The following is a 40,966-nucleotide window of genomic DNA, read 5'->3' as shown; positions in this document are numbered from 1 at the left end:
AAATTGTTAAAGAGCAGTGCCGCTTCGTTTTCACTGCGGCGCGGGGTGTGCATATTACGCTTTCCCGCTTCAGAGTCAACCCGTTATTTCAGGATTTTTTCTCTTCAACCGACCGGGTTAACTGTGAAGTGATTCACATCCGCCGTGTCGATGGAGGCGCATTATAGGGAGCTGCCGAGGAATGACAAGCGGAAATATGCATTTTTATTTCGACCGCTCACCTTTTCGCCAAAAAGGCTATTTCTGATGCTTTTTTATCTCTTTTGGCAGCTCTGCCAGACTATTAATCACCCAATCCGCTGCACTTTCTGCTTCTGGCGTTACGGGCTTACCGGTACGCACTAATATTTTGGTACCCACTCCCGCCGCTGCGGCCGCCTGCATATCTTCCAGCTTATCGCCCACCATATAAGAAGCAGCCATATCAATATGCAAGAACTCCTGCGCAGAGTTAAACATGCCCGGATGCGGTTTACGGCAGTCACAGGTCTGACGATATTCTTCTACCGTTCCCTGCGGGTGGTGCGGGCAGTAGTAAATGCCATCAAGATCGACCCCGCGATCGGCCAGCGACCAGTCCATCCATTCCGTCAGTGTCTCAAACTGCGCTTCGGTGAACTTACCACGCGCGATGCCGGACTGGTTCGTTACGACCACCAGCGCATAGCCCATCTCTTTTAGCTGGCGCATTGCCTCTATAACGCCGTCGATAAATTCGAATTCATCGATCTCATGCACATAACCGTGATCCACATTAATAGTGCCATCACGGTCGAGAAAAATTGCGGGTACTGATTTAGCCACCGATTTGCTCCTGAAAAAGGCCTGTTGAGCTAGTATCTCATGAATCGCAGCGCAATAAAGTGCTCATCGTACAGAGTTGGATTGATTTAGACGTCTGGATGCCTTAACATCCGTTTTGTTTACGGTCATCACCCGTATCTGGCAGAAGAAAATGCCACGGCTAACTTACATACGATAAAAATAATCTAATGATTAAACTTTCCAATATCACCAAAGTGTTCCAGCAGGGGAACCGAACCATTCAGGCGCTGAACAACGTCAGCCTGCATGTTCCTGCTGGTCAAATTTATGGCGTCATTGGCGCATCGGGTGCGGGTAAAAGCACGCTGATCCGTTGTGTTAACCTGCTTGAGCGCCCAACCCAGGGCAGCGTAGAAGTTGGCGGTCAGGAACTTACCGCCCTTTCGGAAAAAGAACTCACCAAAGCGCGCCGTCAAATTGGCATGATCTTCCAGCACTTTAACCTGCTGGCTTCCCGCACGGTGTTCGGCAACGTCGCCTTACCGCTGGAGCTGGATAACACGCCGAAAGAAGAAATGAAGCGTCGCGTTACCGAACTGCTCGACCTCGTGGGTCTGGGTGATAAGCATGATAGCTACCCGGCAAATCTGTCCGGTGGGCAGAAGCAGCGTGTTGCTATTGCCCGCGCGCTGGCCAGCAATCCAAAAGTACTGCTGTGCGACGAAGCTACCAGCGCACTGGATCCAGCCACCACACGTTCTATTCTGGAACTGCTGAAGGACATTAACCGTCGCCTGGGCCTGACGATCCTCCTTATTACGCACGAGATGGACGTGGTGAAACGCATCTGCGACTGCGTGGCGGTCATTAGCAACGGTGAACTGATCGAGCAGGACACCGTAAGCGAAGTGTTTTCCCATCCGAAAACGCCGCTGGCGCAGCAGTTTATTCAGTCCACGCTGCATCTGGATATTCCAGAAGATTATCTGGAGCGTTTGAAAACCGAGGCAACGGCGGACAGCGTCCCGATGTTGCGTATGGAATTCACCGGTCAGTCCGTTGATGCCCCTCTGCTTTCCGAAACCGCGCGTCGCTTTAACGTGAACAACAACATTATTAGCGCGCAGATGGATTACGCCGGTGGCGTGAAATTCGGCATCATGCTGACGGAAATGCACGGCACTCAAGAAGAAACCCAGGCCGCAATCGCCTGGCTGCAAGAACATCATGTAAAAGTAGAGGTACTGGGTTATGTCTGAGCCGATGATGTGGCTACTGGTTCGGGGCGTTTGGGAAACGCTGGCAATGACCTTTGTATCGGGTTTCTTTGGTTTTGTGATTGGCCTGCCGGTAGGCGTACTGCTGTACGTGACGCGTCCGGGTCAAATCATTGAGAATGCGAAGCTCTACCGTACGCTCTCCGCGCTGGTGAATATCTTCCGTTCCATCCCGTTTATTATTCTGCTGGTGTGGATGATTCCGTTTACCCGCGTGATCGTCGGCACATCGATTGGTCTGCAGGCGGCTATCGTTCCGCTGACCGTAGGCGCTGCGCCGTTTATCGCCCGTATGGTGGAGAACGCCCTGCTGGAGATCCCAACCGGTTTGATTGAAGCTTCTTGTGCAATGGGGGCAACACCTATGCAGATCGTCCGCAAGGTTCTGCTGCCTGAAGCACTGCCGGGCCTGGTGAACGCGGCAACGATTACGCTTATTACTCTGGTAGGGTATTCCGCGATGGGCGGTGCAGTTGGCGCTGGCGGTTTAGGACAGATTGGTTATCAGTACGGCTATATTGGATATAACGCTACCGTGATGAATACCGTTCTGGTATTGCTGGTTGTTCTGGTTTACTTAATCCAGTTCTCTGGCGATCGCATCGTCCGGGCTGTTACTCACAAATAACGTTACACACAACACAAACTCGACGAGTTAAGGATAAAACATGGCGTTTAAATTAAAGACCTTTGCAGCAGTAGGCGCGCTGATTGGATCTCTGGCACTGGTGGGTTGCGGTCAGGACGAAAAAGATCCAAACCATATTAAAGTGGGCGTTATCGTAGGTGCAGAACAGCAGGTTGCTGAAGTTGCTCAGAAAGTGGCGAAAGAAAAATACGGTCTGGACGTTGAGCTCGTAACCTTCAACGATTACGTTCTGCCGAACGAAGCGCTGAGCAAAGGCGATATCGACGCCAACGCCTTCCAGCATAAGCCATACCTGGATCAGCAGATCAAAGATCGCGGCTATAAGCTGGTTGGCGTGGGTAACACCTTCGTCTACCCGATTGCAGGCTACTCCAAGAAAATTAAATCGCTGGACGAACTGCAGCCGGGTTCTCAGGTAGCCGTGCCTAACGATCCAACCAACCTCGGACGCTCCCTGCTGCTGCTGCAGAAAGTGGGCCTGATCAAACTGAAAGACGGCGTTGGCCTGCTGCCAACCGTTCTGGATGTCACCGACAACCCGAAAAATCTGAAAATTGTTGAACTGGAAGCACCGCAGCTGCCGCGTTCTCTGGACGATGCGCAGATTGCCCTGGCCGTTATCAACACCACTTACGCCAGCCAGATTGGCCTGACGCCAGCGAAAGACGGTATCTTCGTTGAAGATAAAGACTCTCCGTACGTTAACCTGATCGTGACTCGCGAAGATAACAAAGACGCGGAAAACGTGAAGAAGTTCGTCCAGGCCTATCAGTCAGACGAAGTTTACCAGGAAGCCAACAAAGTGTTTAACGGCGGCGCTGTTAAAGGCTGGTAATCTCACCTCAGTGTAATATCATCAGGACGGGCTTATGCCCGTCTTGTCATTTGTGCAGTCACCTGATTCAATATCTGACGTTTTGATTATCCATTGAGGAATTATTATGCGTGCTTTACCGATCTGTCTTTTAGCACTCATGCTGAGCGGCTGTTCTATGCTAAGCAGATCTCCTGTTGAACCCGTTCAAAGCACGGCAACCCCGCCAAAAACAGAGCCTGCAAAACCGAAAGTGGTTCGCCCTGCGCCGGTTCGCATTATCACCAAGGCTGACGAACTGGTCGGCAAACCGTTCCGTGAACTGGGTGAAGTGAGCGGTGAATCCTGTCAGGCAACCAATCAGGACTCTCCACCGAATATCCCGACTGCGCGTAAACGCATGCAGATTAACGCCGCAAAAATGAAAGCTAACGCGGTGCTGCTGCACAGCTGCGAAGTCACCAGCGGCACGCCGGGCTGCTACCGTCAGGCGGTTTGCATCGGTTCTGCGCTGAACATTACGGCGAAATGAGTGCATTTAAGTTTGAGCAGATAGGCGCTATCCACTCTCCGTATAAAGAGAAGTTCGCCGTGCCCCGCCAGCCCGGTCTGGTCACCAGCGGCAGCGGCGAGCTTCATCTTCAGGCACCTTATAACCAGGCCGATGCGGTACGCGGGCTCGAGTCTTTCAGTCACTTATGGGTGGTATTTGTTTTTCACCAGACAATGGAAGGCGGCTGGCGTCCCACCGTGCGTCCCCCGCGCCTGGGCGGAAATGCGAGAATGGGCGTGTTTGCGACGCGCTCGACCTTCCGCCCAAACCCGATCGGGATGTCGCTGGTTGAGCTGAAAGGCATACGTTGCCAGAAGGATCAGGTCATCCTTGAGCTGGGCAGCCTGGACCTGGTTGACGGCACGCCGGTTATCGACATCAAACCCTATTTGCCTTTCGCCGAATCCCTCCCGAATGCGCGTGCAAGCTACGCTCAGGACACACCGCAGGCGGATATGCCAGTCTCGTTTACGCCTGAGATAGCCTTACAGCTGAGTCAGCTGGAGAAACGCTATCCTCGCTTACGGCATTTCATTACTGAAGTTCTGGCTCAGGACCCCCGTCCGGCCTATCGTAAAGAAGAGGAAGCAGGAAAGACGTATGCCGTCTGGCTGCTGGATTTTAACGTGCGCTGGCGCGTCACCGGGGCAGGTTTCGAAGTGTTTGCCCTTGAACCCAGGTAATTTTGTTCTCCTCTCTTTTGGCATCTTTGCCACACTGGTAAACTAAACCACTTTTTTTGTGTCAGGCTGGCGTTTCAGCCTGTTCCAATCGTCGAAATGGAACCGTAACAACATGCGTACTAGCCAATATCTGCTCTCCACTCTGAAGGAGACACCTGCCGACGCCGAAGTGATCAGCCATCAACTGATGCTGCGCGCCGGGATGATCCGCAAGCTGGCCTCCGGGTTATACACCTGGCTGCCGACCGGCGTGCGCGTCCTGAAAAAAGTCGAAAACATCGTGCGTGAAGAGATGAACAACGCCGGTGCTATCGAGGTGTCCATGCCCGTGGTTCAGCCCGCTGACCTGTGGCAGGAGAGCGGTCGTTGGGAGCAATATGGCCCAGAACTGCTGCGCTTCGTCGATCGCGGCGAGCGTCCGTTCGTTCTCGGTCCAACGCATGAAGAAGTCATTACCGATCTGATTCGTAACGAGCTGAGCTCTTACAAACAGCTGCCGCTGAACTTCTTCCAGATCCAGACCAAGTTCCGTGACGAAGTGCGCCCACGTTTCGGCGTGATGCGCTCTCGCGAATTCCTGATGAAAGATGCCTACTCTTTCCATACGTCACAGGAATCGCTGCAAGAGACCTACGACAAAATGTACGAGGCTTACAGCAAAATCTTCTCCCGCATGGGTCTGGATTTCCGCGCTGTGCAGGCTGATACCGGCTCCATCGGCGGTAGCGCGTCCCATGAGTTCCAGGTTCTGGCGCAGAGCGGTGAAGACGATGTGATCTTCTCTGACTCTTCAGACTACGCGGCGAACATCGAATTTGCAGAAGCGCTGGCACCAAAAGAACCTCGCGGCGCGGCAACGCAAGAGATGACGCTGGTTGATACGCCAAATGCGAAAACCATCGCCGAGCTGGTTGAGCAGTTCAGTCTGCCAGTCGAGAAAACCGTGAAAACGCTGCTGGTGAAATCCACCGAAGGCAGCGCTTACCCGCTGGTTGCCCTGCTGGTGCGTGGCGATCATGAACTGAACGAAGTGAAAGCCGAAAAGCTGCCGCAGGTCGCCAGCCCGCTGACGTTCGCCACGGAAGCGGAAATCCGCGCCGTCGTGAATGCCGGCCCAGGCTCTCTCGGTCCGGTGAATATGCCGGTTCCTGTCGTTATTGACCGCACGGTTGCTGCAATGAGCGACTTCTCCGCGGGTGCTAACATCGACGGTAAACATTACTTCGGCATTAACTGGGATCGCGACGTGGCGACGCCAGAAGTGGCAGACATCCGTAACGTGGTTGCAGGCGACCCAAGCCCGGACGGCCAGGGTACGCTGATGATCAAGCGCGGTATCGAAGTGGGCCACATCTTCCAGCTGGGTGATAAATACTCTCGTGCGCTGAACGCCGCCGTTCAGGGTGAAGATGGCCGTAACCAGATCCTGACCATGGGCTGCTACGGTATCGGGGTAACGCGCGTGGTGGCTGCGGCCATCGAGCAGAACTACGACGAGCGCGGCATCGTCTGGCCGGACAACATCGCGCCGTTCCAGGTGGCCATTCTGCCAATGAACATGCACAAGTCTTACCGCGTGCAGGAGCTGGCCGAGAAGCTGTACGCCGAGCTGCGCGCTCAGGGTATCGAAGTGCTGATGGATGACCGTAAAGAGCGTCCGGGCGTGATGTTTGCCGATATGGAACTGATCGGTATCCCGCACACCGTCGTCATCGGCGACCGTAACCTCGACAGCGATGAGATTGAATACAAATACCGTCGCAGCGGCGAAAAACAGATGATCAAGACCAGCGATATTCTTGATTACCTGGTGAAAGCCATCAAAGGCTAAACAAAAAACCCCGCTCTGGCGGGGTTTTTTAATGGCTCAACGTCAATTTATTTACTGTTACAGTCTTTACCCGCGACAAACTTCGCGTCTTTATCTGCCACCAGCGTTTTCACCATCTCCCCGCTATCCGGGTTTGGCTCCAGCGTAAAGTGGCCATCAACCGTCAGCAATACCGGCTTGCTGTCATTGCCGCGCGCCACGGCGTAATCACGTTCAAGCTGCGCATTGTTTGCCACGCTGACTTTTTTACCGGTAGCGCAGTCGGTAAAGATCGCCGCATCCGCCATATAGAAATACATCCCCCGCATCGCCATTGGCGTGGCTGGCAGCGCCGCTTTCACCGGCGTCAGCGTGTAGTTGAGCTGGGATTCAATCGGATTGCCTTCCCGGTCGAGCATTTCCATGTTCTCACCTTTTGGGCGGAACCAGGTTTTGTCACCGGAGGTATCCGTCAGGACCAGCTTCTCCGCCGTACGCGCCCATGTCCCGTAGGTGGCAAATGAAGAGGGTTCTTTCGCCCCCTGGTAGCGCTGGTTCATCACCCAGGTACCGTCTTTTTGCAGGAACAGTGACGTTTCAATGCCTTCGCAGTCCGCGCAAGGCAATACGCCGCGCCAGCTCTGCTGCATTGGCTTTAACTCTTCATTCTGCGCTGGCTGCAAAACCTGCGTTTCAGAACGGTTGTTACACCCGAAAAGCGCAAACAGTGTACTCACTGCCAGCGCTGAAAATAATGCTTTTTTCACAATGAATTCCTTATGAAAATTGTGTTCCCTTTCGTCACTCCATCGGGCGACGAACTTTACCGCGTAATGCTTTCACTGTGGATTTTTGGGCTTTCGAGGACAGCCGACGCTCTTTCGATGCGCGGGTTGGCCGCGTTGCCCGGCGGCTTTTTTGTACTGCCGTTAACTCTTTGATGACCGCCACCAGCCTGGCTAGCGCCGCTTCCCGGTTTAATTCCTGGCTGCGGTACTCCTGGGCTTTGATCACAATCACGCCATCGCTGGTAATCAGATGATGGCTGGCGGCAAGCAGACTTTCTTTATAATACTCTGGCAGGCTTGAGGCCCGAATGTCAAAACGCAAATGGATAGCCGTCGACGCCTTGTTGACGTGCTGCCCGCCCGCGCCCTGAGCACGGATGGCGGCGATCTCCAGCTCGCTATCAGGGATGCTGACGCTTCGGGACAAGACGATCATGGCGCAGGCTGCCAGGCTGTCAGATGAATTTCCAGATTATTCTGAGAATCAGAAAGCCAGATGGCTCCGTCCTGAATCGTTGCCTGCAGCGCCATCGTCCGGCTGGCGAACTCGCTCAGCTGCGCCAGCTGTTCATCATCCAGATACCAGACGGCGAGATTTTTAAACTGCGCGCATTTATTCTTATTTTGCTGCCACCAAATCTCCGCCGCGCGCTGGTTATAGGCGAATAACGCCACTTCCGCAGACTGAGTACACGCCTTTTTAATCCTGCGCTCGTCCGGCAGACCGAGTTCAATCCATAAATCGATCCCCAGATGGTCGTTGCGCAGCCAGGCTTCAGGCTCATCTTCCGCACTTAACCCACGGGTAAACTGCAGACGTTCATCAGCATACTTAATCCACGCCAGCAGGCGCAGCATCATACGCTCCTGTGTTTCGGAGGGGTGGCGTGCCAGCGTAAGCGACGCGTCCAGAAACTGGTTGCGATCAAGATCGGCCACGTTGACCACTGCTTTATAAATTGTCGCTTTCAGCGCCATGAGAGAACTCCATTCGAATCAGCCGCACATTGTAGCGAAAACGGAGGCAAAAGGCTGTTACGGAGTAATAAATACACCGCTATCAAGGCGCTGATATTGCTTAAATGAGTATGGTATAGTCACCTTGCTAAACCGAGTTTATCTTCGTAGGCTTAATGATATCTCACAGTAAGTCAGTGCGCTGGCGGGAGGGGATGTGAATAATTATTGTGAGTTAATTCGCAAACGGTATGCGGAAATCGCCAGCGGAGATCTGGGGTATGTCCCGGACGCGTTGGGCTGTGTATTGAAGGTGCTTAATGAAGTGGCCTCTGATGAGAGCCTTTCAGAGTCGGTCAGGGAAAAAGCAGCGTATGCTGCGGCGAATTTACTGGTGAGCGATTATGTCGATGAATGATACTTATCAACCCATCAATTGTGATGACTATGACAACCTCGAACTCGCCTGCCAGCATCATTTAATACTGACGCTGGAGCTAAAAGATGGCGAAGTGTTGAAGGCGAAGGCCAGCGATCTGCTTTCACGCAAGAATGTGGAATACCTGGTCGTGGAAGATGCCGGTGCGACGCGCGAGCTGCGTCTGGACAAAATAGCCAGCTTCAGCCACCCGCAAATCGGCACCGTCGTGGTGAGCGAATCCTGATGACATTAACGGGCAGCCGGGCTGCCCGTTACGCTTTCCGCCACTCGAAGCTGGCACCCTCTTCTGTCCACCCCTCTTCCGTGATGAACACCCCTGCAGCAGCAATCAGCGTTTCACCGTAGAACAGCAGCGGCGTGGTGTCGCGCAGCCACGGCGGCACGTTGTACTCTTGCCATATCTTTTTCAGCTTCCGTCCCCCGTTGCGTCCGACGATATGCAGCAAGCCGCCAGCCTTAAAGCGCACGCTGACGGGTTCTCCGGGCTTTGGCAGACGCACATGCCCAGTCGGCATCAGAGAGACACTCCCCGTGTCCTGAGGCAATATCAGCGGTACCTCTGGTGAGGTCCAGTGAAGCACCACATCGGTCAGCGAGGGGGAGTATTTTACCCACCAGAGTTTGCCTTTATAGCGTCTGACCTCATATCCACTCAGGTGTACGCAGGGGGAAGCATCTTCCCGCGCCTGCGCGACTTCGTCCCAGATACGGCTCAGCATTGCCCGCGACGGCATCGCAGCATGATGAGTGGCGAGCCAGCGACGTAACAGCGCGGCCCGACGCGCCGGGCTTATCGCCTCCAGAGGCGCAATTGCCAGCGCTCCGTCTTCTGAAATGAGGTCAGACAGCTCCTCGCTGAGTAACTCATCCAGCAGGCTTTCCTGTTCGGCACACAGCATGGCGCTTCTTGCCGTCGCGTCGGCGAAATGCGGCCAGCGCTCGCTTAAAAGCGGGAGGACGCGCAGACGCAGGAAGTTACGATCGTAGCTGTCGTCCCGGTTGCTCTCATCTTCGATCCAGCTCAGCTGATGTTCCCGCGCCCAGGCTTCCAGCGACGCGCGGGTCTCGCCAATCAACGGCCGTAATAATTGCGTTCCGGCAAAATCAGAACGCGCCGGCATGGCGGAAAGCCCCGCGGGTCCGCTGCCCCGCTTAAGCGCCAGCAAAAAGGTTTCGCACTGATCGTCCAGATGCTGCGCCGTGACCAGCGCTTCGCCGGGCAGCAATACGCCGGCAAAAGCGGTATAGCGGGCTTTACGCGCCTGCGCCTCAATACCCAATCCTTCATCAGCAAGCGTGACGCGCTCAACGATGAGCGGGATAGCCCACGCCTCACACAAGGCTTCACAGTGCGCCACCCAATCCTCTGCATGACGGCTTAGGCCGTGGTGGATATGTATAGCCCGAAGCTGGACGCCAGGGTCCCGGTCGCGCCAGAGCTTAAGGCGATGCAGCAACACGGTGGAATCCAGGCCACCGCTAAACCCCACCAGCAGCTGGCGGTACGGTGAAACGGCTTGTGCGATAGCAGGTAAGGTCATAGGAAATTACACATAAAAAATGCCCGAACTGAGCGGGCATTATCACACAGGACAAACATTACTGCTGGTAAAGCTCCAGCGGCAGGCCGTCCGGGTCGTTAAAAAAGGTAAACCGCTTGTTGGTAAACGGATCGACGCGAATCGCCTCGCACGTCACGCCGTGCGCCTCCAGGTGTTTTACTGCGCTATCAAGATCATCAACGCTGAAAGCCAGATGACGCAGGCCGCAGGCTTCCGGGCGGGACGGACGTGAAGGCGGGAAAGGAAAAGAGAACAGCTCAATCACATACTGCCCGTTTAGCGCGAGATCGCCCTTCCAGGAGTCACGCTCCTCGCGGTAGGCCTCGCTCATGAGCGTAAAGCCAAGAATGTCGCAGTAGAAGGCCTTACTTTTCGCATAATCGGTGGCGATGATCGCAATATGGTGAACCGCTTTTAAACCCAGCATAGCTTCTCCTTTTTATGATGCCTGAACGTTACAACCGAAAACCCACACCTGGCAAGCGGTCACCTTTATTTTAGGACTCGCACCCAGTACACGCCGTTTTCATCGCGTTTCGCGCCGTGGATATCCGTTTCAAAGCCTGGATAGTGACGTCCTACCGAACAGAGCATCAGCAGAAAATCGAGCACCGCCCGGCTCTCCTCGGTGATCATCTCACCCGGCATCAGCAGCGGCACGCCCGGCGGATACGGCAGGATCATGTTGGCCGATACCCGCCCGACCAGATTTTCCAGCTCAACGGTTTCGACTTCGCCTTTCACCTGCCGCTGCCAGGCCTTGTGCGGCGTCAGCTTCATATCAGGCAGGACATCAAACGCCTGGAGCATCAGGCGCGGCAGATCGTGCTGGCGGATCAGTCGGTGGATACCCTGAGCCAGATCCTGAATGCGCATGTTGCGGTAAAAGTCAGGATCTTCCGCGTAGAGATCCGGCAGCATGTTCTTCACCCGCAGGTTCAGATCGTAGGCGCGCTTGAACTCCATCAGCCCGCGGAGCAAACCCATCGCCCGTGTTTTATCGATCCCGATGCTGAACAGGAACAGCAGATTGTAAGGACCGGTTTTTTCCACCACTACGCCACGCTCGTCAAGGAACTTCGCTACCAGTGCAGCAGGGATCCCATCCTCGCCCATCACGCCCTGTTCGTCCATGCCCGGCGTAAGGATCGTCACCTTCACAGGATCGAGAAACATGTGGTCCGCATCAGCATCCCGGAAGCCGTGCCAGCTCTCTCCCGGCGCGACGGGCCAGCACTCCGCCTCGTCGATCTCTTCCGGCTGCCAGATATCGAAGAACCAACCGTCGGCCTCATCCTTCAGCCGCTGGACCTCTTTACGGAAATGCAGCGCCCGTTCCACCGAGCGGTTAATCAGGCGTTTACCCGGATTGCCGCGCAACATCGCCGCCGCCGTCTCGATAGAGGCCACCAGCGGATAGCTCGGTGAGGTGGTGGTGTGCATCATAAAGGCTTCATTAAACGTATCCTCGTCGTACTCGCCTTTAATATGGATTAACGAAGCCTGCGAAAACGCGGCCAGCATTTTGTGCGTCGACTGCGTTTCGAAAAAGACCTTGCCCGGCACGCGCTCGCCGCTCATCCCGCTTTTGCCCGAGTAAATCGGGTGGAAGTTGGTATAGGGCACCCACGCGGAATCGAAGTGGATCGACGGTACGTCCAGCGTCTGCTTGATCCAGTTCGTGTTATACAGCAGACCGTCATAGGTGGAGTTGGTGATTACCGCATGGACAGGCCAGCTTGCGTCGGGGATCGCCGCAACCTTACTTTCGATGGCCTGGTGCGTGAACTCCCGGCGCGGAATGCCGCCGAGGATACCGAGCGCGTTACGCGTGGGTGACAGCCAGATCGGGACGACGTCGCTCATCATCAGCAGGTGCGCCAGCGATTTATGGCAGTTACGGTCAATCAGCAACGTGCTTCCGGTTGGCGCGGCGTACATTCCGACGATTTTGTTCGAGGTCGAGGTGCCGTTGGTCACCATATAGCTCTGCTCGGCGCCAAAGGTGCGGGCGATATACTCTTCGGCTTCAAGATGTGGCCCGGTGTGATCCAGCAGAGAACCCAGTTCTGTCACTGAAATCGACACGTCTGCTTTCAGGGTGTTGCCGCCGAAGAAATCGTAGAAAAGGCACCCCACCGGGCTTTTTTGATAGGCCGTTCCGGCCATGTGTCCCGGCGTACAGAAGGTGTATTTCCCCTCTTTCACATAGGTGAAAAGCGCACGCGTAAACGGCGGCGTGATGTTATCAAGGTATTCACCGGTGTACTGCTGAATGCGGGTCGCAATGTCCTCGGCCACGCCGAGCGCGTATTCGAAGAACCACAGCGCCATGCGCATATCGTGCGCGCTGACGTCCATGGTCGAATGAGTGTTGATAAAGGCGTAGAGCGGAAGGTATTCATTCAGCCTGTTGATCTCGCTGCACAGCTCCATGTCGTATTCGTCCCAGTCGAATATCACGCCACAGATGCGCGGATTATGTTCGATAAATTTCAGCAGATCGGCGCTGTTTTGCGGCCAGATTAGCTGATATCCGCGTGCTTCAAGGGCTTGCTCCAGCTCCTTGATGGGCTCGTCTTTATAAAAGACGCCGTGTGGCCCCATGATGGCAATGATGTTCATGGTTTACCTCCTTGAAAAACATCAGATAAGCATAGTTAAGGTAAACGGCAGGTATAAAAAAAGCCGCAACAATGTGCGGCTTTTCAGATAATTGTGAAGCTTACGCGTAACCGTAGGTCATCAAACGCTGGTAACGACGGTTGAGCAGGTCTTCTTTGCTCAGGACGTCCAGATCGGCCAGGTCGGCCAGCAGCTGTGCTTTCAGGGAAGCAGCCATCACTTCCGGCTTACGATGCGCGCCGCCCAGAGGCTCCGGGATAACGGTGTCGATCAGCTTCAGCTCTTTCAGACGCGGCGCAATGATGCCCATCGCTTCAGCGGCCAGCGGCGCTTTGTCGGCGCTTTTCCACAGAATGGACGCACAGCCTTCCGGGGAGATAACGGAATAGGTGCTGTACTGCAGCATATTCACTTTATCGCCCACGCCAATCGCCAGCGCACCGCCGGAACCACCCTCACCGATAACGGTACAGATGACCGGAACCTTCAGGCGAGACATCTCGCGCAGGTTGCGTGCGATAGCTTCAGACTGGCCGCGCTCTTCCGCGCCTACGCCTGGGTATGCACCCGGGGTGTCGATGAAGGTGATGATTGGCATGTTGAAACGCTCAGCCATCTCCATCAGACGCAGGGCCTTACGATAGCCTTCTGGTGCTGGCATACCGAAGTTACGACGGATCTTCTCTTTGGTTTCACGGCCTTTCTGGTGACCAATGATCATCACCGGGCGTCCGTCCAGACGCGCGATACCGCCAACGATAGCTTTATCGTCAGCGTATGCGCGGTCGCCTGCCAGTTCGTCAAATTCGTCAAACGCCAGGCGGACATAATCCAGGGTGTACGGACGCTGTGGATGACGCGCCAGCTGCGCGATCTGCCATGCGCCGAGATCGGCAAAGATTTTGCGCGTCAGCTCTACGCTTTTTTCGCGCAGACGATGCACTTCTTCGTCGATGTTAATATCCAGTTTTTCATCCTGACGGCTTACCGCTGTCAGAGAATCGATTTTCGCTTCCAGCTCAGCAATCGGCTGTTCGAAATCAAGGAAATTCAGACTCATAGTATTCCTGTATTAGTCAAACTCCAGTTCCACCTGCTCCGAACCAATGAGGCCACGGAGATCGTTCAGTAAACGATCGCTCGGAGAGACACGCCACGTTGCACCAAAGCGCAACCGCGCACGTGCATCCGCCCTCTGATAGTAGAGATGTACTGGAATGGTCCCCGAGCGGTGGGGTTCCAGAGACTGACGGAGTCGGTTTAAAAGCTGGTCATCAATTTGCCTGTCCGTCAGCGAGATAGCAAGCCCGCGAGCATATTTTTCCCGGGCTTCGTCAATGTCCATCACTTCGCGGGCGGTCATTTTAAGCCCCCCGCTGAAGTCATCAAAGCTGACCTGTCCGCTGACGATAAGTATGCGGTCTTTTTCCAGCAATTGCTGGTATTTATCCAGCGCGTCGGTGAACAGCATCACCTCCAGACGCCCGGAACGGTCATCTAACGTACAGATGCCGATACGATTGCCGCGCTTGGTGACCATTACCCTTGCAGCAATCACGAGCCCCGCAGCCGTGGTGATCTTACCACGCTCTGTCGGATGCATGTCTTTGAGCCTGTGGCCGCCGACATAGCGCTCAATTTCTTTAAGATACTGGTTGATCGGGTGACCCGTCAGGTACAGACCTAACGTTTCCCGCTCTCCATCCAGCACCACCTGTTCTGGCCACGGCTGGCAGTTGGAATAGGACTGCTCGATCTGCTCTGGCTCTTCCGCCAGCACGCCGAACATATCCGCCTGTCCAATGGCTTCCGCTTTTGCATGCTGATCTGCAGCTTTAAGCGCATCGCCGAGCGAGTTCATCAGCGCGGCACGGTGTGGCCCCAGCCTGTCAAACGCGCCAGACATGATCAGTTTTTCCAGCACGCGGCGGTTCAGTTTTTTGGTATCGGTACGGGCGCACAGATCGAACAGCTCACGGAAGTAGCCGCCGTTATTACGCGCTTCGATGATCGCCTCGATCGGCCCCTCACCCACGCCTTTTATCGCGCCGATCCCGTAGACGATCTCCCCGTCATCGTTAACGTGGAAATGGTACAGACCCGAGTTAATATCCGGCGGCAGGATCTTCAGCCCCATGCGCCAGCACTCGTCCACCAGGCCAACCACCTTTTCAGTGTTGTCCATATCGGCGGTCATTACCGCCGCCATAAACTCAGCGGGATAGTGGGCCTTGAGCCACAGCGTTTGATACGAAACCAAAGCATAGGCGGCGGAGTGAGATTTGTTAAATCCGTACCCGGCGAATTTCTCCACCAGGTCGAAGATTTTCATCGCCAGTTCGCCATCGACGCCGTTTTTCTTCGCCCCATCTTCAAAGATGGAGCGCTGCTTGGCCATCTCTTCCGGCTTTTTCTTACCCATCGCACGACGCAGCATGTCCGCGCCGCCAAGGGTATAGCCGGAAAGCACCTGGGCGATCTGCATGACCTGTTCCTGATACAGGATGATGCCGTAGGTCGGCTCCAGCACCGGTTTCAGGCTTTCATGCTGCCACTGCACGTCCGGGTAGGAAATCTCTTCGCGCCCGTGTTTACGGTCGATAAAGTTATCCACCATCCCTGACTGCAGCGGGCCCGGACGGAACAGGGCCACCAGCGCGATCATATCTTCGAAGCAGTCGGGCTGCAGGCGTTTAATCAGATCTTTCATGCCGCGGGATTCAAGCTGGAAGACGGCTGTCGTCTCCGAGCGCTGCAGCATGTCGAAACTTTTCTTGTCATCCAGCGGGATGGCCGCGATATCCAGCGGCGGCTCGCCGTTCTTCTCGCGGCGGGCGTTGATCATCTCCAGCGCCCAGTTGATGATGGTCAGCGTACGCAGGCCGAGGAAGTCGAACTTCACCAGCCCGGCGTATTCCACGTCGTTTTTATCGAACTGGGTGACCGGGTGCTGGCCCGCTTCGTCGCAGTAGAGCGGCGCAAAGTCGGTGATTTTGGTCGGGGCGATAACCACGCCCCCCGCATGCTTACCGGCGTTACGCGTCACGCCTTCAAGCTTACGCGCCATGTCGATCAGCGCTTTTACCTCTTCATCAGCTTCGTAGATTTCCGGCAGCTGAGGTTCGGCTTCAAAGGCTTTTGCCAGCGTCATGCCCGGATCGGGCGGCACCAGCTTTGAAATACGATCGACAAAACCGTACGGATGACCCAGCACGCGGCCCACGTCGCGGATAACCGCTTTCGCCGCCATAGTACCGAAGGTAATGATCTGCGAAACCGCGTCACGACCGTACATATCGGCCACGTGCTCAATCACTTGGTCGCGTTTTTCCATGCAGAAGTCGACGTCGAAGTCGGGCATGGAGACACGTTCCGGGTTAAGGAAACGTTCGAACAGCAGGTCAAATTCCAGCGGATCGAGGTCGGTAATTTTCAGCGCATACGCCACCAGTGAGCCCGCACCCGAGCCACGGCCCGGACCTACCGGCACGCCGTTATCCTTCGACCACTGGATAAACTCCATTACAATCAGGAAGTAGCCCGGGAAGCCCATCTGGTTAATCACCTGGAGTTCAATATCCAGGCGTTCGTCATACTCCGGACGACGTTTTTTACGCTCTTCTTCATCCGGGAACAGGAATTCGAGACGCTCTTCCAGACCTTCTTTCGATTTCATGACCAGGAAATCTTCCGTGGTCATGTCCCCGGTCGGGAACTGCGGCAGGAAGTATTCGCCGAGGCGCACGGTCACGTTACAGCGCTTGGCAATCTCTACGCTGTTTTCCAGTGCTTCCGGAATGTCGGAGAAGAGCTCGCACATCTCCTCTTCGCTGCGCATATACTGCTGCGATGAGTAGTTCCGCGGACGCTTTGGATCGTCGAGAGTGAAGCCATCGTGGATAGCGACGCGAATTTCATGCGCATCAAAATCGCCGGACTCCAGGAAACGCACGTCATTCGTTGCCACCACGGGCAAGCCGCGCTCTTCTGCCAGTGCGACAGCAGCGTGCAGATAGTTCTCTTCATCCTGGCGGCCGGTGCGAATCAGCTCCAGATAGTAACGATTCGGGAAGTACTCTTCATAGAACGAGACGCACTGATCCACCAGCGCGCTGTTACCGCGCAGCAGGGATTTACCGACATCGCCCATGCGGCCGCCGGAGATCAGCAGCAGCCCTTCGTTCAGCTCAGCCAGCCATTCCCTGTCAATCCACGGACCCAGCGCCCCATAACCGCGCTGATAGGCTTTTGAGATAAGCAGAGTGAGGTTTTGGTAACCCGTATTGTTCATCGCCAACACGGAGATTTGCGTCAGTTCATCGCCGATGAGATCGCTCTGCACATGGAAATCCGCACCGACGATAGGCTTCATCCCCGCGCCATGCGCCGTCCCGTAGAACTTCACCAGGCCGCACAGGTTGGTAAAATCGGTGATCGCCAGCGCAGGCATGCCAAGCGAGGCCGCCTTTTTTACCAGCGGCCCGGTCTTTGCCAGCCCATCGATCATGGAGTAGTCGCTATGCACCCGCAGGTGTACGAAACGTGGTTCAGCCATCTTCAGATCCCGCGTTACTTAATTGCTTGCGTCTTGATTCAGGACACCAGTCCCAGCGCGCGCTTCACCGGGCCAAAGCTGCGCCGATGATGTTCAGTTGCGCCATGTTCAGCCAGCTTTTCCAGATGGAAAGCCGTTGGATATCCCTTATGCTGGGCGAAACCATACGCGGGATAAGTGAGGTCCAGCGCGGCCATTTCGGCGTCGCGCGTCACTTTGGCAATAATAGAAGCTGCACTGATCTCTGCGACGCGGCTGTCGCCTTTAACGACGGCCATCGAAGGCATCGGCAGCGCCGGGCAACGGTTACCGTCGATCAGCACATATTCAGGCACAACCTTCAGGCCAGCAACGGCTCGCTGCATTGCCAGCATCGTGGCGTGCAGGATATTCAGATCGTCGATTTCATTCGGCTCTGCGCGCCCTACGCTCCACGCCAGCGCCTTCTCTTTAATTTCATCGAACAGCGCCAGGCGGCGCTTCTCACTGAGTTTTTTTGAGTCGTTCAGACCCATAATCGGGCGCGTTGGATCGAGGATCACCGCCGCGGTCACCACGGCACCGACCAACGGGCCGCGCCCGACTTCATCCACTCCGGCAACGAGGTGCGTGTGGGGATAAGTAAATTCCATCATTTTGCTAACTCCAGCACTGCATCAGCCGCCTGCTCATCAGCATTACAGCGGATCTGCTGATGCAGTTCACGGAAAGTATCGTGCATCTGGTGGCTGGTCTTGCCGTTGGCCAGCAGCGGCAGCAGGGCATCCGCAAGCGCCTGCGGCTGGCATTCATCCTGCAACAGCTCTTTCACCAGCTCGCGCCCGGCAAGCAGGTTTGGCAGGGAGACATAATCCGTTTTCACCAGACGTTTTGCCAGCCAGAAGGTAAACGGCTTCATGCGATAACCGACCACCATCGGGCACTTCGCCAGCATACACTCCAGCGCTGCCGTGCCGGAAGCCAGCAGTGCGGCATCGCTTGCATACATGGCTTCCCGCCCTTTCCCGTCGAGAAGACGAACGTGAAGATCCGGGGCAACGTCGGCTTTGATACGCTCGAACTGCTCGCGGCGTTTGGCATTCACCAGCGGCACAACCACTTCAAGATCGGGCCAGGTCTGGCGAAGAATCTGCGCGGTCTTCAGGAAATCAGCGCTCAGCATCTCGACCTCTGCGCCACGGCTGCCCGGCAGCAGCGCCAGACAGTGCACATCATGCGGGATACCCAGCGCGTCGCGCGCCGCGTTTTTATCCGGATCCAGCGGCATCGCATCCGCCATGGTATGACCGATAAAACGGCACGGAACATTAAATCTGTCGTAAAACGCTTTTTCGAAAGGCAGGAAAGCCAGCACCAGATTGGTGGACCGTCCGATTTTGAAAACGCGTTTCTGTCGCCACGCCCAGACGGACGGACTGACATAGTGAATGGTTTTGATGCCCTGCTTTTTCAGATTACCTTCGAGGGTAATGTTGAAATCAGGTGCATCGATACCGACAAACACATCGGGTTTGAGTTCGGTAAAGCGGCGGGTGAGATCGGCACGAATATGCAGCAGGCGTCGCAGGCGCCCCAGCACCTCGACGATGCCCATCACGGCCAGCTCTTCCATTTCATACCAGGCTTCACAGCCTTCGGCCTGCATCAGCGGGCCAGCCACGCCAACAAAGCGAGCATTGGGTACGCGCGCCTTAAGCGCCCGGATGAGACCTGCACCAAGAATATCGCCGGAGGTTTCTCCGGCGACCAGGGCTATCGTAAGCGGACGACTGTCGACCATTAACGAATCAGACCCCTCGTGGAACGGTCAAAGAACTCCATGAACGCGTTCACTTCAGGATGCTTATTCGCCAGCTCGGCAATTTCCGGCTTCGCCTCTTCCAGCGTTTTACCGCTACGGTACAGCAGTTTGTACGCGTTGCGGATAGCAGTAATCGCTTCGCGGCTAAAGCCACGACGCTTGAGGCCTTCGATGTTCACGCCAAACGGCGTGGCATGGTTGCCCTGCGCAATCACATACGGCGGGACGTCCTGCGCCACACCGGAGCATCCGCCGACCATCACGTGTGCACCAATGATGCAGAACTGATGGACTGCGGTCATGCCGCCAATAATTGCGAAGTCATCAACCGATACGTGTCCTGCCAGCGTTGCGTTGTTGGCAAGAATACAGCGATCGCCCACGGCACAGTCGTGCGCAATGTGCGCATTCACCATGAACAGGTTGTCGCTGCCCACCTTCGTCAACCCACCACCCTGCACTGTTCCACGATGAATGGTGACGCTTTCGCGAATACGGTTACGATCGCCAATTTCCAGACGGGTCGACTCACCAGCATATTTCAGATCCTGGTTAACTTCGCCGATGGAAGCGAACTGATAGATCTCGTTATTGCAGCCAATGGTCGTGTGACCATTCACGACAACGTGAGATTTCAGTACTGTACCCTCACCAATTTCGACATGGGGTCCAACAATACAGAACGGGCCAATGTGGACGTTTGCGCCAATGATGGCACCGGTTTCCACAATAGCGGTAGGATGAATAAAGGCGGATTTATCAATCACGTATCAGGACTCCCGGCTACGAGCACACATCATCGTCGCTTCGCAAACAACTTTGCCGTCAACCAGCGCTACGCCTTTGAAGCGAGTCAGGCCACGACGCGTTTTTTCAAAAGTGACTTCCATGATCATCTGATCACCAGGCACGACAGGACGCTTGAAGCGTGCTTCATCAATACCTGCGAAGTAATACAGTTCACCCGGCTCCAGCTTACCGACGCTTTTAAACGCCAGAATACCGGTAGCCTGAGCCATCGCTTCCAGAATCAACACACCCGGGAAGATAGGCTTACCCGGGAAGTGTCCCTGGAAGAACGGCTCGTTCACGGAAACATTTTTCACTGCGCGCAGAAAACGACCTTCTTCAAAATCCAGCACACGGTCTACCAGCAAAAACGGGTAGCGGTGCGGCAGAAGTTCTAAAATCTCTTCAATATGCAGAGTATGAGTGTCAGTAGTCAAAATACTCTTCCTGTCAAAATGTACTGATAACAATAATAACACGGCCTGCCGGTTTATTAGAAAGCCGACAGGCCGGGAAAGATAGCGTTAAACGGGTGACGTTTAGTCTTGTTGATCGATCTTACGCTCAAGAGACTTGAGTCGCTTGCTCATATCATCAATGTTCATCACCAGAGCTGCTGTTTTACGCCATACCTTGTTGGGTTGCAGCGGAATACCGGAGGAATAGACGCCAGGTTCAGTGATAGGACGCATTACCATGCCCATGCCCGTCACCGTCACCTTGTCGCATATTTCCATATGGCCATTAATCACGCTCGCGCCGCCAATCATGCAGTAACGACCAATTTTCAGGCTGCCCGCCATGATGACGCCCCCCGCAACCGCGGTATTGTCGCCAATCACAACGTTATGCGCAATCTGGCACTGGTTATCGATGATAACACCATTGCCAATGATAGTGTCGTCGAGTGCACCACGATCGATCGTGGTACAGGCCCCGATCTCCACGCGATCGCCAATAATAACGCGACCAAGCTGCGGGATCTTAACCCAGTTACCGCGATCGTTCGCGTAACCAAAGCCATCAGAACCAATCACGGTACTGGACTGGACGAGGCAATTTTCGCCGATTTCAACTTCATGATAAACGGACACATTGGCCCATAAACGGGTGCCAGCGCCGATTTTCGTATTTTTCCCAACGAAGCATCCAGGGCCAATGACGACGTTATCGCCCAGCTCAACGCCAGATTCAATAACCGCATTCGCGCCAACGGCCACGTTGTTACCCAGCTTAGCCGTCGGATCAATCGCTGCACTGGCAGCAATGTTCTGCGCCGGCTGCGGCGTGGTATCAAGAATTTGAGCCATGCGTGCATACGTCAGGTAGGGATTTTTCACTACCAGCGCGCTTCCAGTGGCAAAAGGAAGATCGTCCTGCGTCAGAACAACAGCTGACGCCTGGCATTGAGCCAGTTGTTCACGGTACTTAGGGCTTACCATGAAGGTAATCGTGCCAGCTTTAGCAGATTGCATGGACGCAACAGCGGTGATGACGATATCGCCATCACCGTGTAATTCTGCATCCAACTGCTGAGCTAAATCAGCCAGTCGAATTGAAGGCATTACTTATTTAACCTGTTTCAGAACATCAGCGGTGATGTCTTTAACATCGCTGCTGTTGAAAGCAACGGCGTTCGCATCAACAACCAGATCGATGCTCTGATCGGCAGCAACTGCTTTAACAGCAGTCTGAATGCGAGTCACCAGCTTGCCACGCTCTTCGTTAGAACGACGCTGACGATCCTGCTCGAAAGCCTGCGCTTTCTGGGAGAAGGTCTGGCGCTGAGCCATAACGTCTTTTTCCAGTTTGCTGCGATCGCTTGCTTTCATGGTAGAACCATCACGCTGCAGACGCTGCATTTTGGACTGAAGATCGCCTTCCATACGCTGCAGTTCGCTCGCACGGCCTTTGAATTCGTTTTCCAGAGTCGCAGAAACACCTGTTTTCTGAGCGACCTGCTGGAACAAATTACCCATGTTGACGATTGCGATTTTGTCTGCTGCCTGAGCAGAAGTTGCCATCGCTAAACCGAGACCTGCAGCTAATAACCACTTTTTCACAATTAACTCCTTACCATCCCATTGGCACCAGAAGGTACCGTTCTTTGCGTGGCAAGGCGACCGTTTTACCGATCGCCGGTTGTCAGCGCTACACTGCCAACGCATTCCATTGCAGCGGATTATTACCAGGTTTTACCAATGTTAAACTGGAATTGCTCCGCTTTGTCTCCATCGTATTTCTTAAACGGCTGGGCGTAGGAGAAGACCAACGGCCCCAGCGGTGACATCCATTGTAATGCGATACCGGCAGACATGCGAATATTGCCCGGATCGCTATAGTCTGGAACGCCAGCCGCGCGCATCTGGGCAGTATTCTCCCAGTTGGTATCCCACACCGTACCCGCATCCCAGAAGAAGGACGTACGTACGGAGTTCGCGTATTTATCACTGATAAATGGCGTTGGGGTGATGAACTCCAGGCTGGCCACGGCCATGGCGTTACCGCCTACAGCATCATCAGAGCTACATACTTGTTTTGGATCACGGCTTGCGCAGTTATCTTCATCATTACCGCCGTAATAAACCGCTTTCGGACCAATGTTGTTAGACTGGAAGCCACGCACGGTGCTTGAACCACCCGCGTAGAAGTTCTCATAGAACGGCAACTCTTTACTGCCGATACCGTCACCATAGCCCCAACGGGTACGACCCAGCACCACCCACTTGTGATCGTCATCAATCGGGAAGTAGGACGCGGTATCCAGCGTCACCTTGTAGAACTCGTTATCGGAACCAGGAATGGTCACCTTACCGTTCAGGTTAACGCGAGAGCCTTCCGTTGGGAAGAAACCGCGGTCAAGACGGTTGTAGGTCCAGCCATAGTTGAAGGTGAAGTCATCTGCAGCAAAACCGTTGTCATCGCTGGAGGTACTCGCCGACTGGCCGATGGAATCCAGATAACGCCACATCGCCACCTGCGGCTGCATGTTGGACAGGTCGTTATGCACGTAACCTAAGCCCGCTCGCAGGGTGTTGTATTCGTTAACCGGGAAGCCAAGCGTTCCGTCCACACCGTAACTTTTGTTGGTGTAGGAAGACAGATCTGCATCATCCGCTTTAAAGTCGTTATAGAAGATACGACCGCCCAAGCTCACACCGTCAACGGTGAAGTATGGGTTGGTAACGGAGAACTCAGAGTAGGTCTGGTAGTCGTTTTTGGTACCGTTAATACCAACAGAGTAACCCGTACCCAGCCAGTTATCCTGCTGGACGCCTACCTGGAAACTCACGCCGCTTTCCGTGCCGTAGCCCACGCCGAAGTTAAAGCTACCGGTGTTACGCTCTTTCACTTTATAAACGACATCAACCTGATCCGGGCTGCCCGGTACACGCTGAGTTTCAGTGTCTACGGTTTCAAAATAGCCCAGACGGTTCAGACGCTCTTTACCCTGGTCGACCAGGTCGCTGCCCAGCCACGCCCCTTCCATCTGACGCATTTCACGACGCAGAACGGAGTCTTTAGAGGTGTCATTACCGACGAAGCGGATCTTACGCACGTAGAAACGGTTACCCGCATCAACGTTAACGTGCAGCTTAACGGTTTTATCCGCATCGTTGATTTCCGGCTGAGTTTGTACGCGCGGATAGGCATAACCATAGCGGCCGAGCAGCTTCTTAATGCTGTCTTCCATTTTGGTGACTTTGGATCCGCTGTACAGATCGCCCGGCTGAATTTTGGTCAGCGATTCGATCTCAGCAGAATGCCCCGCCAGGTTACCACTCACTTCAACACCAGAAAGCTTGTACTGATCGCCTTCAGTGATGTTAACCGTAATGTAGATACCTTTCTTGTCCGGAGTCAGACTGACCTGAGTCGAGTCGATATTGAAGCGAGCATAACCGCGATCCAGATAGTAGCTGCGCAGGGTTTCAAGGTCGCCCGCCAGCTTCTGTTTCTGGTATTTACGATCGCCAACCACGTTCCACCACGGCACTTCATCGCGCAGCTGGAAGGTCGAGATCAGTTCGTCGGTGCTGAACGCGTGGTTACCCACGATGTTGATCTGCTGGATCTTCGCAGAAACACCTTCCTGGAAGACCAGCTTCAGGTCAACACGGTTACGCGGGAGCGGAGTGACAACCGCTTTCACGCTGGCGCTGTATTTACCGACGCTGTAGTAGAAGTCTTCCAGACCTTTTTCAATGTCTGAAAGGGTTGTGCGGTCCAGAGATTCACCCACACGAACACCCGATGCTTCAAGGTTTTGCTTGAGCATGTCATCTTTCACCGACTTGTTGCCGGAGAAAGTGATACTGGCGATCGTTGGACGTTCTTTTACCTGTACCAGCAGCGTATCACCATCGCGCAGGACACGGACGTCCTCGAAGTTGCCGGTGGCAAACAGAGCACGGATGGTGTTACTGATATCTTCATCATTAACCGTATCGCCGGGGCGCACAGGCATACTGAGGAGGGCCGCACCAACGGCGACACGCTGAAGGCCTTCGAAATGAATATCTTTCACTACGAACCCGTCAGCACCGTATACGGTGGCGCTGCTAAACAGCAGCGACGCTATGAGCAACTTTTTCATCGCCATCGTTATTATGCGTTCTTCCTAACTAACTCTCTTACAACCGAGAGAAATCATTGAAAAGTGCAAGCCCCATTAACAGCACCAGCAAAATCGAGCCAATGCGATAACTAAAGTCTTGAACTCGCTCGGATACCGGCCCGCCTTTTAGCTTTTCAATCGCTAAAAACAGCAGATGACCCCCGTCTAAAACGGGAAGCGGGAACAGGTTGATAATCCCAAGGTTCACGCTAATAAGCGCGAGGAACATGAGATAGTAAATCACCCCGAACTCCGCTGACATCCCAGCCCCCTGAGCAATCGAGATTGGCCCACTGAGGTTGTTCAGTTTCACATCACCGGTTATCAATTTCCCCAACATGTTGACCGTCAGCTTCATCAGTTGCCATGTTTTATCCGTGGCTTCAAGAATGGCGCTAAACGGCCCATACTGGCGTATTGTCTTGTACTCATCTGGCAGCGGGATCACTTTTGGCACAACGCCTGCAAACCCTTCTGCCTTTTTGCCGACCGACTTCGTATCCGGGATCAGCGTCAGCGAAAGCGGACTGCCTTGCCTTTCAACTTCCAGCGCGAGGGACGTCCCCGGATTATCGCGCACCAGAGTAACAAAGGTCATCCACTCTGTTAATGGTTGACCATCGACTTTAACGATCCTGTCGCCAGCTTGCAAACCCGCTTTGCTCGCCGCCGAATTTGCCTGTACTTCGGCTAATACCGGCTCAATCTGCGCGCCGCGGGGACGAATGCCCAGCGCAGCGACGGGATCCTCTTTGTCTGGCTCGAAACGCCAGTGGCGTAAATCCAGTACTTTGTCCTGACGCGCGTCTGACCCAAACGGCGATACGCTGATAGTTGTCTGCGGATCGCCAATTTTGGCTACCAGCTGCAGTCGCACGGCATCCCAATCAGGGGTTTCGATGCCATCAATCGCTTTAAGTTCCATCCCGGAGGTAATTTGCGCACTCGCCGCGATGGAGTCAGGGGCAATATCCCCCACTACCGGACGCACGCCAGGGACGCCAATGATAAACACCAGCCAGTAAGCGAAAATCGCAAAGATGAAGTTGGCTACCGGTCCGGCAGCGATGATGGCGGCGCGTTGTCCAACGGTTTTGTTGTTAAACGCACTGTGTCGCAGTTCGGGAGCGACAGGCTCAACACGTTCGTCGAGCATTTTGACGTAGCCGCCAAGCGGGATAAGGGCGATGACAAATTCCGTGCCGTGACGGTCGGTGCGCGTCCAGAGTGATTTGCCAAAACCAATGGAGAATCGCTCTACCCGCACACCACAACGGCGAGCAACCCAGAAATGGCCAAATTCATGCACGGTAATCAGTACACCCAGTGCAACAATGAACGCCGCCAGATTCCAGAGAATGCTCAGCATAAAACCTTCCGTTAAATCGTCCCGAATACCAGTAAAAGCAGGCAAGCAAATACTGGAACAGCCGCTGTCAGGCTGTCAATGCGATCCAGTATACCGCCATGCCCTGGAATAAGATGTCCGCTGTCCTTAATCCCTGCTTCACGCTTAAACATACTTTCGGTTAAATCACCGAGCACTGAGGCAAGTGCAGCAAAAATCGAGCACACCAGCAGTATTGACGGTGCCACGGCCAGATCTGCCCAGACGCCATAGCCCCAGGAGATGATCGCTGCCGTAAACAAGCCGCCGATGAAGCCTTGCCAGGTTTTTCCCGGCGAAACTTTTGGTGCCAGCTTATGTTTGCCAAACAGTTTACCAAACATATAGGCCCCGGAGTCAGCCCCCCAGACGAGAATCATCACATAAAGCAGCCAGATCGCACCGCTGTAGTGATTTTCGTCATAGTGCCAGGCGCGCAGCGCGACCATGCCCCAGAAAAACGGAACAATGGTGAGCAAACCAAAAATCAGTCGCAGCACTTTTGAATGACGCCAGATTGCGGCCGAACCTGGATAAAAAAGCACCAGTAACAGCGCAACAACCCACCAGGCCAACGACATCCACAAGGAGCCGGCAACCAGCGGTTGATGAATATCATGGTGATACTCAGGCAACGTAAACAGCATTATGGCCAGGATAAAGCCACAGAGTACCGCAAGCCATACTCGCTGGCTGCGCGAGGTAAAGCCGCTAAACTGTCCCCATTCCCACGCGGCAAGCATGCACACTACCAGCGTGACAATGGCGAATCCCACCGGGGGCAGTAAAAACAGCGCCGCAATGACAATGGGTATTAAAACAAAAGCGGAAATCAGGCGATACTTCAGCAAAAGCTACCCCCATCAGGCTTTGTCGCCACCTGGCTCGGTGCCGCCGAAACGACGCTCTCGATTGGCAAAGGCATGCAGCGCACCTTCAAAGTCTTGTTCATCAAAATCGGGCCAGAGAACATCTGTAAAGTAAAGTTCAGCATAGGCAATTTGCCATATCAGAAAGTTACTTATGCGATGTTCCCCCCCTGTCCTAATTACCAAATCCACAGGTGCCAGTTCATTCATGCAGATTTGCTTGCTCAGCGCCTCTTCATCAATCTGGTCGGGTCTCAACAGCCCTTCCTGAACCTGTTCGGCCAGATGCCGAACGCCCTGGATAATATCCCAGCGTCCACCGTAATTCGCCGCAACGTTGAGCGTCAGACCGGTATTATTTTCCGTCAGCGCTTCTGCTTTACGAATCCGCTCCTGCAAACGTGAGTTAAAACGACTGGTATCGCCAATGATGCGCAGGCGAACGTTGTGGCGGTGCAGGCTTTTTACTTCGCTGTCTAGCGCCCACACGAACAATTCCATCAACGCAGTCACTTCCTGCGGAGGTCGATTCCAGTTTTCACTGCTAAAAGCATAGAGCGTTAACGCATCAATGCCGTTATTGGCGGCAAAAGAGACGGCGCGGCGAACAGATTTCGCTCCCGCTTTATGCCCAAAGGCTCGTATTTTCCCTTGTCTTTTCGCCCAGCGCCCGTTGCCATCCATAATGATTGCTACATGACGGCAGCCATGAGCTGGCAAGTTTTCGCTTATTGGTTGATTCGCAGACAACATAACGCGTTTTTTGTCCCTGAAAGGATTTAACGGTACTCAGGAATACTTAAGCCTGTACATAAAAAAGCCGTGTCAAACCACGGCTTACCTGACCACATAAAGTCAAATTCCTGCGATCAGGTGGCGCAGACTATATCACTGAAGCCCAACGCTAACAAATAGCACGACCACTAGTGCTTGCTTTATCACCAGCTTGCGAGACGTGTCACCTGTTTACGCGCAATATCACGAGCAGCTGTATCCACCGCCAGCACCTCTTCCACGCTTTGTGGCTCGCGCAAATCCATCATTTCCAGTACCGATAAATTTAAGGTCGCGATATCGGTAAAACGGATCTGCTGATTCAGAAATGCGTCAACGGTAATTTCATTGGCTGCATTCAGTGCCGTCGTCGCCGCCTGCCCCTGGTCAAAGGCGTTCATTGCAAGCTTCAGACAAGGATAACGATCGTAGTCTGGTTCACTGAACGTCAGAGAACTGAGCTTACAGAAATCAAGCGGCTTCACGCCGGATTTCACCCGGTTCGGCCATGCCATTGAATGGGCAATAGGCGTACGCATATCCGGCTCGCCGAGCTGTGCCAGCACGCTGCCATCCTGATAGCGCACCATCGAGTGAATCACCGACTGCGGGTGGATCAGTACTTCCATCTGTTTCGCCGACGCATTAAACAGCCAGCGCGCTTCAATGTATTCCAGACCTTTGTTCATCATGGTGGCAGAATCCACGGAGATTTTACGCCCCATTGACCAGTTCGGATGACGGCACGCCTGATCCGGCGTCATTGCGCACAGTTCAGACAGTGGCGTTTCACGGAACGGGCCACCAGACCCGGTAAGCAGAATCGACACAACGCCATTCTGCTCCAGGTCAGCGTACCCCAGGTTCTGTTGAAAAGGTTGCGGTAAACTCTGAAAAATGGCGTTGTGCTCGCTGTCGACCGGTAAAAGACGCGCCCCGCGCTGTTTTACCGCGTCCATAAACAGACGTCCGCAGGTCACCAGCGACTCTTTATTGGCGAGCAAAACATCTTTACCGGCATCGATCGCAGCAAGTGTCGGCAGCAGCCCGGCTGCGCCGACAATGGCCGCCATAACCTGGTCAACCTCATCCAGCGCCGCCATCTCACAGGCCGCCTGCTGGCCACTCAGCACCTCGGTTCGGCTGCCCTTCTCACACAGTTGGGCTTTTAGCAGGCGCGCGCTCTCTTCGTCATCCATCACCGCATAGCGGGGCATAAACTCCAGGCACTGCTCGACCATACGCTGCACATTCTTACCGGCCACTAGCGCTGTCACGGTGTAAAGTTCAGGATTATGGCGGACGACGTCGAGAGTACTGCAACCAATGGAACCGGTTGAGCCGAGGAGTGTTAAATGCTTCATGAGATGCCCGAAAAAAGTTAGACCAGATAAAAGCAAAACGCCGCCAGCAAGACCCGAAGTCCCTCTGAACGGCGTTTATCAGTGTACGACAGAAATCAGAACTGCATCAGTTCCGCTTCTTTTTCTGCCAGCGCCGCATCAATTTTCTTGATGGCAGCGTCGGTCATTTTCTGAATGTCGTCCTGAGAACGACGATCGTCATCTTCGCTGATCTCTTTTTCTTTCAGCAGTGCTTTCACTTTATCGTTCGCATCGCGACGCACGTTACGCACGGAAACACGACCCTGCTCAGCTTCACCGCGAACCACTTTGATGAGATCTTTACGACGCTCTTCCGTCAGCGGAGGCAGCGGAACGCGGATGTCAGCACCCGCTGAGCTTGGGTTCAGACCCAGGTCAGAAGCCATGATCGCTTTCTCAACGGCCGGGCTCATAGAGCGATCGAAGACGTTGATTTTCAGCGTACGGGTATCTTCAACCGTCACGCTCGCGAGCTGACGCAGAGGGGTTGGCGTACCGTAGTATTCTACGATGATGCCATCCAGCAGGCTTGGGGAAGCACGGCCAGTACGGATTTTGCTGATTTGGTTTTTGAACGCTTCTACGCATTTGTCCATGCGTACTTCAGCATCTTTTCTGATGTCGTTAATCACGTTACGAATCCTTGAAAACTTGTCTCAGGCAGACTATCCGCCAGCACAGCGCTACAGGTGTGCTAAGTATAGTCGCGTTTAATTCATGACAACGCCAAAGGCGCGTCCAGGTAAGATACCACTACAAAGTAAAGCGGAATCTTACCTGTATTTATCGTCGACGGAAATTATTCCGTGATCAAAGTGCCTTCTTTTTCGCCCATGACCACGCGACGCAGTGCGCCAGGCTTGTTCATGTTGAAGACACGGATCGGCAGTTTGTGGTCGCGAGCCAGCGTGAAGGCGGCAAGATCCATCACTTTCAGCTCTTTATCCAGCACTTCGCTGTAGCTCAGCTGATCGTACATGGTCGCAGAAGGATCTTTTGCCGGGTCGGCAGTAAACACGCCGTCTACTTTGGTCGCTTTCAGCACCACGTCGGCTTCAATTTCGATACCGCGCAGGCAGGCAGCGGAATCGGTGGTAAAGAACGGGTTACCCGTACCGGCGGAGAGGATCACCACGCGGTTGTTGCGCAGCAGGCTGATGGCCTCTGCCCAGCTGTAATTATCGCATACGCCATTCAGGGGAATCGCGGACATCAGGCGGGCATTCACGTAGGCGCGATGGAGCGCATCACGCATTGCCAGGCCATTCATCACGGTTGCCAGCATACCCATGTGGTCGCCCACAACGCGGTTCATTCCCGCTTTCGCCAGACCAGCACCACGGAAAAGGTTGCCACCGCCAATGACCACGCCAACCTGGATACCCAGTTCGACCAGTTCTTTGATTTCCTGTGCCATGCGATCAAGGATGCTTGCGTCAATACCGAAGCCTTCCGATCCCTGCAGCGCTTCGCCACTCAGCTTAAGCAGAATGCGTTTGTACACGGGTTTTGCATTGGTAGCCATGTTTCTTTCCTGAGACTGTCAACGATTAAGATGGGAGTTAATTCTGGCGACATAATATGCCGCAAATCAGCACGGCGATACTGGAGCCTGTCTGATTTCCTGTGACGGGTGACAAAAAGAAGCCGCCCTCAGGCGGCTCCTTTTCAATCATTAAGACTGCTTGGACATTGCAGCAACTTCTGCTGCGAAGTCAGTCTCAACTTTCTCGATGCCTTCGCCCACTTCGAAGCGGATGAAGCCAGTTACGTCAGCGTTGTGCTCTTTCAGCAGCTGAGCAACAGACTTGCTTGGATCCATAACGAAAGGCTGGCCAGTCAGAGAAACTTCGCCGGTGAATTTCTTCATGCGGCCTTCAACCATTTTCTCTGCGATTTCTTTTGGCTTACCAGACTGCATCGCGATGTCCAGCTGAACCTGGTACTCTTTCTCTACCACTTCAGCAGACACGTCTTCTGGCTTAACGAATTCTGGTTTGCTTGCAGCGATGTGCATTGCCAGCTGTTTAACCAGCTCTTCGTCAGCGCCTTTAGCCGCAACCAGAACACCGATACGTGCGCCGTGCTGGTAAGAACCCAGAACTTCGCCTTCCAGGGAAGATACGCGACGGATGTTGATGTTCTCACCGATTTTAGCAACCAGCGCAACACGTTCTTCTTCGAACTGTGCTTTCAGAACTTCAACGTCAGTGATTTTGCCAGCAACAGCTGCGTCCAGAACTTTGTTCGCAAATGCCTGGAAACCGCCATCTTTAGCAACGAAGTCAGTCTGGCAGTTAACTTCCAGAATGATGCCGTAGGTGCCGTCGATTTTAGTGATGATCACGCCGTCAGCAGCAACGTTGCCTGCTTTCTTAGCTGCTTTGATCGCACCGGATTTACGCATGTTTTCGATTGCCAGCTCGATGTCGCCGTTCGCTTCAGTCAGCGCTTTTTTGCAATCCATCATGCCTGCGCCAGTACGCTCGCGCAGCTCTTTTACCAGGGATGCGGTAATTTCAGCCATTCTTAAATCCTCGGGAGATGTGAACTGCCCGGCCGGAGGCCAAACAGTGTAAATTGAAAAAAGGGGCCGATAATGGGCCCCTATTCATACACGGTACTAATAAGGGGTAAAACCTTATTATTCAGCTTCTACGAAGCTTTCTTCCGCCTGAGAAGCCAGATCCTGGGAACGGCCTTCACGAACGGTAGCAGCTACAGCGCTCAGGTACAGGCTAACAGCACGGATTGCGTCGTCGTTACCCGGGATAACGAAGTCAACACCGTCCGGATCGGAGTTGGTATCAACGATAGCGAATACCGGGATACCCAGGTTGTTAGCTTCTTTGATAGCGATGTGCTCGTGGTCTGCATCGATTACGAACAGCGCGTCTGGCAGGCCGCCCATATCTTTGATACCGCCCAGGCTGTTTTCCAGCTTGTCCAGTTCACGAGTGCGCATCAGCGCTTCTTTCTTAGTCAGCTTGTCGAAAGTACCGTCCTGAGACTGGGTTTCCAGATCTTTCAGGCGTTTGATGGACTGACGAACAGTTTTCCAGTTGGTCAGCATGCCGCCCAACCAGCGATGGTTCACGAAGAACTGGTCGCAGCTGTTAGCAGCATCTTTCACAGCTTCGCTTGCAGCGCGCTTAGTACCAACGAACAGAATCTTACCTTTACGGGAAGAAATCTTGTTCAGCTCAGCCAGGGCTTCGTTGAACATTGGTACAGTTTTCTCAAGGTTGATGATGTGAACTTTGTTACGCGCGCCGAAGATGAAAGGCTTCATTTTCGGGTTCCAGTAACGGGTCTGGTGACCAAAGTGAACACCAGCCTTGAGCATGTCGCGCATGGAAACAGTTGCCATGTTTTAAAACCTCTATATTGAAAGTTGGGGTTATGCCTCCACGTATCCCATATTACCGACCCCGAAGGGCACCCCGGAATATGTGCCGATACGTGTGTGTTGTTACACAAAGTGAGATTTGTCGCTTCCGTCCAGCCTGTGTATCTGAGATGGATCGGAAGTCCGGCGCGCTTTATACCACAAAACACGACCAGAAACCAACAGTTGTTGGCGGAGTGTGCTGTTAATGATTCTCAATTTGGCACGGGGCGTGCCTGACTGATACCATTGACGACACTTAGACTAGTATTGTCGAAAAAATCGACACCGATGGACAGATTACATGGCTATCTCTATTAAGACACCTGAAGAAATTGAAAAGATGCGCGTCGCCGGTCGTCTGGCCGCGGAAGTGCTGGAAATGATCGAGCCGTTCGTGAAGCCGGGCGTCAGCACCGGCGAACTGGATCGCATCTGTAATGACTATATCGTTAACGAGCAACACGCGGTTTCCGCCTGTCTCGGCTACCACGGCTTCCCGAAATCCGTCTGCATCTCTATTAATGAAGTGGTTTGCCACGGTATTCCGGACGACGAAAAACTGCTGAAAGATGGCGACATTGTCAACATCGACGTGACCGTCATTAAAGACGAGTACCACGGTGACACCTCGAAGATGTTCATCGTTGGTAAACCAACGATTCTGGGCGAGCGTCTGTGCAAAGTGACGCAAGAGAGCCTGTACCTGGCGCTGAAAATGGTTAAGCCGGGCATCCGCCTGCGCACTCTCGGTGCCGCAATTCAGAAATTCGTGGAAGCGGAAGGTTTCTCTGTGGTGCGCGAATACTGCGGTCATGGCATTGGCCGCGTCTTCCATGAAGAGCCGCAGGTTCTGCACTATGATGCCGATGACGGCGGCGTGGTGCTGCAAAAAGGGATGACCTTCACCATCGAACCGATGGTCAACGCCGGCGACTACCGCATTCGCACCATGAAAGACGGCTGGACGGTGAAAACCAAAGACAGAAGCTTGTCTGCCCAGTATGAGCATACTATTGTGGTAACGGACAACGGCTGCGAAATTATGACGTTGCGCAAGGATGACACCATCCCGGCGATACTGACGAACATTGAGTGATAAGAAGCCGGCAAATGCCGGCTTTTTTAATGGCGATAGCTTTTTCTTATGGGTGGCGCACGATGAGTAATCTATTACCCGAACAGTATGCTAACACAGCACTTCCCACCCTCCCCGACCAGCCCGATAACCCGGGCGTCTGGCCGACTCACGAGCTGACCTGCGCGCACATAAAAGCCCATATGGATATTTTCCACCGCTGGCTGGGCAGCGCGTTCGACGCGGGCGTCTCTGCCGAGCAGCTCATCGAAGCGCGCACCGAATTTATCGATCAGCTCCTGCAGCGTCTGTGGATCGACTACGGTTTCGGGCAGGTGAGCGACGTCGCGCTGGTTGCTGTGGGGGGCTATGGCCGCGGGGAGTTGCATCCGCTTTCCGATATCGACCTGCTGATCCTGAGCCGCAAAAAGCTGCCGGACGAACAGGCGCAGAAAATAGGCGAGCTGCTGACTCTGCTGTGGGACGTCAAGCTTGAAGTGGGCCACAGCGTGCGCACCCTGGAAGAGTGTCTGCTGGAAGGGCTGTCGGACCTGACCGTCGCCACCAACCTGATTGAAACCCGCCTGCTGATTGGCGACGTCGCGCTGTTTCTGGAGCTGCAAAAGCATATTTTCAGCGACGGCTTCTGGCCATCTGAGAAATTCTTCGCCGCCAAGGTCGAGGAGCAAAACCAGCGCCACCAGCGCTACCACGGCACCAGCTATAATCTTGAACCCGATATTAAAAGCAGCCCCGGCGGCCTGCGCGACATCCACACGTTACAGTGGGTCGCCCGTCGACACTTTGGCGCCACCTCGATGGACGAGATGGTCGGCTTTGGCTTCCTGACCGAGGCCGAGCGTAACGAGCTAAACGAGTGTTTGCACCTGCTGTGGCGCATCCGTTTTGCCCTGCATCTGGAAGTTACCCGCTACGATAACCGCCTGCTGTTTGACCGTCAGCTCAGCGTAGCGCAGCGGCTGAACTATCAGGGCGAAGGCAACGAGCCGGTTGAGCAGATGATGAAGGATTTCTTCCGCGTCACCCGCCGGGTCACCGAGCTCAACCAGATGCTGTTGCAGCTGTTCGACGAGGCCATTCTGGCCCTGACTGCCGACGAAAAGCCGCGCCCGATTGATGACGAATTCCAGCTGCGCGGCACGCTTATCGATCTGCGCGACGAAACGCTGTTTATCCGCGAGCCGGAAGCGATCCTGCGGATGTTCTATACCATGGTGCGCAACAGCACCATCACCGGGATCTACTCCACCACCCTGCGCCATCTGCGCCACGCGCGCCGCCATCTGACGCAGCCTTTGTGTTATATCCCGGAAGCGCGCTCGCTGTTCCTGAGCATGCTCCGCCATCCGGGTGCCGTCAGCCGCGGGCTGCTGCCGATGCACCGCCACAGCGTGCTGTGGGCCTATATGCCGCAGTGGTCGCACATCGTTGGGCAGATGCAGTTCGATCTGTTCCACGCCTACACGGTGGATGAACACACCATCCGCGTGATGCTCAAGCTGGAAAGCTTTGCCAAAGAAGAGACGCGCTCCCGCCACCCGCTGTGCGTGGAGCTGTGGCCGCGCCTGACCCATCCGGAACTGATCCTGATTGCCGCCCTGTTCCACGACATCGCCAAGGGCCGCGGCGGCGATCACTCGGTGCTGGGCGCGCAGGACGTGCTGAAATTTGCCGAACTGCACGGTCTCAATTCGCGCGAAACGCAGCTGGTCGCCTGGCTGGTGCGCCATCACCTGCTGATGTCGGTCACCGCCCAGCGTCGCGATATTCAGGACCCTGAGGTTATTAAGCAGTTCGCCGAAGAAGTTCAAACGGAAAACCGTCTGCGCTATCTGGTCTGCCTGACGGTGGCCGATATTTGCGCCACCAACGAGACCCTGTGGAACAGCTGGAAGCAGAGCCTGCTGCGCGAGCTGTACTTCGCCACCGAAAAACAGCTGCGACGCGGGATGCAAAACACCCCGGACATGCGCGAGCGCGTGCGTCATCACCAGCTGCAGGCGCTGGCGCTGCTGCGGATGGATAACATTGATGAAGAGGCGCTGCATCAGATTTGGGCCCGCTGCCGTGCCAACTATTTTGTGCGCCACAGCCCAAACCAGCTTGCCTGGCACGCGCGGCACCTGCTGAAGCACGATCTGTCGCAGCCGATGATCCTGCTGAGCCCGCAGGCCACGCGCGGCGGAACGGAGATATTCATCTGGAGCCCGGACCGGCCTTATCTGTTTGCTGCCGTCTGCGCCGAGCTGGACAGGCGTAACCTGAGCGTTCACGACGCGCAGATTTTTACCACCCGCGACGGCATGGCGATGGATACTTTTATCGTGCTGGAGCCGGACGGCAGCCCGCTGTCCTCGGACAGGCATGAAGGAATACGTTTTGGTCTGGAGCAGGCGATCACGCAGCGCAGCTGGCAACCACCGCAGCCGCGCCGTCAGCCGGCTAAGTTACGCCACTTTACCGTCGATACCGAGGTCAACTTCCTGCCGACCCACACCGACCGTAAATCGTTCCTGGAGCTGATCGCGCTCGACCAGCCAGGGCTGCTTGCTCGCGTCGGCCAGGTTTTTGCCGATCTGGGAATTTCGCTCCATGGGGCCCGAATTACAACCATTGGGGAGCGAGTAGAAGATTTATTTATAATCGCCACCGCCGACCGGCGTGCCCTTAATAATGACCTGCAGCTTGAAGTGCAACAACGGTTGACAGCAGCCCTCAATCCAAACGATAAAGGGTGACGTGTTTTTTAGTGAAATGGAAAGAGTAAACAATGCAGCAGTTACAGAACGTTATTGAGTCCGCTTTTGAGCGTCGCGCCGAGATCACTCCGGCAAATGTGGATACCGTGACCCGTGAAGCGGTAAACCAGGTTATTTCCCTGCTGGATTCCGGCGCCCTGCGCGTGGCAGAAAAAATCGACGGTCAGTGGGTCACTCATCAATGGCTGAAGAAGGCCGTGCTGCTCTCTTTCCGCATCAACGATAACCAGGTTATCGACGGAGCAGAAAGCCGCTACTTCGATAAAGTGCCAATGAAATTCGCGGATTACGACGAAGCGCGTTTTCAGAAAGAAGGCTTCCGCGTAGTACCACCGGCAGCAGTACGTCAGGGTGCATTCATCGCACGCAACACCGTGCTGATGCCATCCTATGTGAACATCGGTGCATACGTTGACGAAGGCACCATGGTCGATACCTGGGCAACCGTCGGTTCCTGCGCGCAGATCGGTAAAAACGTTCACCTGTCCGGCGGCGTTGGCATCGGTGGCGTTCTGGAGCCACTGCAGGCTAACCCGACCATCATCGAAGACAACTGCTTCATCGGCGCGCGTTCAGAAGTGGTTGAAGGCGTGATCGTGGAAGAAGGCTCCGTGATCTCCATGGGCGTTTACATCGGCCAGAGCACCCGTATTTACGACCGTGAAACCGGCGAAGTGCACTACGGTCGCGTTCCGGCGGGCTCCGTGGTGGTTTCCGGTAACCTGCCGTCAAAAGATGGTAAATACAGCCTGTACTGTGCCGTTATCGTGAAGAAAGTGGATGCGAAAACCCGCGGTAAAGTGGGCATCAACGAACTGCTGCGCACCATCGACTAATCCCCGACGCGTTGATAAACCGGGACGCGCCTGTGCGTCCCGGTATAATCATCAAAAACGTCCGTTTCCGCAGTCGCGATTGCCATTCCCTTTTTTCTCAACCCTGCGATATCCGCCGCCATACGCTGGCTCCCCAGCCAGAAAAGCCCGTCGAGAGCCGTCACGGCCAGACCCGACTCCAGCGCCAGCTTCAGTCGCTCACGCGGCGCTTTTACCTCTTTGGCGATCTGCCGGAAGGGCTCTGCAGTAAGCCCGGTGGGATCGATCCGCCGAATGCGGGTGCTCATGCGGTACTGAAAAGCCTCAGGGATCGCATTGAGATCGGCTTTCAGGCTGTAGACGCAGCCAAAGCGCTTGCCGTTAAAGATGACGTTCTTCTGGCTTAGCTGAAACTCATCGCGCAGCCCGGCGATAAGCTGAGGGGCGCGGGTCAGCACCAGTCGGAACGGCAGTTCGAAGCTGGTGACATAATCCACGTTCAGTAAGGCAATACGTAAACGCTCTTCCGCACCCGCCTTTAGCTGGCGGCACTCTGCGGCAACTTCTGCCCACTGGTGCGTGAGCCTTGGGCTCTCATCTGCGGCGCCAAAGCTGTATTTTTCGATCTGATAATCAATGCGTCCTGACATGTCATTATCCCCGCGGGCTACGCTTTCGTGCGATAACTTTGCCTCATTTCCCCGCTTTTGAATACCCGTCTCGCTCGCCTTTTCTCAGCTGAAGTAACAATGATGAATCTCTTTACAAGCAAGTTTGCCTCGTTACTTAATGCAAATTTTTTCTTTTAAAACATAGGTTTGTTGAAAAACAGGATTAACGATATTATTCGTGAACAGCAAATAATAATCTGGCCTTGCGGGCAATAAACGGGAATCGTGCAATGAGTAGTTACGGCAAAATAATTGGTGCGGGGATCGCAGGTCTGGTCACTCTGGCCGGGACGTATTTATTGGGAAAAAATAACGGCAAAGACGAAGGGATTGCCGAAGGGCAGCAGATCGCAAAAGCTGAATACGCCGAAAAGATCAAAAAACTCCAGACTGAACTGGCGGACAAGATGCGCGATATCAGTAAACGGGATGACTTTATCCTCGCGGCGTATGCGCTGGGGACATGCTGCATCAAGGCTAATGGCAAGCCCCCGGCGGAAAATATCGCCCTGCTGGATGATGCAGTGTCTGGTCTTGTTCCGCGTGAAAAGTTACCTCAAGCCGTTCAGCAGAAGATCGTCGAGATGGTCGAAACACCGCCCAATCTGCCAACGGTTTGGTCACTTATAAATGAATATCAGCTTAACGATGCGAAAAGTCTGGAGAGGTTTAGCCTCATTGTTGGCATGATGGCAAGTCAGGATGAGCTAAGAACACAAAGCGAAAGTGATTTTATGGCCTCCTGGAACTTACTGGTTGCGGCCTGAGGACGACGGATGACAAATCTTAATGCACATCTCGCCAGAATGAAAAAGCTGCAACAGGTGCGGAATGCCCCTGCGCTAAAATCCGTGGCGACGGCGTCCGCCATCGAAGCTCATCTGACCGGAGAAGTCGATGCTGCATTTATAAAGGGGTGCGATACCGGCAGCATTTACCGCGAAGCGATCATGGGGGCCAACCTGACGGTCAGCAACGACGACGTTATGGCCCGCCTGGAGGTAATCTCAACGGGCAGCGCCATCGACAATATCCTCGAACCCGTGTTTCTCAGCCTGCTCGACGGCACAATGCGCGCCTGCAATATCGGCACCCGACAAGGTGTTACCCCGTCCCGCCTGTACCAGGAGTGCCGGGCGTTCAGTTACGAAGCGCCCGAAAGAAATGCCTTTATGCTGGATAGCTACAGCGAGCACTTGAACGAGCGTCAAAACATTGACCGTTTTTCTGAACAATCGTCGTTTAACGGCGGCGAAATGACGCGCAACAACGACTCTCTGAACATGCGCGATGGTGCAAAAATGAAGGCCCGTAAAGAGAACCATTTCTCCGGTAATCTGCGCGCTGAGGATGAATATGGTAACGGCACGATCTACCAGTACAAAAAACATGCGAAAAGCGAGGGAGAGCAGAAGCAGGCTGCCGAAGTCGATCATGTCGTCTCGTGCGCCGAAGTATGCAACAACCTCAAAAGCAACAAGGCTCTGAAGCTTGATGACATCAAAAATATTCTCAATATTGACGAAAATTATGCTGTTACCAGCATGCAAAACAACCGTGGCGAGAAAACCGGTAAGTTCGCTAAAACCCGCGAAGAAATCCAGCAGGAGATCGATCAGGGCTTTGTAGTTGTCAAAAAAGGGAAAAAAGATGTAGCGCATCCGCTGACAGAAGAGGAAATCAAAACGCGGCAGGTGATGGTCGAGAAAATGGACATCGCGCAGCAAACGATGGATACCAAAACCAATGAAACCGTATTTGATAATATCCGCAAGGATCGCGACGTCCAAAAAGTTCTGGCGAAAGATGCGGCCCAGGCATCAGGTCATCAGTCGCTGGGCGATCTCATTCTCTTCATTATCAAGCCTCTTTACTATGAGCTGCGCAGCTGTTTAACGCACGGTATTGAAGCTGGCGTAGGTGCGAGCGATTTTTCGCAGGCTCTGTCGATTCGTCTTGGTCGCATGAAAGATTACATTCTCAAAAACGCTGTCGTTTTATTAAAAGATGTTGCCGTCGGTTTTATTAAAAATTTCGTGTCGATGCTGCTGGAAGGGATGGTTAACTGCTTCGTTGGCGTGTTTAAAAACATCATGCGAATGGTAAAAGAAGGCTTTAAGGTCCTGATGCAGACGGTACCGATCCTCAGGGATAAACACAGCAGTATGGCCCAAAAAGGCGATGCCATTCTTAAGCTTGTAGCAGGTTCTCTTTCCGTCTTTGCGGCTATTGGCCTTGAGTCATGGCTCAGCGGCCTTGGTCTACCAGGACCGCTTCCCATTTTACTCTCATCGGTCCTGACCGCCGTGATTACGGCGCTGGTGATGTTCCTGCTGGATAAGCTCGATCTGTTCGGCGTCAATCAGGCAATCAAAAAACAGCGGATCGACGAACTGTTGGAACAGGAAATTACCACCACGGAAAGCGAAATGCTGGCCTCCATCGCCTTACTGCGCTAGCGCTCAGATCGTCAGGTTTTGGTATTAAAATGATTTCCACTTGACGTAGTCGTTAAAAACAACAATAAACGAGTGGGGGCAATGCACCTTCCCTGCCCGGTAATTTCAGTGAAATGTAATCAGGATCGACCCCGCTTTTTTTATATATGAGGGTGGCAAAAAGGAATTTTTTCATTAATTATTCAAAGGTTATGTTGAGATAAGGGTACCGCTATGTACGATAATCTGAAAAGTCTGGGCATTACCAATCCTGATGAAATCGATCGTTACAGCCTTCGCCAGGAAGCCAACAACGACATTTTAAAAATCTATTTTCACAAGGATAAAGGAGAGTTTTTCGCCAAGAGCGTGAAGTTTAAATATCCACGCCAGCGTAAGACCGTCGTCGCTGACGGCGTAGGACAAGGGTACAAAGAGGTGCAGGAAATCAGCCCTAACCTGCGCTATGTGATCGATGAACTCGATCAGATTTGCCAGCGCGATCGCACCGAAGTCGATCTCAAGCGTAAGATCCTCGACGATCTGCGTCACCTTGAAAGCGTTGTCACCAACAAGATCAGCGAGATTGAAGCAGATCTTGAGAAATTAACGCGTAAATAAAAGCAAAACGGCAATCCCTGATTGCCGTTTTTAGTGTTTGCGCCCTCTCCCCGTGGGCTGAGGGATCCCCAG

At 54.1% G+C, this 40,966-nt stretch carries 39 protein-coding genes; 14 read left to right on the top strand and 25 right to left on the bottom strand.

Annotation, left to right across the window (positions count from 1 at the left end; all coding sequences use genetic code 11):
* Positions 1–237 precede the first annotated feature (237 nt).
* Positions 238–804: a D-glycero-beta-D-manno-heptose 1,7-bisphosphate 7-phosphatase gene (gmhB, locus tag IM273_RS20300; protein ID WP_028015601.1), complete on the bottom strand. Its 567-nt coding sequence runs from the start codon at positions 802–804 to the stop codon at positions 238–240.
* A 188-nt stretch (positions 805–992) separates the two neighbouring features.
* Between gmhB and metN the strand changes: the two genes are divergently transcribed.
* From metN to proS, 6 genes are all read left to right on the top strand, one after another.
* Positions 993–2,024 carry a methionine ABC transporter ATP-binding protein MetN gene (gene metN / locus IM273_RS20295; protein ID WP_193051728.1) on the top strand — a complete coding sequence of 344 codons (1,032 nt, stop codon included), beginning with the start codon at positions 993–995 and terminating at the stop codon, positions 2,022–2,024.
* Positions 2,017–2,670 carry a methionine ABC transporter permease MetI gene (locus tag IM273_RS20290; protein WP_193051727.1) on the top strand — a complete coding sequence of 218 codons (654 nt, stop codon included), beginning with the start codon at positions 2,017–2,019 and terminating at the stop codon, positions 2,668–2,670. Before metN ends, IM273_RS20290 begins: the two co-directional genes overlap by 8 nt.
* Before the next feature lie 40 nt (positions 2,671–2,710).
* Positions 2,711–3,526 (top strand): methionine ABC transporter substrate-binding lipoprotein MetQ, encoded by an 816-nt coding sequence (gene metQ / locus IM273_RS20285; protein WP_193051726.1) that lies wholly within the window; start codon positions 2,711–2,713, stop codon positions 3,524–3,526.
* Positions 3,527–3,632: 106 nt separating this feature from the next.
* Complete coding sequence (rcsF, locus tag IM273_RS20280) at positions 3,633–4,037, top strand: Rcs stress response system protein RcsF (protein ID WP_008501883.1); 405 nt, start codon at positions 3,633–3,635, stop codon at positions 4,035–4,037.
* Entirely contained in the window at positions 4,034–4,741 is a 708-nt protein-coding gene (gene tsaA, locus IM273_RS20275; protein ID WP_193051725.1) for a tRNA (N6-threonylcarbamoyladenosine(37)-N6)-methyltransferase TrmO, read from the top strand. The genes rcsF and tsaA overlap by 4 nt, the downstream gene beginning before the upstream one ends.
* Positions 4,742–4,853: 112 nt before the next feature.
* Positions 4,854–6,572, top strand: a complete 1,719-nt coding sequence (gene proS / locus IM273_RS20270) for a proline--tRNA ligase (protein WP_049000574.1) — start codon at positions 4,854–4,856, stop codon at positions 6,570–6,572.
* 47 nt (positions 6,573–6,619) lie between these two features.
* Here the strand turns inward: proS and nlpE are convergent, their stop codons facing one another.
* Genes nlpE through IM273_RS20255 form a run of 3 tightly spaced genes read right to left on the bottom strand, consistent with a single transcriptional unit; the run spans position 6,620 to position 8,317 of the window.
* Positions 6,620–7,318, bottom strand: a complete 699-nt coding sequence (nlpE, locus tag IM273_RS20265; protein ID WP_048960338.1) for an envelope stress response activation lipoprotein NlpE — start codon at positions 7,316–7,318, stop codon at positions 6,620–6,622.
* A 34-nt stretch (positions 7,319–7,352) separates the two neighbouring features.
* On the bottom strand, positions 7,353–7,775 hold the full coding sequence (gene arfB / locus IM273_RS20260; RefSeq protein WP_028015595.1) for an alternative ribosome rescue aminoacyl-tRNA hydrolase ArfB: 423 nt from the start codon (positions 7,773–7,775) through the stop codon (positions 7,353–7,355).
* Positions 7,772–8,317, bottom strand: a complete 546-nt coding sequence (locus IM273_RS20255) for a YaeQ family protein (RefSeq protein ID WP_028015594.1) — start codon at positions 8,315–8,317, stop codon at positions 7,772–7,774. Before IM273_RS20255 ends, arfB begins: the two co-directional genes overlap by 4 nt.
* 196 nt (positions 8,318–8,513) lie before the next feature.
* Between IM273_RS20255 and IM273_RS20250 the strand changes: the two genes are divergently transcribed.
* The gene (locus IM273_RS20250; RefSeq protein ID WP_008501889.1) at positions 8,514–8,714 is read left to right on the top strand and encodes a YaeP family protein; all 201 of its coding nucleotides are present in this window, start codon (positions 8,514–8,516) and stop codon (positions 8,712–8,714) included.
* Complete coding sequence (gene rof, locus IM273_RS20245; RefSeq protein ID WP_028015593.1) at positions 8,701–8,961, top strand: Rho-binding antiterminator; 261 nt, start codon at positions 8,701–8,703, stop codon at positions 8,959–8,961. Before IM273_RS20250 ends, rof begins: the two co-directional genes overlap by 14 nt.
* Positions 8,962–8,989: 28 nt before the next feature.
* Here rof and tilS read toward each other — a convergent pair whose 3' ends face one another.
* The 20 genes from tilS to rpsB all read right to left on the bottom strand — a co-directional run bounded on the left by tilS (position 8,990) and on the right by rpsB (position 32,473).
* Positions 8,990–10,279 (bottom strand): tRNA lysidine(34) synthetase TilS, encoded by a 1,290-nt coding sequence (gene tilS / locus IM273_RS20240; RefSeq protein ID WP_193051724.1) that lies wholly within the window; start codon positions 10,277–10,279, stop codon positions 8,990–8,992.
* Between the two features lie 58 nt (positions 10,280–10,337).
* Positions 10,338–10,727 (bottom strand): VOC family protein, encoded by a 390-nt coding sequence (locus IM273_RS20235; RefSeq protein WP_049000570.1) that lies wholly within the window; start codon positions 10,725–10,727, stop codon positions 10,338–10,340.
* Between the two features lie 65 nt (positions 10,728–10,792).
* Entirely contained in the window at positions 10,793–12,925 is a 2,133-nt protein-coding gene (locus IM273_RS20230; protein WP_193051723.1) for a lysine decarboxylase LdcC, read from the bottom strand.
* Positions 12,926–13,025: 100 nt separating this feature from the next.
* On the bottom strand, positions 13,026–13,985 hold the full coding sequence (accA, locus tag IM273_RS20225; RefSeq protein WP_013095666.1) for an acetyl-CoA carboxylase carboxyl transferase subunit alpha: 960 nt from the start codon (positions 13,983–13,985) through the stop codon (positions 13,026–13,028).
* A 12-nt stretch (positions 13,986–13,997) separates the two neighbouring features.
* Complete coding sequence (gene dnaE, locus IM273_RS20220) at positions 13,998–17,480, bottom strand: DNA polymerase III subunit alpha (RefSeq protein WP_041911187.1); 3,483 nt, start codon at positions 17,478–17,480, stop codon at positions 13,998–14,000.
* A gap of 38 nt (positions 17,481–17,518) precedes the next feature.
* Positions 17,519–18,115, bottom strand: a complete 597-nt coding sequence (gene rnhB, locus IM273_RS20215) for a ribonuclease HII (RefSeq protein WP_028015588.1) — start codon at positions 18,113–18,115, stop codon at positions 17,519–17,521.
* Positions 18,112–19,260, bottom strand: coding sequence for a lipid-A-disaccharide synthase (lpxB, locus tag IM273_RS20210; protein ID WP_049137786.1), 1,149 nt, complete (start codon positions 19,258–19,260; stop codon positions 18,112–18,114). The genes rnhB and lpxB overlap by 4 nt, the downstream gene beginning before the upstream one ends.
* Positions 19,260–20,048: an acyl-ACP--UDP-N-acetylglucosamine O-acyltransferase gene (gene lpxA / locus IM273_RS20205; RefSeq protein ID WP_041911189.1), complete on the bottom strand. Its 789-nt coding sequence runs from the start codon at positions 20,046–20,048 to the stop codon at positions 19,260–19,262. Before lpxA ends, lpxB begins: the two co-directional genes overlap by 1 nt.
* 3 nt (positions 20,049–20,051) lie before the next feature.
* On the bottom strand, positions 20,052–20,507 hold the full coding sequence (gene fabZ, locus IM273_RS20200; protein ID WP_010426706.1) for a 3-hydroxyacyl-ACP dehydratase FabZ: 456 nt from the start codon (positions 20,505–20,507) through the stop codon (positions 20,052–20,054).
* 102 nt (positions 20,508–20,609) lie between these two features.
* Complete coding sequence (gene lpxD / locus IM273_RS20195) at positions 20,610–21,635, bottom strand: UDP-3-O-(3-hydroxymyristoyl)glucosamine N-acyltransferase (RefSeq protein WP_041911190.1); 1,026 nt, start codon at positions 21,633–21,635, stop codon at positions 20,610–20,612.
* Between the two features lie 3 nt (positions 21,636–21,638).
* A complete protein-coding gene (gene skp, locus IM273_RS20190) occupies positions 21,639–22,133 on the bottom strand; it encodes a molecular chaperone Skp (RefSeq protein ID WP_014882635.1) in 495 nt (164 codons plus the stop codon).
* A gap of 122 nt (positions 22,134–22,255) precedes the next feature.
* Positions 22,256–24,673: an outer membrane protein assembly factor BamA gene (bamA, locus tag IM273_RS20185; RefSeq protein WP_028015584.1), complete on the bottom strand. Its 2,418-nt coding sequence runs from the start codon at positions 24,671–24,673 to the stop codon at positions 22,256–22,258.
* 31 nt (positions 24,674–24,704) lie between these two features.
* Positions 24,705–26,057 carry a sigma E protease regulator RseP gene (gene rseP / locus IM273_RS20180; RefSeq protein ID WP_041911192.1) on the bottom strand — a complete coding sequence of 451 codons (1,353 nt, stop codon included), beginning with the start codon at positions 26,055–26,057 and terminating at the stop codon, positions 24,705–24,707.
* A gap of 11 nt (positions 26,058–26,068) precedes the next feature.
* A complete protein-coding gene (cdsA, locus tag IM273_RS20175; RefSeq protein WP_041911193.1) occupies positions 26,069–26,926 on the bottom strand; it encodes a phosphatidate cytidylyltransferase in 858 nt (285 codons plus the stop codon).
* A gap of 12 nt (positions 26,927–26,938) precedes the next feature.
* Positions 26,939–27,697 carry a (2E,6E)-farnesyl-diphosphate-specific ditrans,polycis-undecaprenyl-diphosphate synthase gene (ispU, locus tag IM273_RS20170; protein ID WP_028015581.1) on the bottom strand — a complete coding sequence of 253 codons (759 nt, stop codon included), beginning with the start codon at positions 27,695–27,697 and terminating at the stop codon, positions 26,939–26,941.
* 185 nt (positions 27,698–27,882) lie between these two features.
* Positions 27,883–29,082 carry a 1-deoxy-D-xylulose-5-phosphate reductoisomerase gene (gene ispC / locus IM273_RS20165; RefSeq protein WP_193051722.1) on the bottom strand — a complete coding sequence of 400 codons (1,200 nt, stop codon included), beginning with the start codon at positions 29,080–29,082 and terminating at the stop codon, positions 27,883–27,885.
* Between the two features lie 95 nt (positions 29,083–29,177).
* Complete coding sequence (gene frr, locus IM273_RS20160) at positions 29,178–29,735, bottom strand: ribosome recycling factor (RefSeq protein ID WP_003856180.1); 558 nt, start codon at positions 29,733–29,735, stop codon at positions 29,178–29,180.
* Positions 29,736–29,902: 167 nt separating this feature from the next.
* Positions 29,903–30,628 carry a UMP kinase gene (gene pyrH, locus IM273_RS20155; RefSeq protein WP_008501910.1) on the bottom strand — a complete coding sequence of 242 codons (726 nt, stop codon included), beginning with the start codon at positions 30,626–30,628 and terminating at the stop codon, positions 29,903–29,905.
* 150 nt (positions 30,629–30,778) lie between these two features.
* Positions 30,779–31,630, bottom strand: coding sequence for a translation elongation factor Ts (tsf, locus tag IM273_RS20150; protein ID WP_028015579.1), 852 nt, complete (start codon positions 31,628–31,630; stop codon positions 30,779–30,781).
* 117 nt (positions 31,631–31,747) lie between these two features.
* Positions 31,748–32,473: a 30S ribosomal protein S2 gene (rpsB, locus tag IM273_RS20145; RefSeq protein WP_003856207.1), complete on the bottom strand. Its 726-nt coding sequence runs from the start codon at positions 32,471–32,473 to the stop codon at positions 31,748–31,750.
* A gap of 322 nt (positions 32,474–32,795) precedes the next feature.
* On the opposite strand from rpsB, the gene map reads away from it, so the two are divergent.
* The 3 genes from map to dapD all read left to right on the top strand — a co-directional run bounded on the left by map (position 32,796) and on the right by dapD (position 37,185).
* Entirely contained in the window at positions 32,796–33,590 is a 795-nt protein-coding gene (gene map, locus IM273_RS20140; RefSeq protein ID WP_028015578.1) for a type I methionyl aminopeptidase, read from the top strand.
* A 62-nt stretch (positions 33,591–33,652) separates the two neighbouring features.
* Positions 33,653–36,328, top strand: a complete 2,676-nt coding sequence (gene glnD / locus IM273_RS20135) for a bifunctional uridylyltransferase/uridylyl-removing protein GlnD (protein WP_193051721.1) — start codon at positions 33,653–33,655, stop codon at positions 36,326–36,328.
* A gap of 32 nt (positions 36,329–36,360) precedes the next feature.
* A complete protein-coding gene (gene dapD / locus IM273_RS20130; RefSeq protein WP_008501915.1) occupies positions 36,361–37,185 on the top strand; it encodes a 2,3,4,5-tetrahydropyridine-2,6-dicarboxylate N-succinyltransferase in 825 nt (274 codons plus the stop codon).
* Here dapD and IM273_RS20125 read toward each other — a convergent pair.
* The gene (locus tag IM273_RS20125) at positions 37,182–37,814 is read right to left on the bottom strand and encodes a DNA-binding protein (RefSeq protein WP_041911197.1); all 633 of its coding nucleotides are present in this window, start codon (positions 37,812–37,814) and stop codon (positions 37,182–37,184) included. The two genes, dapD and IM273_RS20125, sit on opposite strands and share 4 nt — an antisense overlap.
* A gap of 251 nt (positions 37,815–38,065) precedes the next feature.
* Between IM273_RS20125 and IM273_RS20120 the strand changes: the two genes are divergently transcribed.
* The 3 genes from IM273_RS20120 to IM273_RS20110 all read left to right on the top strand — a co-directional run bounded on the left by IM273_RS20120 (position 38,066) and on the right by IM273_RS20110 (position 40,894).
* Positions 38,066–38,602 carry a hypothetical protein gene (locus IM273_RS20120; RefSeq protein WP_126326328.1) on the top strand — a complete coding sequence of 179 codons (537 nt, stop codon included), beginning with the start codon at positions 38,066–38,068 and terminating at the stop codon, positions 38,600–38,602.
* Between the two features lie 9 nt (positions 38,603–38,611).
* Positions 38,612–40,294, top strand: a complete 1,683-nt coding sequence (locus IM273_RS20115) for a hypothetical protein (protein ID WP_193055584.1) — start codon at positions 38,612–38,614, stop codon at positions 40,292–40,294.
* Between the two features lie 213 nt (positions 40,295–40,507).
* The gene (locus IM273_RS20110; RefSeq protein ID WP_014168696.1) at positions 40,508–40,894 is read left to right on the top strand and encodes a DUF3461 family protein; all 387 of its coding nucleotides are present in this window, start codon (positions 40,508–40,510) and stop codon (positions 40,892–40,894) included.
* The last annotated feature ends 72 nt before the right edge of the window (positions 40,895–40,966 follow it).

This window comes from Enterobacter cloacae complex sp. P13B (assembly GCF_014895915.1).
GTDB lineage: Bacteria > Pseudomonadota > Gammaproteobacteria > Enterobacterales > Enterobacteriaceae > Enterobacter > Enterobacter bugandensis.
This window is presented reverse-complemented; position numbering and strand designations above follow the sequence as displayed.

Coding starts and splice junctions, on each gene's coding strand:
- metN (WP_193051728.1), top strand. CDS start 993: ATGATTAAACTTTCCAATATCACCAAAGTGTTCCAGCAGGGGAACCGA.
- IM273_RS20290 (WP_193051727.1), top strand. CDS start 2,017: ATGTCTGAGCCGATGATGTGGCTACTGGTTCGGGGCGTTTGGGAAACG.
- metQ (WP_193051726.1), top strand. CDS start 2,711: ATGGCGTTTAAATTAAAGACCTTTGCAGCAGTAGGCGCGCTGATTGGA.
- rcsF (WP_008501883.1), top strand. CDS start 3,633: ATGCGTGCTTTACCGATCTGTCTTTTAGCACTCATGCTGAGCGGCTGT.
- tsaA (WP_193051725.1), top strand. CDS start 4,034: ATGAGTGCATTTAAGTTTGAGCAGATAGGCGCTATCCACTCTCCGTAT.
- proS (WP_049000574.1), top strand. CDS start 4,854: ATGCGTACTAGCCAATATCTGCTCTCCACTCTGAAGGAGACACCTGCC.
- arfB (WP_028015595.1), bottom strand. CDS start 7,775: ATGATCGTCTTGTCCCGAAGCGTCAGCATCCCTGATAGCGAGCTGGAG.
- IM273_RS20255 (WP_028015594.1), bottom strand. CDS start 8,317: ATGGCGCTGAAAGCGACAATTTATAAAGCAGTGGTCAACGTGGCCGAT.
- rof (WP_028015593.1), top strand. CDS start 8,701: ATGTCGATGAATGATACTTATCAACCCATCAATTGTGATGACTATGAC.
- tilS (WP_193051724.1), bottom strand. CDS start 10,279: ATGACCTTACCTGCTATCGCACAAGCCGTTTCACCGTACCGCCAGCTG.
- IM273_RS20235 (WP_049000570.1), bottom strand. CDS start 10,727: ATGCTGGGTTTAAAAGCGGTTCACCATATTGCGATCATCGCCACCGAT.
- IM273_RS20230 (WP_193051723.1), bottom strand. CDS start 12,925: ATGAACATCATTGCCATCATGGGGCCACACGGCGTCTTTTATAAAGAC.
- accA (WP_013095666.1), bottom strand. CDS start 13,985: ATGAGTCTGAATTTCCTTGATTTCGAACAGCCGATTGCTGAGCTGGAA.
- dnaE (WP_041911187.1), bottom strand. CDS start 17,480: ATGGCTGAACCACGTTTCGTACACCTGCGGGTGCATAGCGACTACTCC.
- rnhB (WP_028015588.1), bottom strand. CDS start 18,115: ATGATGGAATTTACTTATCCCCACACGCACCTCGTTGCCGGAGTGGAT.
- lpxB (WP_049137786.1), bottom strand. CDS start 19,260: ATGGTCGACAGTCGTCCGCTTACGATAGCCCTGGTCGCCGGAGAAACC.
- lpxD (WP_041911190.1), bottom strand. CDS start 21,635: ATGCCTTCAATTCGACTGGCTGATTTAGCTCAGCAGTTGGATGCAGAA.
- bamA (WP_028015584.1), bottom strand. CDS start 24,673: ATGGCGATGAAAAAGTTGCTCATAGCGTCGCTGCTGTTTAGCAGCGCC.
- rseP (WP_041911192.1), bottom strand. CDS start 26,057: ATGCTGAGCATTCTCTGGAATCTGGCGGCGTTCATTGTTGCACTGGGT.
- ispU (WP_028015581.1), bottom strand. CDS start 27,697: ATGTTGTCTGCGAATCAACCAATAAGCGAAAACTTGCCAGCTCATGGC.
- ispC (WP_193051722.1), bottom strand. CDS start 29,082: ATGAAGCATTTAACACTCCTCGGCTCAACCGGTTCCATTGGTTGCAGT.
- pyrH (WP_008501910.1), bottom strand. CDS start 30,628: ATGGCTACCAATGCAAAACCCGTGTACAAACGCATTCTGCTTAAGCTG.
- tsf (WP_028015579.1), bottom strand. CDS start 31,630: ATGGCTGAAATTACCGCATCCCTGGTAAAAGAGCTGCGCGAGCGTACT.
- rpsB (WP_003856207.1), bottom strand. CDS start 32,473: ATGGCAACTGTTTCCATGCGCGACATGCTCAAGGCTGGTGTTCACTTT.
- map (WP_028015578.1), top strand. CDS start 32,796: ATGGCTATCTCTATTAAGACACCTGAAGAAATTGAAAAGATGCGCGTC.
- glnD (WP_193051721.1), top strand. CDS start 33,653: ATGAGTAATCTATTACCCGAACAGTATGCTAACACAGCACTTCCCACC.
- dapD (WP_008501915.1), top strand. CDS start 36,361: ATGCAGCAGTTACAGAACGTTATTGAGTCCGCTTTTGAGCGTCGCGCC.
- IM273_RS20125 (WP_041911197.1), bottom strand. CDS start 37,814: ATGTCAGGACGCATTGATTATCAGATCGAAAAATACAGCTTTGGCGCC.
- IM273_RS20120 (WP_126326328.1), top strand. CDS start 38,066: ATGAGTAGTTACGGCAAAATAATTGGTGCGGGGATCGCAGGTCTGGTC.
- IM273_RS20115 (WP_193055584.1), top strand. CDS start 38,612: ATGACAAATCTTAATGCACATCTCGCCAGAATGAAAAAGCTGCAACAG.
- IM273_RS20110 (WP_014168696.1), top strand. CDS start 40,508: ATGTACGATAATCTGAAAAGTCTGGGCATTACCAATCCTGATGAAATC.